This is a genomic window from Streptomyces sp. NPDC101178, from assembly GCF_044767965.1.
GTDB lineage: Bacteria > Actinomycetota > Actinomycetes > Streptomycetales > Streptomycetaceae > Streptomyces.
In genome coordinates this window covers 344,356-402,026 of sequence record NZ_JBIWOZ010000003.1, presented here as the reverse complement: position 1 = coordinate 402,026, position 57,671 = coordinate 344,356, and the positions used below count along the sequence as shown (strand labels likewise).

Sequence of the window (57,671 nt, the reverse complement as noted above, 5' to 3'; positions counted from 1 at the left end):
CTTCCCCGGCGGCTACTACCTCACCACCGGCACCGCCAAGACCTTCGACACCGCGGAGGAGCTGACCGAGCCGGTCTTCGAAGGTGCGGTCCGCTCGCCCAACGGCGAGGACGTGCTGTACGTCTTCCGCTCCCGCGACGGCCTCCGCAGCCTCCTCCTCCCCTACAACCTGATCCGCCAGGAGGTCGCCACCCCGCTCACCGGACGTGGCCACGCGCTGCTGGACGACGGCACGTTGATCCTGCTCCGTGACCACCCGGACGGTCCGGACGTTCCGGCGCGCGTGCACCCGTTGCAGCGCTGGCAGACGCCGTACGTCTCCGACACCTACGCCGCCGCCCGCCCGGCCGGGACGGGGCCGCTCGCGCGGACCGGCAACGCCGACCTCGTACGCGGGATTTCGGACTGTCTGGCGCTCGCGCACGGCGTACGGGACATAACGCCGACGACCGCCGTGTACGGGCAGCTCGCCGCCGACTGCGCACGGGCGCAGGACCGGTACCACTGGCTCTCCGATCCCGAACTGGGCTTCCTCGGTGAGCCGTTGGCGGAGCTGCGGGGTACGGCACAGCAGGTGCTGGCCGAGTTCACCGCCGTGCAGGAGCTGACACGGCGGGCCGCCGACGCGCTGGAGGAGACCACCGGCCGCATCACCGCGCTCGTGCGGCGGGTGCGCGGCGAGGTACCGGGGTCGGCCGCCGCGTGGGTCGAGCGCCTGACCGAACTCCGGCAGGCGCACGGCCACTTGGCGACGATCGGTGAGATGCGGTACGCCGATGTCGAGCGGATCGCGGAGCTGTCCGCCCGGACCGAGGACGACATCGCGTCGGCGGCTCAGCGGGCGGTGTCGTTCCTCGCCCGCGAGGATGCCTTCGACGGGTACCACGAGGAGATCACCGCACTCGTCGAGGACGCCGGCGCGCTGGCGAGCGTACGGGACGCGGCGACCGTGTCCGACCGGCTCGGCACGATGACGGACGGGCTCGCCACCGTCACGGACGTGGTGGCCGGGCTGGAGATCGGTGACGCCACCGTCCGTACGTCGATCCTGGAGCGGATCGCGGAGGTGCTGGGCGGCGCCAACCGGGCCCGGGCCACGCTGGACGCGCGGCGGCGGGAGCTGCTGTCGAAGGAGGGGCGGGCGGAGTTCGCGGCCGAGTTCGCGCTGCTCGGGCAGGCGGTGACGGGTGCGCTGGCCGCCGCCGATACGCCGGAGGCGTGCGACGACCAACTGGCGCGGCTGCTGCTCCAGTTGGAGAACCTGGAGTCGCGGTTCGCGGAGTTCGACGACTTCCTCGCCGAGCTGGCCGAGCGCCGGAGCGATGTGTACGAGGCGTTCTCGGCCCGTAAGCAGACGCTCCAGGACGAGCGGGCGCGGCGGGCCGAGCGGCTGGCCGGGTCCGCGCAGCGGGTGCTGGAGACCATCGGCCGGCGGGTGGCCGCGCTCGCGGACCTGGACGCCGTTCACACGTACTTCGCCTCCGACCCGATGGTCGCCAAGGTGCGCCGGACCGCCGACGAACTGCGTGAACTCGGTGATCCCGTACGGGCCGAGGAGCTGGACGGGCGGCTGAAGGCGGCCCGCCAGGAAGCCGGACGAGCGCTGCGTGACCGGAGCGAGCTGTACGCGGACGGCGGGTCGGTGATCAAGCTGGGGCGGCACCGGTTCGCCGTCAACACCCAGCCGTTCGACCTGACGCTGGTGCCCTCCGGTGACCGGCTCGCCTTCGCGTTGACCGGGACCGACTACCGGGCGCCGGTCACCGACCCGGCGTTCGAGGCGACCCGGCCCTACTGGGAGCAGCTGCTGCCCTCGGAGTCGGCCGCCGTCTACCGCGGCGAGTATCTGGCGGCCCGGCTGCTGGAGGAGCATGGTGCCGCGCGCCTCGCCGCGCTGGGTGAGGGCGAACTCACCGCGCTGGTAAGGGAGTCCGCCGCAGAGGCGTACGACGAGGGGTACACCCGTGGCGTCCACGACGAGGACGCCACCGCCATCCTGCGCGCTCTGCTGCGCCTGCACGGGACAGCGGGGCTCCTGCGCCACGAGCCCGCCGTCCGCGCGGCCGCCCAGCTCTTCTGGGCGTACGGGACACAGGAGGCGCAACGTGTCTCGTGGACCCGGCGGGCCGGATCGCTGGCCCGCGCCCGTGACACGTTCGGGCTGGCTCCGGCCATCGCGGTACTCCAGGAGGAATGGGCCGCGGAGATCAGCGAGTTCGACGGTGAGGCGCGGGCCGGTGCCGTCGCCGCCTACCTCTTCGAGGAGGTGACGAGCGGGCCCGGCGGCTTCGTCGTGGGCACCACGGTCACGACGTTCCTGGCCGCCTTCCACCGGGCCGCCGGACCCGACGCGTACGCGGACGACCTCGCCGCCCTCGGCGGTGACCTGGCCGCCCGCAAGCAGCTCGTCGAGGGCTGGCTCCTCCCGTACGCGGAGGCCTCCGGCGCCGCCCCCGCCGACGGCGACCTCGCGGAGGCCGTGGCGGTGGAGCTGTGTCCGGAGCTGGAGCGGTACGAGTGCGACGCGCCGCTCACCGAGCGGGTGGAGGGCCTTCTCGGGGACCACCCGCGCATCGGGAGCGGCAGGAGCCTCACCGTACGGATCGATGAACTCCTGGCCAGGACAGGTGAGTTCCGGACATCGAGCGTGCCCGGCTTCCGTGCCTACCAGCGGCTTCGCACCTCCCTGGTGGACGCCGAGCGCGGGCGGCTGCGGCTGGACGACCACCGGCCGCGCGTGATGTCGGCGTTCGTCCGCAACCGGCTGCTGGACGAGGTGTATCTGCCACTGATCGGTGACAGCCTGGCCAAGCAGCTCGGCACCGCCGACGCCGACCGGCGCACCGACTCGCAGGGCCTGCTGCTGCTCGTCTCGCCGCCCGGCTACGGCAAGACGACGCTGATGGAATACGTCGCGGACCGGCTCGGGATGGTCCTCGTCAAGATCAGCGGGCCGAACCTGGGCCATGACGTGACCTCGCTCGATCCGGCGCAGGCGCCGAGCGCGACCGCGCGGCAGGAGATCGAGAAGATCAACTTCGCGTTGGAGGCGGGCAACAACACCCTGCTGTATCTGGACGACATCCAGCACACCTCGCCCGAACTCCTGCAGAAGTTCATCCCGTTGTGCGATGCCACCCGCCGGATCGAAGGCGTACGGGACGGCGAGCCGCGCAGCTACGACCTGCGCGGGAAGCGGTTCGCGGTCTGCATGGCGGGCAACCCGTACACGGAGTCCGGCGAGCAGTTCCGGATCCCGGACATGCTCGCCAACCGGGCCGACGTGTGGAACCTGGGTGAGGTGCTGAGCGGGCGCGAGGACGTCTTCGCGCTGAGCTTCGTGGAGAACGCGCTGACCGCCAACCCGGTCCTCGCTCCGCTCGCCGCGCGCTCCCGCGACGATCTGGCGCTGCTGGTCCGGCTGGCCGGCGGGACCGATCCGGCGGCCCGTGCCGATCACCTGGAACACCCTTACTCCGCTGTGGAGTTGGACTCCGTGCTGGCGGTGCTGCGGCATCTGCTCACCGTTCGGGACACCGTCCTCGCGGTCAACGCGGCGTACATCGCCTCGGCCGCGCAGACGGACGCGACGCGTACCGAGCCGCCGTTCCGGCTGCAGGGGTCGTACCGCAACATGAACAAGATCGCGGAGCGGATCGTGCCGGTCATGAACGGTGCCGAGCTGTCGGCCGTCGTGGACGACCACTACGCGGGCGAGGCCCAGACGCTCACCACGGGCGCCGAGGCCAACCTGCTGAAGCTGGCGGTCCTGCGGGGCACGCTCACCGCCGCGCAGGCCGAGCGGTGGGCGGCGATCACCTCCTCGTACGTCCGTACGCAGGCGCTCGGCGGCCCGGACGGCGATCCGATGACCCGGGCCGTGGCGGCGCTGGGGCTGCTCGCCGACCGGATCGCGGCGGTGGAGACGGCGATCCAGCGGGCGGCCGATACCCGTCACCTCCTGGCAGGACCGGCGGACCAGCCACTGGCCGGACCGGCGAACCAGCCACCTGGCGACCAGAACCGGCCAGGGCTTCAGAACCACCATGCGAAGATCACCAACATTCCACAGTGACCGGGAAGACCTGGCCGGAAGGATCACGGCATGCTGGGTTCCGTGCCCCCACTTCCTCAGCAGCCGGGACGTCCGCAACCCGGGCGGCCACAGCCGGCACAGCCGCCGTCCACCGGTCACATGATCGTCTGCGGCGACGACGCGCTCGCGCGCCGGCTCGCCGTGGAGCTGCGGTTCGTCTACGGGGAACGGGTCACGCTGCTCCTGCCGCCCGGCCGCGACGCCAACAGCCCGGAGACGCCGCTGACCCAACGCGGCCGCGCGGCGGCCCTGTTCGGCCGGATGTCGGCGGCGATGAACCGCACCGCCGCCAACGGGAGCGGCTCCACGGGCGGCGCCAACGACACCAACGCCGGGGTCGAGGCCGTCCGGATCATGGAGGCGCCCGAGCCCTCCGACGACGTACTGGAGGAGGCGGGCGTCGACCGGGCCGCCGCCCTCGCGCTCGTCTACGACGACGACGAGCGCAACATCCGCGCCGCGCTCACCGCCCGCCGCCTCAACCCCCGTCTGCGGCTGGTCATCCGGCTCTACAACCGCAAGCTCGGCCAGCACCTGGAGGAGCTGCTCGACCAGGCGGCCGCCGTCGCCATGCCCGGCATCGACCCGGCGCTGCTCGACGCCTCCACCACCGTCCTCTCCGACGCCGACACGGCCGCACCCGCGCTCGCCGCCACCGCGCTCACCGGCAGCAGCAAGGTCATCCAGGCCGAGGGGCTGCTCCTGCGCGCCGCCGAACGCCCGCCGCCGCGCCCCGGCGAGAGTCTCGATCCCGGGCTGTGCACACTGGCGTTGCTCTCCTCCACCACCAACAACCCCGCGGGGTCCGAGGGTTCGGACAGCAGTGGCGCCGAAGGCCCCCAACTCCTGCCCGACGAGCAGACCGTGTCGGCCGCCGAAGGGCGCGGGACCGTCGTCCTGGAAGCGATCAGCCGCGCCGACCCGGACCGTCCCGCGACCCGGATGGGCGGCAGGGGCGCGCCGCTCGCGCAGGTCTTCTCCCGCCGGCTGCGCTGGTCGGCGCTCGGCGTCGCGGTCGCGGCCCTCGCGCTGGTGATCGCCTCGGTGCTGACCACCGGGGACAGCGCGATCCACTCCACGTACCTCACGCTGCTCGACCTGCTCGGCATGAACGACCCGGCGGAGGACGCACCGGCGGCCCGCCAGATCATCCAGCTCCTCTCCGGCGTCGCCGGGCTCCTCCTGCTCCCGCTGCTGATCGCCGCCGTCCTTGAGGCGTTCGGCACCCTGCGCACCGCCTCCTCGCTGCGCCGCCCGCCGCGCGGCCTGTCGGGGCACGTGGTGCTGCTGGGGCTCGGCAAGATCGGTACGCGCGTCCTCGTACGCCTCCGTGAGCTGGACATCCCGGTGGTCGTCGTCGAGGAGGATCCGGACGCGCGGGGCATCCCGCTGGCCCGTTCCATGCACGTACCGACCGTCCTCGGCGACGTCACGCAGGAAGGCGTCCTGGAAGCCGCCAAGATCCGCCGCGCGCACGCCCTCCTGGCGCTCACCAGCATCGACACGACGAACCTGGAGGCGACGCTGTACGCGCGGTCGGTGAAGCCGGACCTGAGGGTGGCGCTGCGGCTGTACGACGACGAGTTCGCCACCGCCGTCTACCGCACCCTGCGCACTGCGCACCCCCAGGCCCTGACCCGCTCCCGGTCCGTCTCCCACCTGGCCGCGCCGTCCTTCGCCGTCGCCATGATGGGCCGCCAGATCCTGGGCGCGGTGCCGGTCGAGCGGAAGGTGATGCTCTTCGCGGCGCTGGAGGTGGCGGGCCATCCGCAGTTGGAGGGCCGCACGGTGGAGCAGGCGTTCCAGGCCAGCTCCTGGCGGGTCCTGGCCATCGACGCGACCCCGCCCGCCGACCGCAACCCGGACCTCGCCGCCGTCCCCCCGTACCCTCCGCAAGGCCCGCCGACGCCCTCCGGCCTGGTCTGGGACCTGCGCCCGGAGTACGTGCTGCGCGCCCAGGACCGGGTGGTGATCGCGGCCACCCGGCGCGGTCTCGCGGAGCTGCTGCGGCGGCAGCGGACGGCGGCGCCGCAGCCGTGAGGTCCGGCGGGCGGTGAGACGGTCGGGGCATGTCAGCCGCCTGGCGGACCGGACAGGTGAGCATCAGCCCGCTGACCGCCGACTGCCGGGAGTGTGGTCGGGGCTCCTCGCGGTGGTGGTGGATGCGCAGCCGAATGCCGGCGTGGGGCGTGGCCGGCGTCAGGGAAGGGGTCGTGGCCGGCGTCAGGGAATAGGTCGTCGGGGCGTTCCGTTGTAGGGTGTAGTTCAACGTTCAACCAAATGTGGTTCAACGACTTCTGGATCACCCCGCGACCCTCAGGAGGCGGACGCCATGCAGTTCGGGATCTTCACCGTCGGAGACGTCACCACCGACCCGACCACCGGCCGGACGCCTACCGAGAACGAGCGGATCAAGGCGACCCTGGCCATCGCGCAGAAGGCCGAGGAGGTCGGCCTGGACGTCTTCGCGACCGGCGAGCACCACAACCCGCCGTTCGTCCCGTCCTCCCCGACGACGACGCTCGGCTACATCGCGGCGCGCACCGAGAACCTGATCCTGTCCACCTCCACCACGCTGATCACCACCAACGACCCGGTGAAGATCGCCGAGGACTACGCCACCCTCCAGCACCTCGCCGACGGCCGCGTCGACCTGATGATGGGCCGGGGCAACACCGGGCCGGTCTACCCTTGGTTCGGCAAGGACATCCGCCAGGGCATCCCGATGGCCATCGAGAACTACGCCCTGCTGCACAAGCTGTGGCGCGAGGACGTCGTGGACTGGGAGGGCAAGTTCCGTACGCCGCTGCAGTCCTTCACCGCGACCCCGCGCCCGCTCGACGGCGTCCCGCCGTTCGTCTGGCACGGCTCCATCCGCTCGCCGGAGATCGCGGAACAGGCCGCCTATTACGGTGACGGGTTCTTCCACAACAACATCTTCTGGCCGATGGAGCACACGAGGAAAATGGTGGCCCTTTATAGGCGCCGTTACGCCCACTACGGTCACGGCACCGAGGAACAGGCCATCGTCGGGCTCGGCGGACAGGTGTTCATGCGGAAGAACTCGCAGGACGCGGTACGGGAGTTCCGCCCGTACTTCGACAACGCGCCGGTCTACGGCCACGGCCCGTCCCTGGAGGACTTCACCCGCGAGACCCCGCTGACCGTGGGATCGCCGCAGGAGGTCATCGAGCGGACGCTGACGTTCCGGGACGCGGTCGGCGACTACCAGCGGCAGCTGTTCCTGATGGACCACGCGGGGCTCCCGCTGAAGACGGTCCTGGAGCAGCTCGACATCCTCGGCGAGGAGGTCGTGCCGGTGCTGCGCAAGGAGTTCGCCAACCTGCGGCCGGCCGGAGTGCCGGAGTCCGCGCCCGTCCACCCGGCCGTCACCGCCGCCCGTACATCCCTGAAGGGAGCCTGACCAGCATGTTCGCCACCGCACCGCTGCGCATCGTCGCCGTCTCGGCCGGGCTGAGCCAGCCGTCCTCCACCCGGCTGCTGGCCGACCGGCTGGCCGCCGCCACCCGTGAGCGCCTCACGGCCGAGCGGGACGGAGACGACAGGGAGGTCGAGGTTCGCGTCATCGAGCTGCGCGACCTCGCCGTGGACATCGCGAACCACCTGGTCAGCGGGTTCCCGCCGGCCGCGCTGCGGGAGGCCATCGACGCGGTGACGGAGGCGGACGGGCTGATCGCCGTGACGCCCGTGTTCACCGCCTCGTACAGCGGTCTGTTCAAGTCGTTCTTCGACCTGATCGACCACACCGCGCTGACCGGCAAGCCGGTCGTGATCGCCGCGACGGGCGGCACGGCCCGCCACTCGCTGGTCCTGGAGCACGCGCTGCGGCCGCTCTTCGCCTATCTGCGGGCCGTCACCGTACCGACCTCCGTCTACGCCGCGTCCGAGGACTGGGGCTCCTCCGGCGACGAGTACACCGAGGGCCTGCCGTCCCGGATCCGGCGCGCCGGCGGCGAGCTGGCCTCGGCGGTCCTGGGCCGCACGGTCTCCGGCGCCTCCCGGGCGCTGAGCCTGGACGACGGCGCGGACGCGGTCGTTCCGTTCGAGCAGCAACTCGCGGACCTGCGGCTGGACTGAGCCGGCCCGATTGTCCGTTTGATTACAGTGAGACCGGATGCTGGAACGCATCTGTTCCGAGCCGGACCGAGCTGGAGGCAGATATGGGCAGGATCGTCGTGGGTGTGGACGGGTCCGATCCCTCAATCAAGGCACTGCACTGGGCCGTACGCCAGGCCGAGCTGACCGGTGACACCGTGGAGGCCGTGAACAGCTGGGAGTATCCCGCGACCAGCTGGGCCTCGATGATGCCGGGCCTGCCGCAGGACTTCGATCCGCAGGCGCTGGCCCTGGTGTCGCTGAACGAGGCGCTGGAGGAGGCCCTCGGCGCCGAAGGAGCCGCCGCGATCAGCAAGATCGTGGTCATCGGCAACCCCGCCCAGTCCCTGCTGGACCGGGCCAAGGGCGCCAACCTGCTCGTCGTGGGCGCCCGCGGCCGCAGCGGCCTCAAGGCGACGCTGCTCGGCTCGGTCAGCCTGCACGTCACGCAGCACGCGCCGTGCCCGGTGACGGTCGTACGCGACTGAGTCCCCGACGCCCGTCGCCCGGACGCCCGCCGCGCGGATGCCCGCCGACCGTCGTTCGCGACCGACCGTCGTTCGCGACCGAGCGCCGTTCGCGACCGAGCGCCGGAAGGCGGTCGCCCGCCGACCGTCGCTCCTCCGGTGGCCCTCCTCCGACCAGGTCGGAGGAGGGCCACCGGCCTGTGTCCGGCCTGGTGGGAGGCTGTCCACCGGCCTGGCACCGACAAACGAGGGGCCGTTGTCAGTGGGTCCTCCTATCGTGTGGTCATGACCCCTGCTCTGTTCGGGCGCGACCATCCCGCAGGCATCCTCCGCTCGGAGATCGTCCGGGCCACGGACAGCCACGGCGGCCTCGTGCTGGTCACGGGCGAGGCCGGGATCGGGAAGACCACGCTCGTCACCGACGCCGCGCACGAGGCGCGGCGGCGCGGGGCGCTGGTGGTCGGCGGCTCCTGCTGGGACTCCGACAGCACTCCGGGCTACTGGCCGTGGGTGCAGATCCTGCGCGGCCTGCGCCGCTCCGCCACGGCGGCGGAGTGGGCGGCGGCCCAGGAGTCGGCGGACGGGCGGCTCGGCATCCTCCTCGGTGATCCGGGGAGCGGGGGCCCGGCGGGGGCGGGAGACGCCGATGGGGACGGGGGCGCGGGTGGCTCGGGCGGCTCCTCTGCGGGCGGCGCGGGCGGCGCTTCTGCGGGCGGCGCGGGCGGCGCTTCTCCGGACGGGGCCTCTTCGGACGTGGCCTCGTCGGACGGGGCCGAGGCCTTCGGGCTGTACGACGCGGTGACCACGGCCCTCGTCACCGTCTCCCAGAGCCGCCCTCTGGTCGTGGTCCTGGACGACCTCCACAGCGCCGACCCGGCCTCGCTCCGGCTGCTCGAATTCGCCGCCCAGCACGCCTGGTTCGAGCGCCTGCTGCTCATCGGCACCTATCGGGACGTCGAGGTGGAGGCCCACGGCCACCCGCTCCAGCAGCTGATCCTGCCCCTCGTCTCGCGCGCCTCGGCCACCCTCACGCTGACCGGCCTCGGCCGCGACGAGGTGGGCGCGCTGATGGCCGTGACCACCGGCCGCGAGCCCGCGCCGCGGCTGGTCGACGAGGTCCACCGGCGCACCGGCGGCAACCCGTTCTTCGTCGAGCAGACGGCCCGGCTCTGGCACAGCGGCAGTCCCGTCTCCACCATCCCGCCCGGCGTGCGGGAGGCGGTCCGGCAGCGGCTGAGCCTGCTGCCGGAGGCGGTCGTCTCGCTGCTGACCGCCGCCGCCGTACTCGGCCGCGAGTTCCGCCGGCAGGTGCTGGCCGTGGTCCACGGCTCGCCGGTCCCCCAGGTGGAGCGGCTGCTGGAGTCGGCGATCGTCGCCCGGGTCGTCGTCCCGTACCCCTCCGGGAGTTACGCCTTCGCGCACGACCTGCTCCGCGAGACGCTGTACGCCTCCCTCGGCGACGCGGAGGCCCGCCGCCGCCACGCCGCCGTCGTCCGGGCGCTGGACGCGCACGGCGGCCTCCACGACGCGGTGCGGCCCGGGAACCTCGCCCGCCACGCCCACCTCGCCGGAGGAGAGCTGGAGCGCGACCGCCGGATCGACCTGCTGCTCGCCGCCGCCCGGGACGCCTCAAGCCGCCTCGCCGACGAGGAGGCCATCGGTCACTACCGCCGGGCCCTCGCGGTGGCGTCGGGAGAGGCGGGCGGTGAGGCCGGTGGCGGGCCGGGCGCGGGGCCGTCGGGTGCGGCGCGGGCTCCCGACCGGCGCCGGACCGCGCTCATCTGCCTCGACCTCGGCGAGCAGCTTCGGCACTCCGGAGAGAGCGCCGAAGGGGACCGCCTGCTGGACCGGGCGGTCGACCTGGCACGGGAGCTGGACGACCCCGAGCTGCTGGCCCGGGTCGCGATCACCCTGTACCGCCGGGGCACCCTGGGCGGCGGTGAGGCGTTCATGGTGACGTTCCTGATCGAGGCCCACCGCAAGGTCACCGGCAAGGACGGGCAGGACAGCCTCTCCGCCGACCGGCTCGCGCAGGAGCTGGCCATCCACATCATGGCCCTGGCCCGCGACGGCTCGGACGACGAGGCCCTCGCCTTCTCCCTCTGGGCCCGCCACGACTCCGTATGGGGTCTCGGCTCGGCGGTGGAACGGCTCGGGCTGACCGACGAGATGGCCGTCGTCGGCCGGCGCACGCAGAACCTGGACATGGAGCTGCACGCCACCTCCATGCGGTGGGTGGCGCTGCTGGAGCTCGGCGATCCCGCCTTCATCGACCAGTACCGCACGTTCATCCGGGCCGCCGAGCGCTCGGAGCTGCCCCGGTTCGCCCTGGCCATCGCCGTCGACGGCAGCCTGATCGCCTCCCTCCAGGGCCGGTTCGCCGAGGCGGCCGACGGGCTCAGCGGTGAGGAGCTCGGTCTGGAGGGCGAGGACCACGAGGCGTTCGGCTTCATGGGCTGCCATCTGCAGTGGTCCCTGCACCTGCTCCGGGGGCAGTTCGCGGAGGCCGGGAAGGTGCTCGCCGCGCTCCCGGGTGCCCGGTATCCGTACCCCGGGCTGCTGGAGGCGCTCACCGCGGTCGAGCAGGGCGACGCCGCCCCGGCCCTCCGCCTGATCGCCGAGCAGTCGGACCGCCCGGCCCCCTACCCACGGGCCTTCATGCCCCTCTGGCTCCGGCTGCTGGCCCAGACGGCCGCGACCACCGGCGACCGGCGCCTGATCACCCGCGCCGAGGACGAGCTGACCCCCTACACGGGCCAGTGGGTCGTCTCGCTGTACGGGTGCGACATCGGCGGCCCCGTCGACCTCTGGCTCGGGATGCTCGCCGCCGCCCGGGACGACCAGGACGCGGCGGTGGCCGCCCTCACCGAGGCCGCCGCCTCGGCGGACCGCCTCGGCGCCCGCCCCTGGGCCGTACGCGCCCGGCTGCACCTGGCCCGCGCCCTCCTCACCCGCGCCGAGCCGGGCGATACCGGGCGGGCCCGTGCGCTCATCGCCGAAGTGGAAAGGGAGGCCGGCGAGCTGGGCCTGCACCACCTGGCCGCCGAAGCCCCGTCGCTCCGCACGCCCCCGCCGGCCACCGGCCACCACACCGCCGAACCGGGCCATCCGGCCACCGGCCCCGGCCGGCAGACAGCCGGCCCCGCCCCCACTCCGGCCCAGGTCCCCGCCCCGGCACCGCCGCCACCCGCCGCCGAGTTCCGCCGTGACGGTTCCGTCTGGCAGCTGTGCTGGGGCGGGCGGACCGTGCACGTCCCCGACGCCAAGGGGCTGCGGGACCTGCACAGCCTGCTGGGTCTCCCCGGCACCGACGTCCCGGCCGTGCGGCTGCTCGCACCCGAAGGCGGGGCCGTCGTGGCCGCAGCCGGGCGGATGGGCGGCGACCCGGTGCTCGACGAGGAGGCCAAGCGCCGCTACAAGGAGCACCTGGACCGGCTCGACGCCGAGATAGACCGCGCGGCCGCACGGGACGACACCCGGCAGGTGGAGGCGTACGACCGGGAGCGGCAGGCCCTCCTCGACCAGCTGCGCACAGCGGCCGGGCTCGGTGGCCGGAGCCGCCGCCTGGGCGACCAGACCGAGCGCGCCCGCAAAACGGTCACCGCCCGGATCCGCGACACCCTGCGCAAGCTGGACTCGCTCCACCCCGAACTGGCGGCACACCTGCGGGAGTCCGTGACCACGGGAACCACCTGCGCCTACCGCCCGGACCGGACGACCGACTGGCAGCTGTGACCCCCGTCCGGTGACCCCTGTCCGGTGTTTGCGGCCCCAACGGCGGCTGTGACCCGGCACCGGTCCGGTGCCGGGTCACAGCCGCCTACCTCCGCGGTCACTTCCGGTTGTAGAGCCGCATCGTCACGGATCCGAAGACCACCATGATCACTCCGGCCCATCCCAGCGACCAGGCCAGATCGGAGACCGGCCAGTTGCCCGCCATCAACTCGCGTACCGCCGTGGCCAGGTGGGTGATCGGGCTGTTGTTCACGAAGGCCTGCAGCCAGCCCGGCATCGTCTGCGGGTCGACGAAGACGTTGCTGAGGAAGGTGAGCGGGAAGATCACCATCATGCTGACGCCCATCACGGACTTCTCCGTCCGCAGCAGCAGCCCGAACATGGTCCAGATCCACGAGAAGGCGAACGCGAAGACCAGCAGCAGGGCCACCCCCGCCAGCATCCCGAGCACCCCGCCGTCCGGCCGGAAGCCGATGATCATGCCGACGGCGAGCATCACCACCGACGCCAGCACATAGCGCAGGACGTCCCCGAGCAGATAGCCGACCAACGGCGCGGGCCGCCAGATCGGCAGCGTACGGAACCGGTCGAAGACGCCCTTGGTGATGTCGGTGTTGACCGAGACACCCGTGTACATCGTGATCATCACGACGCTCATCACCAGGATGCCGGGCAGCAGGAACTGGATGTACTCCTGCGTGGAGCCGGCCAGCGCGCCTCCGAAGAGGTACGTGTACATCAGGACGAGCATGATCGGGAAGGCCGTCACATCGAAGAGCTGCTCCGGCACATGCTTGATCTTCAGCATGGCGCGCCAGCCGAAGGTGAGGGAGGCCGAGAGCGCGCTGGGCCTCGGCGGCCGGTCCAGGCCGACCAGCAGGGCCGCGAGGCGCTCCTGGTCCGGCGCGGCGAGTTCGACGTCTTCCAGCTCCGTCTTGGTGGTCGCGGTGCTCATGCCGCCACTCCCTTCTTGTCCGTGAGGGCGAGGAAGACCTCGTCGAGGCTGGGCTGTCCCAGCGAGAAGTTGTCGACCGTGATGCCGGACCGGGCCAGCTCGGCCAGGGCCCGGGCCGCCTGCTCCGCCGCGCCCCGGTCGGAGCCGTGCGCATCGATCCGGGCGGTCAGCGCCACCGGGTCCGCGTCCAGCTGGACCGTGGCGTCGAGCGCCAGCGACAGCACCCGCTCGGCCTCGGGACGCTGGGCGGCGTCGCGCAGCCGCAGGTGGACGGTGCCGGAGCCGACGGAGGCCTTGAGCTCGCCCTTGGTGCCCTCGGCGATCACCCGGCCGTGGTCGATCACGGCGATCCGGGAGGCCAGCTGGTCGGCCTCGTCCAGATACTGCGTGGTCAGCAGGACCGTGGTGCCGTGCGCGACGACGGCGCGCACGATGTCCCAGACCTGGTTGCGGCTGCGCGGGTCGAGTCCGGTGGTCGGCTCGTCCAGGAAGAGCAGGTCCGGGGTGTTGAGGATGGACGCGGCGATGTCGATGCGGCGCCGCATGCCTCCGGAGTAGTTCTTCACCTGCTTGCCGGCGGCCTCGGTCAGCCCGAACCCTTCGAGCAGCTGGGCCGCCCGGTCGCGGGCCGCGGGCTTGGAGTGGCCGAGGAGGCGGGCGAGCAGGATCAGGTTCTCGCTGCCGGTCAGGTCCTCGTCGACCGAGGCGTACTGCCCGGTGAGACTGACCCGGCTGCGGACCGCGTCGGCTTCCTTCACCACGTCCTTGCCGAACACCCGGGCCGATCCGCCGTCCGGGCGCAGCAGCGTCGCGAGCATCCGTACGGTGGTGGTCTTCCCGGCGCCGTTGGGTCCGAGGACCCCGTAGACGGTGCCGGTCGGGACGGCGAGGTCGACGCCGTCCACCGCGCGGTTCTCACCGAAGACCTTCACCAGCCCCGTGGTCTCGATGGCCAGTTCAGTACTCATGAATCCATTCCTTGTGCGTCGTCGTCGAAGTTCAGGGGTGGGGGGTGGTGTCAGGAGACGTAGGGGCGGACCGCCCGCGCCTCGCGCAGGGCCCGGCCCCACCAGCCGAGCTGGTCGAGCATCAGCCGCACCGCCCGGTCCCGCGCGCAGGATCCGGCGCGGTCCTCCAGCGGTGTGCGGAGGAAGTCGAGGGCGACCCCGTTGCGCAGGGTCACCGTGTGCAGCTCCGTGAAGACCGAGCGCAGCTGCTCCACCGCGTACAGCCCGGTGGAGCCGTGGCCGTAGCTCACGAAGCCGACCGGCTTGGTCTGCCACTCCTCGTACGCGAAGTCGATGGCCTGCTTGAGGGAGGCCGGGAAGGAGCGGTTGTACTCCGGGGTGACCACGACGAAGGCCTCGGCCTTCCCGATCGCACCGGCGAACTCCGTCATCTGCTCCGTCGCCCGCTCCGGGTAGTGCACGGGGAAGTCGAACTCCGCGAGGTCCAGGACGACGAGGTCGAGCTCGCCCCGTACCCGAGCCCGCTCCACGAACCAGCGGCCCACCGCGTCGCCGATGCGCCCTTCGCGCGTGCTGCCGATGATCACCGCGACCCGCAGCGGGTCGCCGCCGTCACCGTCCCCGGTCTCCTCGGCCTGCCCGCCGGTCCTGCCGTCGTCCGCCATCGCGTCTTCCTCCTCCCGCTCCCTCTCCGGCTCCCTCACCCCTGGGGCGCCAGATGTGGCGGCGCGGCCGCCAGATGCGATCTGGCGGCCGCGCCCACGGTCGGTGTCCACGGCTGGAACGGGCCTCGCGGGAGGCGCCGGCGGTCAGGGCTCCCGCGAGTAGAAGAGATAGAACGTGGCCAGGAAGACACCCACGCCGACCGCCAGCCCCAGCAAGGCCGACCGCAGCACGCCGGTATCCGTGAGACTGACCAGGAAGCCGACCGCGCAGGCGGTCAGGGCGCCGCACGCGAGCGCGCGCGGCCCGTGCGGCAGCGTCCGCTGGATCCGGCCCAGCGCGAAGCAGAGGGCCGCCACCGCCGCACCGGCAACGAGGCCCAGGACGACCTGCCCGCCGGTGCTGGGTCCGCCGTCGCGGCGGATGAACGCGGCGTAGAACCCGTAGATGATGCCGAGCGCCAGAGGCACCGCCACGGCGTACGGAGTGAGACTGCGGGGCCGCGCGTGCGCGCGGGCCCCCTTCCGGCCGGGCACGGCTGCGTGTGTGGCCATCGCGGACAGCTCCTTCCCTCGCCCCCGTCGCACGCCCCCGTTCCTCCAGAGCACACCCGCCCACGCGGCCCGGCAACTCGAACGGCGTACGGCCCTGAGCGGTCCGCCTCCTTACGGGATTCCCTGGAGGGGTGCGGACCTCTCCTTCGGCGACTTCGGCGAACCCGGCGACCTCCAGGGACGCGGGGATCTCGACGGTCTCGGCGGCCCTCTCGGCCGTCCTGATCGTCCTGCTCGCCGTCCTGGTGCCGTTCAGCGCGCTCTCCGCCTGGGTCGACCTGGAGATCGACGACACCGACCGTTACGTCGCCGCCGTCTCGCCGCTCTCCTCCGACCCGGCGGTACAGACCACGGTCACGGACCTGATCACCGACGAGGCGATGCGGCAGATCGACCTCGGCCCGCTCCAGGACACGGTCCGGGACCTCCTGCGCGAGACCGTACGGTCCTTCACCACCACCGAGGCCTTCGCCAACGCCTGGGACACCGCGAACCGTACCGCCCACCAGGCCGTGACCGCCGCGCTGGACGGCGACAGCGGCGAGGCGGTCACCATCGACCTGGGCCCGGTGATCGGGCAGGTCAAACAGGATCTGGTGAACCAGGGCGTGCCGTTCGCGGACCAGATCCCGGTCCAGCGGACGGAGATCACGGTGATCGGCACGGACCGCGCGGACAGCCTCAGGGACTCGTTCCACTGGCTGCGCTACTGCAGCATCTGGCCGGCCATCGCCACGCTGGTCCTGCTGGTGCTGGTGGTGGGCATCGCGACGGTACGAGGAGGGCTCCGGGCCGCCCTGACCGCGACGGCGGCCGTCGGCGCCGGCTTCGTCCTCGGAGCGATCGTGCTGCGGATCCTGATGGCGGTCGGCCGGAGCCGGGCGCTGGACGAGGTGCCGGGCAGCGACCGGGAGGCGGCGGCCGCGGTGGTCGACGCCCTCACCGCCTCGCTGCGGACCACGGTGTGGGTCGTGCTGGTGGTCGGTGCGGTCCTGCTGGTGGGAGCGGTGGTGGCCCGGGTCCTGCTGGGGCGCCGGAGGGCTTAGGCGGGCGTGACCCCGGCGTCCCGACGGCCCGACGTTTCACGTGGAACACCCGTACGGACGTTTCACGTGAAACAACGGGACAGAACCCGCACGAGGGGCCGCCGGCCGGCTCAGAGCTCCGGCGGGCGTCCCTGGAGCCGGTCCATCTCGCGGCGGTCGCGCTTGGTCGGGCGGCCCGCGCCCCGGTCGCGTACCGGAACCTGGATCGCCAGCTCGCGCGGCGGCGGAGGCGGGCTGTTGTCGACGAAGCACTCGGTGGCCACCGGCGGGCCGACCCGCTTCTTCACGATCTTCGAGACGGTGACCACCCGGTCCCGCCCGGCGTGCCGGAGACGCACCTCGTCGCCGACCCGGACGGCCTGAGCGGGCTTGGCCCGCTCGCCGCCGACCTTCACATGGCCGGCCCGGCAGGCGGCGGCCGCCTGAGCACGGGTCTTCGTCAGCCGGACCGACCAGATCCACACGTCGACCCGGACGCTTCCCTCCGCCTGCGGCGCGTCACCGGAAACCATGGGTCCGACTCTAGTGGCCTTTCGTCCGGGAGCGTCAGGGACCGGAGCCGGCGACCACCTCGGCCATGTTGTAGCTGTACAGCTCCCGCTTGCACTCGGTGCAGGAGGAGCTGGGAGCGTGCTCGCTCAGCGACCACAGCTGCGGCGCGAAGCCGTCGCCGCGCCCGTGGGCCAGGTAGAGGTCCTCGGGGCCGTACGAGGACTGGAGGAGCTTGGCGTTGCCGACCAGTCGAGTGGTGCCGTCGACCGTCCTCGGGGTGGCCTGGAGCAGGCGGCCGTTGCCATCAGCTCGGTGAGGCCCTGCTTGGGCAGAGCGGCGTCCAGTCTGCCGACGAGCCCGGAGAGGTCGCTGCCCGCGGCGAGCCTGAAGTCGGCGGCGCGGCCCGGGACCGGTTCGGCCCGCGTCCCGGGAGCCAGGCCCTCGGGCGTACCGCCGGGGCCGACGAGGTCGTCCTGTTCGCCCTCGTGCTCGTCGTCGAACCCGTCGTCCGGCATGTCGTCGGGCGGGGCCGGATCATCGGCGGCGGCCCACGCCGTGGTCCCGGCCGGTGCGGCGGCGGCGCCGGACGCCGGTACGAGGCCGGTCAGCAGCACCCCCGCCGCCAGGCCACAGGCCGCGAGGTGGATCGTGCGGGAGCGGAGTCCCCTAGGCATCCTTCCGGGTGGACATCGACGCGTGCGGGGCCGGGGCACTGAGGCATGGGCGTCGCCGCCGCACACCTCGGCCGCACCGGCCGCTCACCGTAGTCATCCGGTGACACTGCTGAGGAGCGCTTTCGACGGACGCACATCAGGCCCGCACCGGAGGGGCACAGGCCTGATGGTCGGTCAGCCCCTCAGGAGAGGCGGGGCAGTCGGGGCGGGTGGGGTCACACGCCGATGTCGCGTCCGTCCTTGCGCCAGACCGCGACGACCGAGGGGCGGACGATCCTGCCGGGTCCGTCGGGCCAGGTGCTCGCCGGCTTCTCGACCGAGGCGCCGTCGACCTCGCCCGGGTGCTGGACGGCGACCAGGACGCGGCGGTCCTGGATGACCGGGCCGCAGGTCTCCGCGCCGGCCGGGACGGTCAGGAACTGCTTCAGCTCACCGCGCCGGTCACCGTGGGTCGCGACGCCGAAAAGGCCGTCGTGCGAGCCGAGCTGGTTGCCGTCCGTGGAGATCCACAGGTTGCCGTGGTCGTCGAACGCCACGTTGTCCGGGCAGGAGATGGGGCTGACGCGGTCCTTGGGGAAGCCGGCGAAGTACGTCGACGGGTCGTTCGGGTCGCCCGCGACGAGGAAGAGCCGCCAGGCGAACCCGTCGCTCGTCGGGTCGTCCCAGTTCTCCGCCAGTTCCAGGATCTGCCCGTGCTTGTTGGCGTTGCGCGGGTTGGCCTCGTCCGCCGGGGCCTTGCCCTCCTTGCCGCGGTCGGTGTTGTTGGTGAGCGCCACGTAGACCCGGCCGGTGCGCGGCGAGGGCTCGACGTCCTCGGGCCGGTCCATCTTGGTGGCGCCGACCTTGTCACCGGCCAGCCGCGTGTAGACGTACACCTCGTCGGCGGTCATGCCGGGCACGTGCGAGGTGGTGCCGGTGGCCAGCGGGATCCAGACACCGCTGCCGTCGAACTCGCCGTCGTTCGGGAGCTTTCCGCTGCCGTCGATCTCGGCGGCCGGGGAGTCGCCGGTCAGCTTCGCGACGTACAGCGTGCCCTCGTCCAGCAGCGTCAGGTTGTGCTCGCGGGCGGCGCGCGAGGTGCCCTTCTTCATCCGCTTGCTGGAGACGAACTTGTAGAGGTAGTCGAACCGCTCGTCGTCGCCCATGTAGACGACCGGGCGCCCGTCGGTCGTCAGCCGGGGCTCGGCCGCCTCGTGCTTGAACCGGCCCAGCGCGGTCCGCTTGCGCGGGGTGGAGTCCGGGTCGTACGGGTCGAGTTCGACGACCCAGCCGAAGCGGTTGGCCTCGTTCGGCTCCTGCGCCAGGTCGAACCGCCGGTCGAACCGCTCCCACTTGCGCTCGGTGGCGCCGGTGGAGATCCCGTACCGCTTGTGCATGGCGGTGGTGCCGTTGGCGAAGTACTGGTTGAAGTTCTCCTCGCCGTGCAGCGTGGTGCCCCACGGAGTCGTGCCGCCCGCACAGTTGTTGAGCGTGCCGAGCACCCTGCTGCCGGTGCGGTCGGCGGACGTACGGAGCAGATCGCTGCCCGCGGCCGGTCCGGTGACCCGGAATTCACTCGTGGCGGTGAGCCGGCGGTTCAGCGGGTGACGGCTGACCGCACCCAGCTTTCCGGTGCGGTTCTCCTCCTGGACGACGACCACGGAGAGTCCGTGCGCGGCCCAGGCGATCTCCACCTGCTCGCGTGTGGGGTTGGCCGGATCGTAACCGCGGAACATGAGGTTCTCGTCCGTGTACTCGTGGTTGGCGACCAGGACCTGACGGCCGCGCTCACCGCGGAGCGGGAGGAGGGAGAGGAAGTCGTTGTTGTAACCGAACTGGCCCGCCTGCGCCTTGGCGGTCTGCTTCTCCGGGTTGAAGGCGGGCGCCCCGCGCAGGATCGGCTCGCCCCAGCGGATCACCACGTTCTGGCCGTACCCGTCGGGGACGGTGACCTTGTCGTTCTTGTTGGGCGCGACCGGCGAGAACCGCAGGCCACGGGCGCCGGACGGGGCCGGTTTGTGGGGCGGGACCGGTTTGTGGCCGTGGCCGGCGAGCGCGACGGCTTCCGCCTGCGGGACGCCCGGGCCGGTCAGCGCGGCCGTACCGGCAGCGGCGGCGACCGTCACGACGGCGGCTGCGCGCATCATCGAGCGGCGGGAGACGGCACGGGCGATGATGTCGCCGGCGTACTCGTTGTCGCTGGTGTTCGGGATCTCCTGGAAGCAGGCGTCCCCGCAGCGGTAGCGGCAGGTCAGCGCGGAACGCCCGCCCGGGTGGGAGCTGATGAGCGGCAGCAGATGACGCATGTGGATTCCCTCCGTCGGTGTGTCGTGCGTGACGGTAGGGGCGGCCCCACGCGGTCCGTGGGACTCCCGGTGAACGGCGGGTGAAGTCCGGGCCACCGCTGTTCCCTTGACCACGTACGGGAACACCGCGCCGGACAGCGCCCCGGACTCGGTCCGGGATCGGTTTCGGCTCGGTTGGCACAGGGGTGGGCCGGACCGGCGAACGGCCGGATCCGGCCGCTAACCTTACGTATCCGTCCTGGCCAGGGTTGATATCGCTCAGGTCGGACATTCCCCGCACCCAACTCATGCGAAAGGCCTCGCCCATGGGCATTCGGAGCTTGCTGCGTAAGGTGTTCGGCCGCACGGAGCAGGACGAGCCGACCACGGCCACCGTCCCGCCCCAGGCCGAGCGCACCCCGTCCACGGAGCCGGAGGCCGCTTCGGCGGAGACCGCTTCGCCGGCCGGTCCTGAGGTGTCCGGGCCGAAGGCGCCGGAGCCCAAGGCCTCGATCCCGGCGCCCTCTTCACCCGTTGCGGAGACCACCGACGGTGACGCCGGTGCGGCGGACCTGGTGGCCGCGGCCTTCGACAAGGCAGCCGCGCAGAAGCCGACGCCTTCCTCCGCCGCCTCGCCGACGGTCCCGGCGCAGGGGACGGGACCGGACGCGGAGCCGGTTGCGGAGGCTGCGGCGGAGCCGGTTGCCGAGCCGGTCGTCGAGCCTGTGGCCGAGTCGAAGCCGGAGGCCGCCGCTGAGCCGGGTGCCGAGCCGAAGGCGGAGGCTGCGGCGGAGCCGGTCGCGGAGACCGTCGCCGAGCCGAAGGCGGAGCCGGTTGCCGAGCCCGCCGCTGAGACCGTCGTCGAGCCGAAGGCGGAGACCGTCCCCGAGCCCGTCGTCGAGCCGGTCACGGTGGAGGAGCCCGCCGCCGAAGCGGCCGAGCCCGTCGTCGAGCCCGACAAGGCCGAGGAGCCCGTACCCGCCGCGGTGCCGAACCCGATCACGATCGACCTCGACCTCGATCTCGCCCCGGTGCCGGCCGAGGAGCCGACCCCCGCACCCGCACCCGCGCCGGAAGCGGAAGCCGAGCCGGCCCGTGCGACCGAGGCCGAGCCCGCCGCCCCCGCCGCCACTCCGGAGGCAACCCCCGAGCACGCCGCCGAGGAAGCCCCCGCAGCGGCAACGACGGAACCGGAAGCCGCCCCGAAGGCCTCCACCCCCACCGAGGTCAACGAGGCGGCAGCCGAGCCCTCCACGGCAACCGCAGCGCCCATCAGGACCCCCAAGACTGCCCCTGCCCCCAGGCCCGCCACCCCCCTCACCCGCGTCACCTCGCGCGCGCCCCAGCTCGTCGCCCCGTACAAGGCGGCGCAGGCGGCGCTCAAGGCGCACGGGCTGACCGGGCTGCGCGCCCGCGTCTACCTGGTGCTCGACCGCTCCGGCTCCATGCGGCCGTTCTACAAGGACGGCAGCGCCCAGCATCTCGGCGACCGCGCCGTCGCGCTCGCCGCCCACCTGGACGCCACCGCCACCGTGCCCGTCGTCTTCTTCTCGACCGACGTCGACGGCACCGGCACGATCGAGCTGGCCGCCCACGAGGGCCGCGTCGACGAGCTGAACGCCGGTCTCGGCCGCCTCGGCCGGACGAACTACCACCGCGCGGTCGAGGAGATCGTGGCGCACCACGAGAAGGCGCAGGACGCCTGCCCGGCTCTGGTGATCTTCCAGACGGACGGCCCGCCGGACGCCAAGCAGTCCGCCCGCCAGGCGCTGGCGGACGCGGCGCGGCTGCCGCTGTTCTTCCAGTTCGTCGCGTTCGGCGAGCAGGACGGGAAGGGCTTCGACTTCCTGCGGAAGCTGGGCGCGCCCAACGCCGCCTTCTTCCATGCCGGTCCGGCCCCGCGCGCGATCGCGGACGCCGAGCTCTACCGCGAGATCCTCGCGGGACTCCCGGCCTGGCTCGCCGCGCGCGAAGAGCGCTCCGAGGGCTGAGCGACGGGCTGATCGACCGGCAGCCGTACGGTCACGGCGAGACCGCCGCCCTCCGGGCCCGGTAGCGCCGTGACCGTGCCTCCGTGGGCCACCGCGATCGACCGCACGATCGACAGCCCGAGCCCGGACCCCGGCCCCATCCGGTCACGGCCCTCGCCCCGCCGGAACGGCTCGAAGAACCCCGCGATGTCGGCCTCGGAGACCACCGGCCCGGTGTTGCGCACCACCAGGACGCCGTCACCGCTCAGCGAGACGTCCACCGAACCGCCCGGCACGTTGTACGTGAGCGCGTTGGCGAGCAGGTTCGACACCAGCTGGGACAGCAGCATCCGGTTGCCCCGCACCGGACAGGCCACCACCTGGACGCTCACCGGAGGACGGCCGTCCGCCCCCGGCCGCCGGGCCGTCTCCTCCGCCACCACCCGGTCGAACCGGACGTCCTCGCGCTCGTCGGCGGCCAGCCCCCGTTCACTGCGGGCCAGTACGAGCAGCCCCTCGATGAGCCGCTCGCTGCGCCGGTTGGTGTCCAGGAGCGTCTGGCGGGTGCGGACGAGGTCATCGGGCGTCGGGTCGTCCAGACCGATCTGGATCGCCACGCGCTGGGTGGCGAGCGGGGTCCGCAGCTCGTGCGAGGCGTTGGCGATGAACCGGCGCTGGCTGTCGAACGCCTTCTCCAGCCGGGCCAGCAGCGCGTCCAGCGTCTCGCCCAGCTCCTTCAGCTCGTCATCGGGCCCGCTGGAGGCGATCCGCTCGTGCAGCGTCCGCTCCGAGAGCCGGCGGGCCTTCGCCGTCATCGCGTGCACGGGCCGGAGCACCCGTCCGGCGATCCACCAGCCGACGCCGACCGCGCCCGCCGTCATCACCAGGAGCGCGGCGATCGACCAGTACATGTGCTGCCTGCTCGCCGCGTCACTGACGTGGTCGGTGAGTTCGTACGCGGTGGGCGCGCCGAGCGAGCTGCGGGCGATGAACGGGCCGTTGACGGTGTACCCGGGCGGCACGACCACGGCGGTGGAGGCGATGGCGCGCGCCTCGGAGTCCGTACCGGCGCGGGAGGCCACGTTGACGGTGGCGAGCAGCGCGGTGCCGAGAACGAGGAAGACCCCGCCGTACACGAGGGCGATGCGCGTCCTGATCGTCGAGTGCGGCAGCGACGACGCCTCCACCAGCCGCCGCAACCGGAGCCGCCCCGGGCCCCTCACAGGGCGTACCCGACGCCTTGGACGGTGCGGATCAGCGCGGGCTCGCCGAGCTTGGCGCGGAGTTTGCTCATGCAGACGCGTACGGCGCCGGTGAACGGATCGGCGTTGGCGTCCCAGGCCCGCTCCAGCAGTTCCTCGGCGCTGACCGTCCCGCCGTCGGCCTCCAGGAGCAGCTGCAGCACGGTGAACTCCTTGGGCGAGAGGTCAAGATCGCGGCCGTCCCGAAGCGCGGAGCGCCGTACGGTGTCGAGCCGGATGCCGTGCCGCTCCAGCTGGGGCGGTACGGGTCTGGCGCTGCGGCGGCGCAGGGCACGGACCCGGGAGACCAGCTCCGGGAACTCAAATGGTTTGCTGACGTAATCGTCGGCACCGAGGTCGAGCCCGGCGACCCGGTCCTCCATGGAGCCGGAGGCGGTCAGCATGAGGATCCGGGTGCGGGAACCGGAGGCGACCAGCCGGCGGGCCACGTCGTCGCCGTGGACGCGCGGGAGGTCGCGGTCGAGGACGACGACGTCGTAGTCGTACAGCCCGAGGTAGGCGAGGGCCGCGTCCCCGCTGTAGACGGTGTCGACCGCGAAGCCGGCCCGGCGCAGCCCGGTCGCGACCAGTTCAGCGAGGATCTCCTCGTCCTCGGCGACCAGTACCCGCATGGTGATGTCCCCTGCCTCGTGCACGCTTGTCCGCTCCCTCCCAGGATGCGACTTTCCTGGGGGAACCATTACGGGAGGGGATGTTTCGCAAAGCTCTCCACCGGCGGCTCCGCCGGCGACTCCATCGGAGGGCCCTGCCGTAGCGAGGTTTATCGATGTGAGTGGATCTTCAACCGACCGTTAGGATTTCGACCATGGCGGCCACTGGATCCGAGAAGCAGGGGGCGACGGCGTACTACGTCTCGACCCCCATTTACTACGTCAACGACGCTCCTCACCTGGGCCACGCCTACACGACCGTCGCAGGCGACGTGCTCACGCGCTGGCACCGCCAGCGCGGCGAGAAGGTGTGGTACCTCACCGGCACGGACGAGCACGGTCAGAAGATCATGCGCACGGCCGAGGCGAACAACGTGACTCCCCAGGCCTGGGCGGACAAGCTCGTCGAGGAGGCGTGGAAGCCCCTCTGGGAGCACCTGAACATCGCGAACGACGACTTCATCCGGACGACGGAGAAGCGGCACACCGACCGGGTGCAGGAGTTCGTGCAGGACCTGTACGACAAGGACGAGATCTACAAGGGCGGCTACGAAGGCCCGTACTGCGTGGGCTGCGAGGAGTACAAGCTCCCGGGCGACCTGCTCGACGGCGAGGGCGACTTCGCCGGACAGAAGCTCTGCCCGATCCACAAGAAGCCGGTGGAGCTCCTCAAGGAGGAGAACTACTTCTTCAAGCTCAGCGCGTACGGCCCGAAGCTGCTGGAGTTCTACGCGGCGAACCCGGACTTCATCCAGCCCGAGTCGGCGCGCAACGAGATCGTGAACTTCGTCGAGCAGGGCCTGCAGGACCTGTCGATCTCGCGCTCGACGTTCGACTGGGGCGTTCCGGTCCCGTGGGACGACAAGCACGTGATCTACGTGTGGATCGACGCGCTGCTCAACTACGCGACGGCCGTGGGCTACGGCGCCAACCAGGAGAAGTTCGACGGTACGTTCCCGGCGGACGTGCACCTGATCGGCAAGGACATCCTCCGCTTCCACACGGTGATCTGGCCCGCGATGCTGATGGCGCAGGGCCTGCCGCTCCCCGGCAAGGTCGTCGCCAACGGCTGGCTGATGGTCGGCGGCGAGAAGATGTCGAAGTCGAACCTGACCGGCATCAAGCCGCAGGACCTGACCTCGCACTTCGGCGTGGACGCGTACCGCTGGTACTTCCTGCGGGCCATCGCGTACGGCAGCGACGGCTCGTTCTCCTGGGAGGACTTCTCCGCCCGCTACACCTCCGAGCTGGCCAACGACTACGGCAACCTCGCCTCGCGCGTGGCGGCGATGGTCGGCAAGTACTTCGGCGGCGCGCTGCCGAAGGCCACGGCCGCCGGTGACGCCGAGCGGGCCGTGCAGGAGGGCCTGGCGAAGGCCGTCGCCACGGCCGACTCGAAGATCGGCGAGGAGCTGGACTTCCAGTCCGGCATCCTGGCGATCTTCGACTTCGTGAAGCAGGTCAACGGCTACATCACGGAGCAGGAGCCGTGGAAGGTGGCCAAGGACACCACCCCCGAGGGCCAGGCCCGCCTGGCGACCATCCTGTACACAGCCGCCGAGTCGCTGCGCGGTGTCGCGGTCCTGCTCAACGCCGTGATGCCGGAGACCTCGCAGAGCCTGTGGGAGTCCCTGGGCGCCGAGGAGTCCCTGGGCGCCCTGGCCGACCAGAGGGTCCAGGACGCGGGCGCCTGGGGCACCCTGCCCGCGGGCGCGACGGTGACGAAGGGCGCGGTGCTGTTCCCCCGCCTGGAGGAGAAGCCGGCGTAGTACGCACACGAGGAGCCCGGGACCACTTTCATGGTCCCGGGCTCCTCGCGTACGGCGTCGGGTCAGCGTGTCCAGTTCTTGAGCGGCTCGGTGTCCAGCTCGATCCCGACCGGGTCGGGGAGGGTGACGGTCTTTCCGTAAGGCACCGTCACGACCTGCTCGTAGCGCACGCCGTCGGGCTGCGAGTGGACCTTCACCTCGCAGGTGTCGCGGTCGATCAGCAGGTAGACGGGGATACCGGTCTCGGCATAGGCGCGGGGCTTCTCGACCCGGTCGCGGCGGTCGGTGTCCTCGTCGTACGAGGTGACCTCGACGACCATGAGGACGCCGTCGGGGCTGGCCCATTCGCCTTGGCCTGCGAAAGTGCCGCTGGGGGCGAAGCTGCCGTCGGGTCGGGCGTTGCCCTTGCGATACGCCTCGATGCGCAGGCCCTGCTCGGCGTAGAGCCACCGGCTCGGATCTGCCTGCATGCACAGACGCGTCAGCCACTCGATGATCCGCCCGTGGTCCCCGTCCGGCACAGCCTTGACCCCCAGTTTCCCGTTCACGAACTCCAGCCGCAGCGCCTCCTCCGCGCGTACGGCGTGACGGGCCAGATCCTCGAAGACGTCCTGCGTCAGGACGCGGTCCTCGACCCCGCTCACAACGACCTCCTCCTGCACCGGGCCACCGGGTCACTCGTACCGGGAAACACCTTCAGCGTACGGCCAGGATCCTCGCCCGTCTCCCAGATCACCGCCCCAGCGACTCCGCGTCCGCCATCACGATCACCGGGTTCATCGCCGGGTCCAAGGCGCGCAGCAGCTCCTCCATGTGCTCCTCCGGGATGGAGACGCAGCCCTGGGTGGGGCCGCCGTGGTCGACGTGGATCCAGATGCCGCCACCGCGTTCGAGGCCGAGAGGGCGGTCGCGGTCTAGGGGGGTGACGCCCTCGACGCGGTTGTAGTTGATCGCCACGACGTAGTCGAAGGACCCTTCCAGCGGTTCACCGAAGAAGCCCTCGCCATCCACCGCGAACCGTGGGTGCTCGTCATACGGGAGGAGCGCGCCCGGGTCAGGGAGGCGGCCGCCCGCGTCGGTGAGGGAGTAGACGCCCCTGGGGGACCGCAGGTCGCCCGCCATGTGGTGGTCGGTCCAGCCCTCCATGCCATTGTGCGCGTCCCACGGCCCGGCGACCGGCGCCCACCCCTCCGCCGGGTCCTCGCGGCTGTAGAGCACCGCGCTGGACCGGTTGGCGTCCTCGTCCTCACCGGTGACCACGAACGCCTGCCGGGCCTCCTCGGGGATCTCCGCCCGGGTCTGCGGCCCGAGGCCCGGAATCTCGGCCGGGCTCGGCGTCGGCTCCTCGGAGGCAGGTGAGCGGCGTACGGAGGCGGCGTCGGACTCCGGGCCAGGGGCGCCCTGCCCGGGAGCACCCACGGGGGCCTTCGTGGAGCCGGGGCCGGAGGTGCAGCCGGTGAGGAGCAGGGCCAGGACGAGGAGCGGCGCGGCGAGCAGGGAGGGCGGGCGGAGCGGGACGGACACGGTGGCGGGCTCCTCGGGTGACGGCGAACGGCGTGACGGGGTGGCACGCGGCGCGAGAGAGGTGTCTCGGTGCCAGTCCTTGCCGCACCCGGCCCGGCCGAACCCGAACCGGGGCCATCCGGCTGTACCGGGTCGCCCGCCCGTCACCGGCTCGCGCGCTCCCGCAACGAAACAGCCCCCGATCGGGTGATCGGGGGCTGTTTCACGTGAAACATCCGCAGAGCGGGACCGTGCGGGCTACTTCTCGGCGGGCTTCTCCGACGTGCCTGCGCCCTTCGCCGCGACCGGCTTCCGCAGCTGGATGTTCAGCTCGCGCAGCCGGGACTCGTCCAGCTCGGTCGGTGCGCCCATCATCAGGTCCTGGGCGTTGCCGTTGAGCGGGAAGGCGATCGTCTCGCGGATGTTGGGCTCGTCCGCGAGCAGCATCACGATGCGGTCGACGCCCGGCGCGATGCCACCGTGCGGCGGAGCGCCGAGGCGGAACGCACGGAGCATGCCCGCGAACTCGTGCTCGACGGTCTCGCGGTCGTAACCGGCGATCTCGAACGCCTTGAGCATCAGCTCGGGCTCGTGGTTACGGATGGCGCCCGAGGACAGTTCGATGCCGTTGCAGACGATGTCGTACTGCCAGGCGAGGATGTCGAGCGGGTCCTTCTCCTCCAGGTCGGCCAGGCCGCCCTGGGGCATCGAGAAGGGGTTGTGCGAGAAGTCGATCTTGCCGGTCTCCTCGTCCTTCTCGTACATCGGGAAGTCGACGATCCAGCAGAACCGGAAAACGCCCTCCTCGAAGTGGCCGGCGCGCTTGGCGGCCTCGACCCGGACGGCCGACATGATCTTGGAGACCTCGTCGAACTCGCCGGCGCCGAAGAAGACCGCGTGGCCTGGGACCAGCGAGAGGCGCTCGGTGAGCGTCTTGACGTCGGTCTCGGTGAGGAACTTCGCGATCGGACCGGCCAGCGTGCCGTCCTCGCCCACACGCACCCAGGCCAGGCCCTTGGCGCCGTGCTCGACGGCGTACTCACCGAGGCCGTCGAAGAACTTGCGGGACTGGCCCGCGGTGTCCGGGACCGGCAGCGCGCGGACGTGCTTGCCGGCGAAGGCCTTGAACCCGGAGTCGGCGAAGACGTCCGAGATGTCGACGAGCTCCAGCTTGGCGCGCAGGTCCGGCTTGTCGTTGCCGTACTTCAGCATCGACTCGCGGAACGGGATGCGCGGGAACGGCGAGGTGACCTCGCGGCCGTTGCCGAACTCGGTGAAGAGCTCGGTCATCAGCTTCTCGATCGGCTGGAAGACGTCCTCCTGCTCGACGAACGACATCTCCACGTCGAGCTGGTAGAACTCGCCCGGCGAGCGGTCCGCACGGGCGTCCTCGTCGCGGAAGCAGGGCGCGATCTGGAAGTAGCGGTCGAAGCCCGAGATCATCAGCAGCTGCTTGAACTGCTGCGGGGCCTGCGGCAGCGCGTAGAACTTGCCGGGGTTCAGCCGGGACGGGACGACGAAGTCACGGGCGCCCTCGGGGGAGGTCGCGGTGAGGATCGGGGTCGCCATCTCGTTGAAGCCGAGCGCCACCATCTTGGAGCGGATGGAGGCGACCACGGCCGAGCGCAGCAGGATGTTGCGGTGCATGCGCTCACGGCGCAGGTCGAGGAAGCGGTACTCCAGCCGCCGCTCCTCGTTGACGCCGTCCTCGGTGTTGATCGTGAAGGGCAGCGGGCCGGCCTCGCCGAGCACCTCGACCTCGGTGACCTCGATCTCGATCTCACCGGTCGGCAGCTCCGGGTTGACGTTCTCGGCGCCGCGCGCGGAGACCTTGCCGTCGATCCGGACGACGGTCTCCTTGGTCAGCTTCGCCAGGGCCTCGTTGCCGGGGGTGCCGGGGCGGGCGACGAGCTGCACCAGACCGTAGTGGTCGCGCAGATCGATGAAGAGGATGCCGCCCAGGTCTCGGCGATTGTGCAGCCAGCCGCTCAGCCGGACGTCGGTGCCGACGTCAGAGGCGCGGAGCTCGCCGCAGGTGTGGGACCTGTACCGATGCATCGTCGTTCATCCAGTCTTCGCGGTTGGGGGTCGAATGAGCCACCCCAGGCTACCGCCCGGCGCCGCACCTCTTCATTTCCCTTTGCCGCCCGCCCCCGGCCCGGGCCCGCGCTCGGCTGCCTCTCGGTGGCGTGCGGAGAGCACATCTTCCTAAAGTGGGGCAATGCGCACCGAGGAAGTCCTGGCCGCGATCGCGACGGGCCTGTGGCGCTGGGACAACGCAGCCGGCACGGTCACGCTCGACGCGGAGGCGGCCCGGCTGCTCGGCCTGCCCGCCGAGCCCGGCAGCTACCGGGAGGCGGCGGTGCGCTCCCGTTTCCACCCGGTCGACTGGAACGAGATCTACGGGGTCGTGAACCTGGCCGTCGCCGAGGGCACCCTGGCCGAGGCGCGGCTGCGGATCGTGGACGAACGCGGGAAGGTGCTGCGTACCGTGCGCAGTCGCTCCAAGCCGGTCGTCGCGAGGGGCGGGGAGCTGGAGAACTACGTGCTCATCGGCACCCTCCAGGAGGTTGCCGAGCCGCAGCCGGGCTCCACCGACGCCGCCCACACGCCGATCACCGGCGACTGGCGCAGGTCCCGGGAGGCGTTCCTGCTGGATGCCGGGCGGGCGCTGGCGGAGGCCCGGTCCACGGAGGAGGTGCTGCGGGTCGCCGCGTCGCTCTCCATGCCCGGCTTCTCGCCGGACGGCCTCGCGGTCTTCGGCTCGGCCGGGGAGCGGCTGACGATCATCGGCCACCACGGGCAGGGCGCGGCGGACGAGGACCCGTTCACCGACATGCCCCTGGACACCGACTACCCGGCCGCCGAGGTCGTCCGTACGGGCCGCGCCATCTACCTCCCCTCCCCCGAGGAGTACCGCCGCCGCTACCCGGCCACCTGGCCGCTCGCCCGCCGCTTCGGCCGGCAGTCCTGGGCGTACCTGCCGCTGGTCTCCTCCGGCCGCACGATGGGCGCGTGGATGGCCGGGTTCCAGCACCCGGTGGGGTTCTCGCCGGACGAGCGCGCGGTGCTCACGACGGTCGCCCGGATGCTCGCGCAGGCGCTGGCCCGGGCCGGGGTCGCGGAGACCGAACGGGAGCTGTCGCTCGGCCTCCAGCGGTCGATGATGCCGACGCTGGGGCCGGACATCCCCGGCATGACGGTGGCGGCGCGGTACGTGCCGACCGGCGGCGGGCTCCAGGTGGGCGGCGACTGGTACGACATGATCCCGCTGCCCAACGGCCGGATCGCGCTGGTCATCGGTGACGTGCAGGGCCATGACGTACGGGCCGCCGGGCTGATGGGCCAGCTCCGCATCGCCCTGCGCGCGTACGCCTCCGAGGGCCACCGCCCGGACGCCGTGCTCGCGAGGGCCTCGCGCTTCCTCACCGGGCTGACCGACGCGTACGAGGGCGTGGCCAGCGACGACGAGCCCTCCGCGCCGCGTTTCGCGACCTGCCTGTACGCGGAGGTGGACCCGGATGCCGGAACGCTGGACATCGCGCGGGCGGGCCACCCGGACCCGGTGGTGGTGAGCGCGGACGGCACGGCGGTGATCCGGCAGACGGCGGGCGGGCTGCCGCTGGGCATCGAGACGGACTCCGACTACCCGACGACCCGGGTCGTCCTGGAGCCCGGAGAAACGATCATGCTCTGCACGGACGGCCTCATCGAGACCGGCGGCCACGACATGGCCACCGGCTGGGGCCGGCTGCGCCCGGTCCTGGAGGAGCCCACCGAGGACCTGGAGGAGATGGCGGACGCCCTGGTCCAGGCCGTGCACGGGCCGACCTCGCACTACACGACCGGGCCGCTGGCGGACCGCCGCGAGGACGACATCGCGGTGCTGGTGCTGCGGCGGGAGAGCGTACGGGCGCCGGAGACGCCGGCCCGGCGCAGCGTCCTGACGATCGCGCAGGCCGAACCGGAGCGGATCTCGGTGGGCCGCCAGCTCGTACGGGAGCTGCTGCACGACTGGAAGGACCCCGAGCAGGTCGACTCGGCGGTCCTGATGGTCTCGGAGATGGCCACCAATGTGCTGGTCCACACGGACGGTGACGCGCTGATGGCGGCGGAGGTCTCCGGGGACCGGGGTGAGCGGCGGCTGCGGGTGGAGGTGGCCGACGCGAGCGACGAGCTGCCGCACAAGAGGCGGCCTGGGGAGATGGCGTCCAGCGGGCGGGGGCTGGTGCTGATGGAGATGCTGGCGGACGCGTGGGGGGTGGATCCCCGGGGGGAGGGGAAGTCGATCTGGTTCGAGCTGTACGAGTCGGCGGAGCCGGGGGAGTTGGGGGCGCTGTGAGGGGCCCGGGGCCCTGATGGCTGCGGGGCCTCCCCCGTAACGGTTCCGTCCTCAAACGCCGGACGGGCTGGCATTGCGGCGGCGCAGCTCGCCCAGGACTCCGAACGCCGCCGCGCACATCGGGACGGCCAGGAGCATGCCCATCAGGCCGGCCACGCTCGCACCCGCCGTCAGCGCGATCATGATCATCGCCGGGTGCATCTGCACCGTACGGCTCTGGATCATCGGCTGGAGCACATGGCCCTCCAGCACCTGGACCGCGAGCACCACCCCCAGCGCCCACAGCGCGATCACGAGCCCCCGGTCGGCCAGTGCGACCAGCACGGAGACGGCGCCGGAGAGGAAGGCGCCGAGGTACGGGATGTAGGCGCCGACGAAGACCAGCGCGCCCAGCCCCACCGCACCCGGCACATCCAGGATCAGCAGGCCCACCGTGATGCACACGGCGTCGATCAGCGCGATGAACGTGGTGCCGCGCATGAACCCCTCGACGGCCTCGAACGCCCGGCGCCCCATCGCCTCCACCAGGTCACCGGTGCCGCGCGGGGCCACCGCGTGCGCGAGGTCCACCGCCCGGTCGGAGTCGCGGAGGAAGAAGAAGGTCAGCAGCAGCGCCAGCACGCTGGTCGCCACCAGCGTGCCGACCAGGCTGATCCCGCTGAGCAGGCCGCCCGCGGCGCTCGCGCCGAACTTCTCGACCAGGTTCCTGGCGTTGTCGGCGAGGCTGTCGACATCGGTGTTGCCGCCGATGTCCAGGTGGTCGACGACCCACTGTCCGGCGTCCTTCAGGGAGCGGACGATCTGGTCGCCGGAGTCGACGAGGACGGTGACCACGATGTACCCGGCGCCGCCCACCACCGCGACGAGCGCCGCGCAGGTGAGCCCGGCGGCCAGCGACCGGTTGAGGCGGCGGGCGATGAGCCAGCGGTGTACGGGGCCGAGCAGGGCGGTGCCGAGGAGGGCCAGCAGCACCGGTGTGACCGCCGTCTTGAGGGCGACGACCAGCCAGACCCCGACGGCCGCGACGCCCACGACCAGCAGGACGACACCGCACCAGGCGGCCGTGCGACGGGCGCCGTCGGGCAGGAGAGGCTTGGAAGCAGACACCCTCCCACCCGATCACGCCGTACGTCGGCGGGCCCGCCCGCCGCCACCGTATGGGTGACGGGGCGTCATAAAGGACGCCGGGCGAACCGTACGCCGCGATGTCACATGCCGTGGACCGCCGGGACCGTGCCGAGGCGGCCGGCCTGGAAGTCCTCGAAGGCCTGCTTCAGCTCGGCCTGACTGTTCATCACGAACGGCCCGTAGTGCGCCATCGGCTCCCGGATCGGGCGGCCGCCGAGAAGGACGACCTCCAGGTCCGGGGTGTTCCCGTCCTGCTTCTCGTCCGCGCGCACGGTCAGCGAGCCGCCGCTGCCGAACACCGCGGTCTGCCCGAGGCGGATCGGCCGGCGCTCCTGGCCGACCGTGCCGCGCCCGGCCAGGACGTACGCGAGTCCGTTGAAGTCCTCGCGCCAGGGCAGGGTCACCTCGGCGCCCGGCCGGACGGTGGCGTGGATCATCGTGATCGGGGTGTGGGTGATGCCGGGGCCTTGGTGCCCGTCGAGCTCACCGGCGATGACCCGGAGCAGCGCGCCGCCGTCCGGGGAGGCGAGGAGCTGGACCGCGCCGCCGCGGATGTCCTGGTAGCGCGGGTTCATCATCTTGTCGGCCTTGGGGAGGTTCACCCAGAGCTGGAGGCCGTGGAAGAGCCCGCCGGACATCACCAGCGACTCCGGCGGCGCCTCGATGTGCAGCAGTCCCGACCCGGCGGTCATCCACTGGGTGTCGCCGTTCTCGATGGTGCCGCCGCCACCGTTGGAGTCCTGGTGGATGAAGGTGCCGTCGATCAGGTACGTGACGGTCTCGAAGCCGCGGTGCGGGTGCCAGGGCGTGCCCTTCGGCTCACCGGCGGCGTACTCCACCTCACCCATCTGGTCCATCATGATGAACGGGTCGAGGTGCTGGTAGTTGATCCCCGCGAACGCGCGGCGGACCGGGAAGCCCTCGCCTTCGAACCCCGTCGGCGCCGTGGTGACGGCGAGCACGGGACGGGCCACGGCGTCACTCGAAGCGGCCACCTTGGGCAGGGTCAGCGGGTTGTCGACGGTCACTGCGGGCATGGGAGCCACCTCCGGGCGAGTCTGCTGCAACGAATTTAGTTGAATGGTGAACATCCTGCAAGGCGTACGGCATTCCCGGCCCGCCGACGAGGACGCCCGGACACCGTTACGGACAGCACGAGGGCCCGCGCCGGAAGCGGCGCAGGCCCTCACCCGTACAAGAAGTCCGCAGGTCAGCGACGCGCGGACAAGAAGTCCGCAGGCCGGCGACGCGCGGACCCGGAACCCCCTAGCCGTACATCCGCCGCATCGCGAAGTCGACCATCTGTTCGACCGCTTTGGCGTCGAAAACCATCCGGTGGTCGCCCTCCATGTCCAGGACGAAGCCGTATCCCGTGGGCAGCAGGTCGATCACCTCGGCGCCGGTGATCACGAAGTACTTGGACTCCTTGCCCGCGTAGAGCCGCAGCTCCTTGAGCGTGGTGAACATCGGGATCACGGGCTGCTGGGTGTTGTGCAGCGCCAGGAAGCCGGGGTTGTCGCCGCGCGGGCAGTAGACCTTCGACGTGGCGAAGATCTGCTGGAAGTCCTCGGCGGAGAGGGAGCCGGTGGTGAAGGCCCGTACCGCGTCGGCCAGGGAGGGCGGGGAGGGCTCGGGATACAGCGGCTGCTCCCCGTAGCCGCCGCCCATCTGCCCCATCTGGCCCATCTGACCCATCTGCTGCTGAGCACCAGGGTTCTGGTCGTAGCCGTACATGCTGCAAAGAGTAATCGGACACATCTACGGCTTGAGGGGTTGCGCCTTATTACTGACGGGTAGCATCATCGTAGAGGTCAGCTGATACACCCGCGTCTGTCTGTACCGAACGCTGTACCGAACCGCTGTTCCGCCGTCTGCCTGTCGCCCGACCCGCATCACTCCCCGGGGCGCTGCGCGCCACTGCTATTGATTACGGAGCCTTCCCATGGGGCACTACAAGTCGAATCTCCGCGACATCGAGTTCAACCTCTTCGAGGTGCTCGGGCGCGACAAGCTGTACGGCACCGGTCCGTTCGCGGAGATGGACGTCGACACCGCGAAGAGCATCCTGGAGGAGATCGCCCGCCTCGCGGAGAACGAGCTCGCCGACTCCTTCGCCGACGCCGACCGCAACCCGCCGGTCTTCGACCCGGAGACCAACACCGCGCCGGTCCCGGAGAGCTTCAGGAAGTCGTACCAGTCCTTCATGGACTCGGAGTACTGGCGCCTGGGCCTGCCCGAGGAGATCGGCGGCACCACCGCGCCCCGCTCCCTGATCTGGGGCTACGCGGAGCTGCTGCTCGGCGCCAACCCGGCCGTGTGGATGTACTCCTCCGGTCCGGCCTTCGCGGGCATCCTCTTCGAGGAGGGCACCGAGGAGCAGAAGAAGGTCGCGGAGATCGCCGTCGAGAAGCAGTGGGGCTCGACGATGGTGCTGACCGAGCCGGACGCCGGCTCCGACGTCGGCGCCGGCCGGTCGAAGGCCGTGCAGCAGGAGGACGGCTCCTGGCACATCGAGGGTGTGAAGCGCTTCATCACCTCGGGCGAGCACGACATGTCCGAGAACATCCTCCACTACGTGCTGGCCCGCCCCGAGGGCGCCGGCCCCGGCACCAAGGGCCTCTCGCTCTTCCTGGTCCCGAAGTACCACTTCGACTGGACCACCGGCGAGCTGGGCGAGCGCAACGGCGTGTACGCGACGAACGTCGAGCACAAGATGGGCCTCAAGGCCTCCAACACCTGCGAGATGACCTTCGGCGACCGCCACCCCGCCAAGGGCTGGCTCATCGGCGACAAGCACGACGGCATCCGCCAGATGTTCCGCATCATCGAGTTCGCCCGGATGATGGTCGGCACGAAGGCCATCGCCACCCTCTCCACGGGCTACCTGAACGCGCTGGAGTACGCCAAGGAGCGTGTCCAGGGCACGGACCTGTCGCAGTTCATGGACAAGACGGCGCCCAAGGTCACCATCACGCACCACCCGGACGTGCGCCGCTCGCTCATGACGCAGAAGGCGTACGCCGAGGGCATGCGCTCCCTCGTGCTGTACACGGCCACCGTCCAGGACGCGATCCAGGAGAAGGAGGCCGCGGGCGAGGACGCCAAGGCGCTCAACGGCCTCAACGACCTGCTGCTCCCGATTGTGAAGGGGTACGGCTCCGAGAAGTCCTACGAGCAGCTGGCGCAGTCGCTCCAGACGTTCGGCGGCTCGGGCTACCTCCAGGAGTACCCGGTCGAGCAGTACATCCGGGACGCCAAGATCGACACCCTCTACGAGGGCACGACGGCGATCCAGGGCCAGGACTTCTTCTTCCGGAAGATCGTCCGCGACCAGGGCGTCTCGCTCAACACGCTCTCCGAGGAGATCAAGAAGTTCCTCGCGAGCGCCCAGGGCAACGAGGAGCTGGCACCCGCGCTGGACTCGCTCGCCAAGGCGGCCGTGGACCTGGAGGCGATCGTCGGCACGATGATCACCGACCTCACCGCGACCGGCGAGGACGTCAAGAACATCTACAAGGTGGGCCTCAACACGACCCGCCTCCTGATGGCCTCCGGCGACGTCGTCGTCGGCTACCTGCTCCTCAAGGGCGCGACCGTGGCGGCCGAGAAGCTGCCGACCGCCTCCGCCAAGGACGTCGCCTTCTACCAGGGCAAGATCGCCGCCGCGAAGTTCTTCGCCGCGAACATCCTCCCGGGCGTCTCGGCCGAGCGCGCGCTCGCCGAGAGCGTCGACAACTCCCTGATGGAGCTGGACGAGGCCGCGTTCTAGGGAATCGCTCGCCTGTTTCGTCAACATGCGCCGCCATCCGGAATTCGTTCGGATGGCGGCGCTGTCGTATCAGCTGGGTACGCTGAGTGCACGGGCCAGGATCCCTTCCACGGGAGGAACCATGACCGCCGAGGCACAGTCCGAAGCGTCGCAGCAGCGGCGCGCCAACCCCGGGTGGCCGGTCCCGCCACCGGACGGCTACACCGTGGACGATTTCTTCGCGCTTGACGACCTCCCGCCGCACACAGAGCTGATCGACGGGAACCTGGTTTTCGTGAGTCCGCAGCGAAAGTTCCACACGCTGGCCATGTATCTGCTGGAGCAGGGGCTGCGACAGCACGTCCCGGACGACCTGCGCGTGCGTCGAGAGATGGCCGTCGTGCTCGGCAAGCGCAATGCCCCGGAGCCCGACCTCCTCGTGGTGACCGCAGCCGCCGACGGCGACCAGCGCACCACCGCTACCAGGCCGCCGACGTCCTCCTCGCCGTAGAAGTCGTCTCCCCCGACTCCGAGGACCGCGACCGGGACACCAAGCCGCACACGTACGCGGCGGCGGGCATCAAGCACTTCTGGCTCGTCGAGATGACCGGTGAGAGGGACCGCCCCATGGTCATCACCTATGAACTGGATCCGGTCAACAAGACGTATGTCTCCACCGGCGTCCACCACGACCGCCTCAAACTCTCCGCGCCGTACGACATCGACATCGACCTGACCGCGATCGACGAGCTGTAGCCCCCGGGGCACCACCCCACCGGTCACCGGTCACCGGATTCCGGATCTGGCTGTCTCGATACAGTGAAGACCATGAGTTCTCGCCACCGGTTCGACCGTGCGCACACCGATGATCTGATGTCCTTCCTGGCGGCGAGCCCGTCCCCGTACCACGCCGTGGCCAACGCGGCAGCCCGGCTGGAGGTAGCCGGATTCCGTCAGGTCGCGGAGACCGATGCCTGGGACGCGAGCACCGGCGGGAAGTACGTGCTCCGCGGCGGGGCGATCATCGCGTGGTACGTGCCGGAGGGCGCGGTCGCGCACACGCCGTTCCGGATCGTCGGCGCGCACACCGACTCCCCGAACCTGCGGGTCAAGCCGCTGCCCGACACCGGGTCGCACGGCTGGCGGCAGGTCGCCGTCGAGATCTACGGCGGCACGCTGCTGAACACCTGGCTCGACCGGGACCTGGGCCTGGCCGGCCGGATCTCGCTGCGGGACGGCACCGACCGGCTCGTCAACATCGACCGGGCGCTGCTGCGGGTGCCGCAGCTGGCCGTGCACCTGGACCGGTCGGCCAACACCGACGGCCTCAAGCTCGACCGGCAGCGCCACATGCAGCCGATCTGGGGTCTCGGCGAGGTGGCCGAGGGCGACCTGATCCGGTTCGTCGCCGAGGAGGCCGGCGTCGACGCGGAGGACGTCACCGGCTGGGACCTCATGCCGCACCCCGTCGAGCCGCCGTCCTACCTCGGCCGGGACCGCGAGCTGGTCGCCGGGCCGCGGATGGACAACCTGCTCTCCGTGCACGCCGCGACCGCCGCGCTGGCCGCCGTCGCCCAACTGCCCGACGGCGAACTCCCGTACATCCCCGTCCTGGCCGCCTTCGACCACGAGGAGAACGGCTCCCAGTCCGACACCGGCGCCGACGGGCCGCTGCTGGGCACGGTGCTGGAGCGCTCGGTCTTCGCCCGGGGCGGTACGTACGAGGACCGCGCCCGCGCCTTCGCCGGGACGGTCTGCCTCTCCTCCGACACCGGCCACGCCGTGCACCCCAACTACGCCGAGCGGCACGACCCGACGCACCACCCGGTCGCCAACGGCGGGCCGATCCTCAAGGTCAACGTCAACATGCGGTACGCCACCGACGGCAGCGGCCGCGCGGTGTTCGCCGCCGCCTGCGAGAGGGCGGGCGTGCCGTGGCAGACGTTCGTCTCCAACAACTCGATGCCGTGCGGCACGACGATCGGCCCGATCACCGCGGCCCGGCACGGCATCATGACCGTGGACATCGGGGTCGCGATCCTCTCCATGCACAGCGCGCGGGAACTGTGCGGCGCCGACGACCCGTATCTGCTGGCCAACGCGCTCACGGCGTTCCTGACGGACTGACACCCGCGTTCAACGTCCGCCTCGCACATGGTTGTTGCCTGGCCGGGTACCCGACCCGTACACCGGTCCGGATGCACCGGATCGTCGAGGAGGCGGGAATCATGGGACTCGGAGGATGCATTCTTCTGATCGGTGGTGGCGCGATCCTGGCATTCGCGACCGACTGGAAGGCCGACGGGATCAATCTCGACCTGGTCGGCTGGATCATGATGCTCGTCGGCCTCATCGGGGTGTTCGTCTACATGAGCATCGCGCGCCGTCGTCGCATGATCGTGCCGCCCACCACCACGGTCGTGCAGGACGACGAGCACCGCTACCACTGACCTGTGTGGGCAAGGCACATGCCTTGCCCACACACGGTCGGCAGACCCGTCAGCCCTGCTCGTCCATGCCCGCCAGCACCAGCGGCAGCCGGGCCGCTCCCTGAGCCGTCACACGGACCGGAACGCCCCAGTCCTGCTGGTGGACGTGGCAGGCCGGGTACTCGTTGGCCGGGTCGTCGTCGCAGGACGCCGCCATCGCGGAGACGTGCAGCACGCCCTCGGTGACCCCGTCCGCGAGGACCAGGTCGCGCCCGAGGTCCGTGCCCGCGCCGGAGCCGTCCGCCAGCAGCTCGGGCGGGGTGGCGGAGACCAGCAGCCGGGTGGAAGGGCCGTACCGGGTGTCCAGCTTCTGGCCCGCCGGTGCCTGGAAGACCACGTCGAGACGGAGCGTGCCCGGCGCGATCTCGGTGGCGGCGCGCTGGGTGCGATGCGCCTGCTCGGCGACGCGTACGGCCTCCTCCGGCAGGCGGAGGCGGGTGAGACGGTGGCGGGCCGACTCGACGACGACCAGGTCGCCGTCGACCAGCACCGCGTCACTGGGCTCGCGGACATCGGTGGCGAGCGTGGTGACCTCGTCGGTGGCGGGGTCGTAACGGCGGAGCGCGTGGTTGTACGTGTCCGAGATCGCCACGGACCCGTCGGGCAGCGCGGTCACGCCGATCGGGTGCTGGAGGAGCGCCTGGGCGGCGGCGCCGTCGCGGTGGCCGAAGTCGAAGAGGCCGGTGCCGACGGCGGTGTGCACGTGCTCGTCCCGGTCGACCCAGCGCAGGGCCGAGGTCTCGGAGTCCGCGACCCAGAGCCGCTCGCCGTCGGCGGAGACCGCGAGCCCGGACGGCTGCGCGAACCAGGCCTCGGCGGCGGACCCGTCGACCAGGCCCTCGTTGGTGGTCCCGGCGGCGACCCGTACGGCCTGGGCCTCGGGGTCGTACGTCCACAGCTGGTGCACGCCCGCCATGGCGATCCACAGCCGGTCACCGAACCAGGCCAGGTCCCACGGCGAGGAGAGGTCCACCTCGCGCGCCGGCCCGCTGGTCGGGTTCCCCTGCCACCACTGGCGGCCGGTCCCGGCCAGGGTCGTGACCGCGCCGGTCGTGAGGTCCAGGGCGCGGATCGCGTGGTTGACGGTGTCCGCGACGGCGATACGGCCGTCGGGCAGCACGGCGAGCCCCTGGGGTTCGCTGAACCGGGCCTCGTCCGGGCCGCCGTCGCCCAGCCCGCGCTCACCGGTGCCGAAGTGGCGCCGTACCGTCTCGCCGTCCGCGTCCAGCTCGACCAGGCGGTGCCGGGTGGTGTCGGAGACCAGGAAGCCGCCGTCGGGCAGGAGCAGCGCCTTGCCCGGGAAGCGCAGATGCGTGGCGACCGGCTCCGGCGCCACGTACGGGCCGTCGCCGCGGCGGAGCGTGCCCTTGGCCGCGTGCTCGGCCTCCAGCTCCGCGACCAGCTTCTCGATGGCGTGCGCATGGCCCTCGCCGGCGTGCTGGGCGACGACATAGCCCTCGGGGTCGATGACGACGAGCGTCGGCCAGGCCCGTACGGCGTACTGCTTCCAGGTGGCCAGCTCGGGGTCGTCGAGCACCGGATGGTGGACCTCGTACCGCTCGACGGCGTCGACGACGGCCTGGTGCTCGGCCTCGTGGACGAACTTCGGCGAGTGGACGCCGATGATCACCACGGTGTCGCGGTGCTTCTCCTCCAGCTCCCGCAGCTCATCGAGGACATGCAGGCAGTTCACACAGCAGAAGGTCCAGAAATCGAGGATGACGATGCGTCCTCGCAGTTCGGAGAGGGTGTACTGCCGGTCGCCTGTGTTGAGCCAGCCGCCCTTGCCGATGAGTTCGGGAGCGCGGACGCGTGCACGTGTTGCCATGCCACCAGTCAACACCGATCCCGCCTGCACGCATTCCGCAGGGGCCCGGGGGAACCTGTGCCGTATGAGACTTCTCGTGCGTGAGCGCCTGTTCGCCATCGGTGACGACTACTGGATCGAGGACACGGACGGCCACAAGGTCTTCCTGGTCGACGGCAAGGCCATGCGGCTGCGCGACACCTTCGAGCTGAAGGACGCCGACGGGCGGGTCCTGGTGGAGCTGCGGCAGAAGCTGATGAGCCTGCGCGGCACCATGCTCATCGAGCGTGGTGGCGAGGAGCTGGCCACGGTCAAGCGCAAGCGGCTCTCGCTGCTCCGTAACCACTATCGGGTGACCCTGGTGGACGGTACGGAGATGGACGTCAGCGGCAAGATCCTGGACCGCGAGTTCGCCATCGAGTACGACGGCGAGCTGCTGGCCCAGATCTCGCGGCGCTGGCTGACGCTCCGGGACACGTACGGCATCGATGTGGTCCGGGAGGACGCGGACGTCTCGCTGCTGATCGCCGTGGCGATGTGCGTGATCGTGCTGGCGGACAAGGAGAGCGGCGGCTGATCGCCTTGCCGGGTGGGGGAGTTCGTTGTTTCACGTGAAACAGGGCGTTTCACGTGAAACATGGCCGACCGTGAGTCAGGTGCGTGCTGCGGCTCGCCGGTCCGCCTGGACGAAGGCGGCCGCGGAGAGGACGACGGTGGCCGCGGAGAGGACGACGGTGGCCGCGAAGGACACCACGAGCGTGGGGTTGAGCCAGGTCGGGACGCCACCGGTGAACTCCCGGCCGTCGGTGGTGCGGCACCGGAAGCGCGGCGGCATGAACTGCACCTGTTGCGCGTCCACCCGAGTGCCTTCCGGCACATCGCGGCACAGGTGCATGGGGGTGGAGTCCGCTCCCGATCCGACCTGGCCGGCCGCCAGGCCGACGAGCAGGACGCCGAAGAGATAGAGGACCACCGTGACGACGGCGGCGAAGATCGCCGTGCCACGGAGGAGCGTCGATTCGGCATCGCCCGGTTCAGCCATGGCGCTCACTGTAAGCAAGCGCCCCAACCCGGTACAGGGCAGTCTCAGTCCGGCGGCGCGAGCCCCAGCCTGCGGTCCTTCAGCGCCGGGAACTGCTCCCGCGTCGCGCCGACCTTCGACGGGTCGAACTCCACGGTCAGGATCTCCTCGTCCGCGCCGGCCTCGGCGAGCACCTCGCCCCAGGGGTCGACGACGATGCTGTGACCGGCCTGCGGGACGTCGGCATGCGTGCCCGAGGTGCCGAGGGCGAGGACGTACGCCTGGTTCTCGACGGCCCGGGCCTGTGCGAGGAGCGTCCAGTGGGCGCGGCGGCGCTCGGGCCAGCCCGCCGACACGACGAGCGTCTCGGCGCCCGCGTCGACGAGCCCGCGGAACTGCTCCGGGAAGCGGAGGTCGTAGCAGGTGGCCAGGCCCAGCGTGGTCTGCGGCAGAGCCACGGTCACCAGCTCCTCGCCGGCGCCCATCATCACCGCCTCGCCCTTGTCGAAGCCGAAGCGGTGGATCTTGCGGTAGACGGCCGCGCGCTCACCGTCGGGCGAGAAGACGAGCGCGGTGTTGTAGAGGGTGCCGTCCGCCGCGCGCTCCACGAACGATCCCGCGTGCAGCCAGACCCCGGCCTCGGCGGCCGCCTTCGCCATCACCTCGTGGGTCGGCCCCCGGAGCGGCTCGGCCTCCTGCTCGAAGACGGTGTAGGCGAACGCGCCGACCGGCCAGAGCTCGGGAAGGACCACCAGGTCGGAGCCGCGTTGGCCGACCACCAGAGAGGCCGCCCGCTCGCGACGGGCCTCGACGGATTCGTCCGGGTCTACTGCGATCTGGATGAGGGAGGCGCGCACACTACCACCGTCCTGGCATTCGAGCCGTCAACACGGGCCTACGATCGTCACACGAAAGCACTGCCGGGGTGCCTGCTCGCAGCGTAACTTGGACCGACCGGAACATGGGGGGCGGGAGAAGGAGCGGGGCTGGACGCGTGCAGCTGCAAGGCGGAGGATTGAGGCATGGCGGAGCCATAGTGATTGACGACAACGCCGCAGATGCGCGTGACCAGCCCCGCGACGCCGCCCCCCATGTTCCGGTCGGTCCCAAGCGACTGAACCTCCACGTAGCCCGCAGCTCGCAGCCCACGACAGCGTCGTCCGTGCCGGCCCGCCAGTCGGCACACCCTGCTCTCCAGCCCATGCACCGAAGAACCGCCGAGGGGTCCCGTGACCGTCCATCCCAGCCTCCAGACCTACGCCGACTCCGCGACCCACTCCATCGAAGCGATAGCCGACCTGGTCAAGCCGCTCGCGGAGGGGGAGTGGAACCGCCGCACACCGTGCCCGGGATGGTCGGTGCGGGACATCGTGTCGCATGTCATCGGCATGGAGTGCGAGATGCTCGGCGACCCTCGGCCCATCCATACGCTGCCGCGCGACCTCTACCACGTACAGAGTGACTTCGCGCGCTACATGGAGATGCAGGTCGACGTCCGGCGCCACCACACCGCGCCCGAGATGACGTCCGAGCTGGAGTACGTCCTCATCCGCCGCGCCCGGCAGCTCCGCAACGAGTCCCGCGCCCCCGAGACCACGGTCCGCGCGCCGCTCGGCGCCGAGCAGACCCTCGAAGTGGCGTACAACATGCGGGCCTTCGACGTCTGGGTGCACGAGCAGGATCTGCGGACGACGCTCGGTCAGCCGGGCAACCTCGACTCCCCCGGCGCGCACATCACCCGGGACGTCCTGCTCACCGCGCTGCCGAAGGTGGTCGCCAAGGACGCGGGCGCACCGGCCAACTCGGCGGTGGTGCTGGACGTGCACGGCCCGGTGGAGTTCCTGCGGACGGTACGGGTCGACGCGGAGGGCCGCGGTTCGATAGACGGTTCGCCGTCGCTGGGCCCGGCCGTGACGCTCTCGATGGACTGGGAGACGTACGTACGCCTCGCCTGCGGGCGGGTCCGTCCGGCAGCCGTGGCCGACCGGATCAAGGCCGAGGGTGACCAGGAGCTGGCCACGGCGATCCTGGACCACTTCGCCGTCACCCCGTAGTTCCCCCTTCTCGGCGGCGCCCGCCCCGGATGTCACGGACGGGCGGGCGCGCCGCCGGGCGCACGGCCGCGGGGATCACGCGGGTACGTGCACGGCCTCCACCCGGCTCACGACGTGGTGGTCGTGTTCCCTGAGCGCCGCGCGGCGGCGCAGCCGCAGGATCTGGGCGACGCCGAGCGCCTCCAGGACGAAGACCGAGGCGAAGGCGATCCGGTAGTCGCCGCCCGTGGTGTCCAGCAGCACTCCCACGGCGAACAGCGTCGTCATGGAGGCGATGAACCCGCCCATGTTGACGATCCCCGACGCGGTGCCCTGACGCTCCGGCGGATTGGCCGGCCGGGCGAAGTCGAAGCCGACCATCGAGGCGGGACCGCAGGTGCCGAGCACCAGACATAGGACGGTCAGTAGCCAGAGCGGTGTGTGGTCGGCCGGATAGAAGATCGCGCACGCCCAGAGCAGGGCGGTCGTCGCGACCGTGCCGAGCGCGATGGGCGCCCGCGCCTCGTGGTGGCGGGCGATGATCTGCCCGTAGACGAGCCCCACCACCATGTTGGAGAGCACCACCAGCGTGAGCAGCGTGCCCGCCGTCCCCCGGCTCAGCCCCTGCGCCTCCACCAGGAACGGCATCCCCCAGAGCAGCAGGAACACCATCGCCGGGAACTGCGTGGTGAAGTGCACCCACATCCCGAGCCGTGTCCCCGGCTCCCGCCAGGCGGCCGCGATCTGCTTGCCTACGTACGCACCGCCCGTGTGCTCGGCGGGCGGCGGCTCGTGGCCCTCGGGGTGGTCCTTGAGGAACAGGAGCAGCGGGACGAGCACGACGACCCCCGCCAGCGCACTGCCGACGAAGGTCGTCGTCCAGCCGAAGCTGTGCAGGGCCCGCGCGATGAAGAGGGTCGAGACGAGGTTGCCCGCCATCCCGAACAGTGCGGCGACCTGGCCGATCAGCGGGCCGCGCCGGGCCGGGAACCAGCGGCCGCCGAGCCGCAGCACGCTGATGAACGTCATCGCGTCACCGCAGCCGAGCAGGGCGCGGGCGGCGAGCGCCATCCCGTACGAGGGCGAGAGCGCGAACCCGAGCTGTCCGACCGTGAAGAGGGCGGCGCCGATGGTGAGGACCCGCTTGGTGCCGAGGCGGTCGACCATCAGCCCCACGGGTATCTGCATCCCCGCGTAGACGAGGAGCTGGAGGATGGAGAAGGTCGAGAGGGCGGAGGCGTTGACGTCGAACCGGTCGGCGGCGTCGAGACCGGCCACGCCCAGGCTCGTACGGAAGATGATGGCGACGAAGTAGACGGCGACGCCGATGCCCCACACCCAGGCGGCGCGCCGGCCCCCGGGTGGATCACCGGGCAGGGGGAGCGTGGGGGCTGCGGCCGAACTCACCGGTCCTCACCCCGCACCAGCACCCGTACGCGGCTGACGTGGCGCCGCACGACCTGCGCGGCCTCCTCGGCGTTGCCGCCCCGGATCGCCTCCAGCAGCTCGCTGTGCTCGGTGATGTTGGCCTCGATCCTGCCCGGATGTGCCTCCATCACCGCGACGCCCATCCGCAGCTGGCGGTCGCGCAACTGGTCGTAGAGACGCGAAAGAATCTCGTTCCCCGCGTTCTTGACGATCTCCGCATGGAAACAGCGGTCCTTGACGGCCACCTCCGCCAGATCTCCGACCTCCGCCAGCTGCCGCTGCTCCTCCAGGAGCTGTTCGAGCCGCGCGATCAACTGAGGTGACGCGGGAACGGCTTTACGCGCCGCGAACTCCTCCACCAGCAGCCGGGTCTCCACCACGTCCTTGATCTCCTGCGCGGAGACGGCCAGCACGAGGGCGCCCTTCTTGGGATAGAGCTTGATCAGCCCCTCGACCTCCAGCCGCAGCAACGCCTCCCGCACCGGCGTCCGCGACACCCCTACGGCGTCCGCGAGCCCGCCTTCGGTGAGCAGCGTCCCGCCCTCGTAGCGACGGTCCAGAACCGCCTCCTTGATGTGCGCGTAGACACGCTCGGCGGCGGGCGGCTGCTTGAGGGAGGTGGTCGTCGGCTGTACGGGAGCGGTGGCTGCGGCAGGCATGCGCACAGCATAGATACAACATGCACGCATGGAGGAGGGGCGTCCGGATTCTGGACCGGCCCGGAATGGCAGCCTTCAGGAGCGCGCGGAATACGGCGTTCGGAGCCGGGTACATGAACGCGCATCAGTTTCCCCGGGGTAAGGTCCGGAGGCTTCAGACGCCCAAGGTCAAGGCTGCGCAAATTCACCCGTCCGGTAACGCATCCATTGGCCCGCCGCAGGAGTCTCACCACCGAGCGGCACCCATATGTGGCCGCACATCAGGGGCATTTGGAGCGTTCAGTTGAAAATCGGGATCAAGCGCATCAATCGCGTGACCATCACGAGCACCGTGGCTCTCACCGCGGGTGCGGTGCTGGCGAGCGGCGCCTTCGCTTCGACGGCGCAGGCTGCCACCGCGCCGCCGGTTCCGACGATCGTCGCCAAGGGCGGCTTCGTGATGAACAGCGTCACCGGCACGTCGCTCTACGGCAAGGCCGCGGACACCCGCCGCTCCACCGGATCCACCACGAAGATCATGACCGCGCTCGTGGTGCTCCAGCAGAAGAATGTGAACCTCGACACCAAGGTCACGGTCCAGAAGGCGTACAGCGACTACATCGTCTCGAAGAACGCCTCGTCCGCCCGGCTCATCGTCGGCGACAAGGTCACCGTCCGGCAGCTCCTCTACGGCCTGATGCTCCCGTCCGGCTGCGACGCCGCGTACGCGCTGGCCGACAAGTTCGGCACCGGCTCCACTCGTGCGGCCCGCGTGAAGTCGTTCATCGGCAAGATGAACACCACGGCCAAGAGCCTCAAGCTGAAGAACACCAACTTCGACTCCTTCGACGGCATAAGCAGTGGGAAGAACTACTCGACCCCCCGCGACCTGACGCTCATCGCCCGCCAGGCGATGAAGAACGCCACGTTCCGCGCGCTCGTCAAGACCAAGTCGACGAAGCAGAAGGTCACGACGAAGAGCGGTGGCTACCGCTACATGTCGTGGACCAACACCAACAAGATGCTCAGCAGCTACAGCGGCGCGCTCGGCGTGAAGACGGGTTCCGGCCCGACCGCGAAGTACTGCCTGGTCTTCGCCGCGACGCGCAACGGCAAGACGGTCATCGGTACGGTGCTCACGTCGACCAGCGAGACGACGCGCACGGCCGACGCGAAGAAGCTCATGGACTACGGGTTCAAGAAGTAGCCCGCAGGCGTTGTACGGCAAGGGGCTCGGCCCGCACACACCGTGCGGGCCGAGCCCCTTGCCGTTCGGACGGCGTACGGGCCTACGGCTGCTGCCGGCGCAGGTCGGCCGTGAAGGCGCCCCAGGCGGCGGGCGCGAGGGTGACGACGGGGCCTTGGGGGCGCTTGGAGTCGCGGACGGCGACGGTGCGGGGGAGGTTGCGGGCAACTTCCACGCACTCCTGCCCAGCATTGCCGCCGCTGTAGCTGGACCTGACGAATTTGTACGCGGGCACAGGGCCTACAACTCCTTGAGAATGCCATCGACCAGTCTGACCGAGTTGCGCTGCGCCAGGCCCAGCCGCGTGATGCGGTCGAAGAGTCTGACGTGGCGGTCGGCATCATTATCGCTCTCCAGCCAGAGCGTGCTCGATGTCGTATCCATGTGGACCACGTCAAGTGCTCCGGGGTCAGCGAACGACACGATGGTGAAGGCACTCGTCATTCCGGGGTGAGCACCCGCCAGATAGGGCACGACCTGGAGCTTTACGTTCGCCTGCCGAGCCATGTCAAGCAGATGGCCGAGCTGCTCCCTCATCACCTGACGCCCTCCCACCAGTTGGCGCAGAGCACTTTCATGCATCACCGCCCACAACTCCAGTGGACGGTCACCGCTCAATCGAGCCTGTCGTGCCATCCGAGCCTCGACGAAGGGTTCGATCTCGTCAGGATCCTCCCAGGAGCCGTTCCCCACCGCCAATGCCCTCGCATAGTCGGGCGTCTGCAACAAGCCAGGCACGATGGCGAGTTGCCAGGTTCGCAGACTGCTGGCGATGTCCTCCAACGCCACGTACTCGACCATGGACTCAAGCCCCGGGTACTGGTTCCACCAGCCGCTCGCCTTACGGCGCTCGCGATCTGCCTTCGCCAGGGCCAGCAGTCTGTCGACGGCACCGGCATCGGCCTCGCCGTACAGATGGCACAAGGCCCGGATGTCGGGATCCCGTATCGGTACGAGGCCTCGCTCGATCTTGGCAACCTTGGCGACCGACGCCGTCAGTGCGTCCGCCGCGTGCGACTGACGCATGTCGTGCGCCTCCCGCATCCGGAGCAACTCACCGCCGAGACGGCGTCCCAGCACCGTTGAGACTGTCCGGCCTCGATCAGGACTGTTGCCTGCCACGTCGCTTTCCCTCCGCCGAGTGGCCCAAGTCTGGGGCCCCTGACCTTCGAACACCAACTAGAGCAGAGAATTTTCTGCCCAAACTTGTTGCTGTGAAAGCAATCACACCACTACCGTCAGTGTTCCGCCGCTAGCACAGCGGAGCCAACACGGCGGAAGCGCACCGCCCTGCCCAGGCGCAGCCGCGGCACAGCCACCGCCCACCCCCACCCGGAGGCACGCGACCATGACCGCAGCCCAGAAGACCTCAGCACCCGCCCCCGAACCCGTCCTCCGTGAGGACCGGGTCGACTACGCGCCCACCGCTCGTGCCGTCTCGCTCAGCCGGCATCGGGCCGCCCGGATGGTCCTGCAGTGGGGGCACCCGGGGATGGCCGGTGACGCCGCCCTCATCGTCAGCGAGTTGGCCACCAACGCGCTGCTCCACGGCGCCATCCGAGGACGTCTCTTCCGGGTCCACCTCACACTCACCGAGTTCGTCCTCCGCGTCGCCGTCAGCGATCCGCGGGGCGAGCGGCTGCCCTGCCTCCGGCAGCCCGACGGTGACGACCACTACGGGCGCGGGCTCCTGATCGTCGCTCAGCTCGCCGACCGGTGGGGCGTCGAGCCCCGTACCGTCGGCAAATCCGTGTTCGCCGAGCTCTCCGTACGGTGAACCGGTCCGGACATGGCGGTGGGCCCGTACGTCCGGGAAACGTACGGGCCCACCGTCAGAGCGCTACGCCCAGGTGATCAGGCGCTTCGGCTGTTCCAGGATCGCCGCCACATCCGCCAGCACCTTGGAGCCGAGCTCGCCGTCGACCAGGCGGTGGTCGAACGACAGGGCCAGCGTGGTGACCTGACGCGGCTTCACCTTGCCCTTGTGCACCCACGGCTGGAGCTTGATCGCGCCGACCGCCAGGATCGCGGACTCGCCCGGGTTCAGGATCGGGGTGCCGGTGTCGACGCCGAAGACACCGACGTTGGTGATCGTCACCGTGCCGCCCGCCATCGCCGCCGGGGACGTCTTGCCGTCCCGCGCCGTGGTGACCAGCTCGCCCAGGGCCGCCGCGAGCTGCGGCAGCGTCTTGTCGTGCGCGTCCTTGATGTTCGGCACGATCAGACCGCGCGGGGTGGCCGCCGCGATGCCCAGGTTGACGTAGTGCTTCTGCACGATCTCCTGGTTGGCCTCGTCCCAGGCGGCGTTGACCTCGGGGTTCCGCTTGATGGCGACGAGGAGTGCCTTGGCGATGATCAGGAGCGGGTTGACCCGCACCCCTGCCATCTCCTTGTCCTCCTTGAGCTCCGCCACCAGCTTCATCGTGCGCGTCACGTCGATCGTCACGAACTCGGTGACGTGCGGCGCGGTGAAGGCCGAGCCGACCATCGCCTGCGCGATCGCCTTGCGGACGCCCTTGACCGGGATGCGGGTCTCGCGCGCCGAAGCCGTCACGGCCGGGGCCTCGGCGACCACAGGAGCCGGGACCGAAGGAGCCACAGCCTCAGCGGCCGCCGGAGCCGCCGGAGCCGCCGCCGCGTGCACGTCCTCGCGGGTGATGATGCCGTCCTTGCCGGTCGGCACCACCGTCGCCAGGTCGATCCCCAGGTCCTTCGCCAGTTTCCGTACCGGCGGCTTCGCCAGCGGACGCGTCACCGGAGCCTCCGGAGCGGCGGGAGCGACAGGCGTCGGCGCACCGTGGCCGTTCAGCTCCGCCTGTACCGCCGCCGCGACCGCCGCCGCCTCCGGAGCTGCCGCACCCTTGCGCGGGCGGCGCTTCGTGGAGGACTCCGCGACCCCGTAGCCGACCAGGACCGGCGTACGGCCCTTCGGTTCCTCGGCCGGGGCGGCAGGCTCGTCCACCGGTTCCTGCACCGGTGCCGGAGCGGGGACCTCGTCATCGCTCCCCGGCGCCACGTCCACCGTGATGATCACCTGGCCGACATCGACCGTCGTACCCTCGCCGAAGCGCAGCTCGTGCACCACGCCGTCGAACGGGATCGGCAGCTCCACCGCCGCCTTCGCCGTCTCGACCTCGCACACGACCTGGCCGTCGGTGACCGTGTCACCGGGCTGGACGAACCACTTGAGGATCTCGGCCTCGGTGAGCCCCTCGCCCACGTCGGGCATCTTGAACTCGCGGAAGCGAGCGGACGTCTGTGTCATCGTCGTCACGATCCCTGTCCCTCAGTACGCGAGCGAGCGGTCGACGGCGTCGAGCACCCGGTCCAGGCCCGGCAGATACTCGTCCTCCAGCCGGGCCGGCGGGTAGGGCACGTGGTAGCCGCCGACCCTGAGCACCGGCGCCTCCAGGTGGTAGAAGCTGCGCTCGGTGATGCGGGCGGCGATCTCCGCGCCGGAGCCGTAGAAAACGGGCGCCTCGTGGACGACCACGAGCCGGCCGGTCTTCTCCACCGACGTCTGGATGGCGTCGAAGTCGATCGGGGACATCGAGCGCAGGTCGAGGACCTCCACCGACTTGCCCTCCTCCTGGGCGGCCGCGGCCGCTTCCAGGCAGACCTTGACCATCGGGCCGTACGCGACGAGCGTGAGGTCGCTGCCCTCGCGGGCGGTGATGGCCTTGTGGAGCGGGCCGGGGATGGACTCGGTGTCGACCTCGCCCTTGTCCCAGTACCGCCGCTTCGGCTCGAAGAAGATGATCGGGTCATCGCTCTGCACGGCCTGCTGCATCATCCAGTAGGCGTCGCTCGCGTTGGACGGAGAGACCACCTTCAGGCCCGCCACGTGTGCGAAGAGCGCCTCGGGGGACTCGGAGTGGTGCTCGACCGCGCCGATGCCACCGCCGTACGGGATGCGGACGACGACCGGGAGCTTGATCTTGCCGAGCGCGCGGGCGTGCATCTTGGCGAGCTGCGTGACGATCTGGTCGTACGCGGGGAAGACGAAGCCGTCGAACTGGATCTCCACGACCGGGCGGTAGCCGCGCAGGGCCAGGCCGATCGCTGTGCCGACGATGCCGGACTCGGCGAGCGGGGTGTCGATCACCCGGTCCTCGCCGAAGTCCTTCTGGAGGCCGTCGGTGATCCGGAAGACGCCGCCGAGCTTCCCGACGTCCTCACCCATGATGAGGACCTTGGGGTCGGTGTCGAGAGCGTGGCGCAGCGACTCGTTGAGCGCTTTCGCGATGGACATCTTTTCCACGGCCATGGCTACTTGCCCTCCTCGGGAGAGTCGGCGAACGATGCCTGGTAGGCGGCGAACTGGGCGCGCTCCTCGTCGACGAGGGAGTTGCCGTCGGCGTAGCCGTGCTCGAAGAGGGACAGCGGCTCCGGGTCGGGCATCGCCCGCACCACCTCGCGTACGCGCTTGCCGAGGGCCTCGCTCTCCGTCTCCAGCCCGGTGAAGAAGGCCTCGTCGGCGTGGCCGGAGTTCTCCAGGTACGTGCGCAGGCGCAGGATCGGGTCCTTGGCCTCCCACGCGGCGCGCTCGTCGTCGGCCCGGTACTTCGTCGGGTCGTCGGAGGTGGTGTGGGCGCCCATGCGGTACGTGAACGCCTCGACCAGCATCGGGCCCTCGCCTCGGCGGGCGCGCTCCAGCGCGGAGCGGGTGACGGCGAGGCAGGCGAGGACGTCGTTGCCGTCGACCCGGACGCCCGGGAAGCCGTAGCCCTGCGCGCGCTGGTAGAGCGGCACGCGGGTCTGGCGCTCGGTGGGCTCGGAGATGGCCCACTGGTTGTTCTGGCAGAAGAACACGACCGGTGCGTTGTAGACGGCGGAGAAGGTGAACGACTCCGCGACATCGCCCTGGCTGGAGGCACCGTCACCGAAGTACGCGATCACGGCCGAGTCCGCGCCGTCCTTGGCGACGCCCATGGCGTAGCCGGTGGCGTGCAGGGTCTGCGAGCCGATGACGATCGTGTACAGGTGGAAGTTGTTGGCCGTCGGGTCCCAGCCACCGTGGTTGACCCCGCGGAACATGCCCAGCAGGTTGGTGGGGTCGACCCCGCGGCACCAGGCCACACCGTGTTCGCGGTAGGTCGGGAAGACGTAGTCGTCGTCGCGCAGTGCCCGGCCGCTGCCGATCTGCGCGGCCTCCTGGCCCAGCAGCGAGGCCCACAGGCCCAGCTCCCCCTGCCGCTGGAGGGCGGTCGCCTCGGCGTCGAAACGGCGGGTCAGCACCATGTCCCGGTACAGGCCGCGCAGCTCGTCCGCGCTCAGGTCGATGCTGTAGTCCGGGTGCTCGACGCGTTCGCCCTCGGGCGTCAGCAGCTGCACGAGCTGGGGCTCGGAACTCTGCGGCTTCTTCGCGGCGCTGGTCCGCTTACTGGCGCGTCGCGGTTTACGCGCGGCGGCAGTGCTCTCCACGGTCACGTGCGTGCTCCTCCGTCGGTCCGGCCCCCGGGGTCTGCCGGGAGACCAGTGCGGCTCGCCTGTGTCCGGACCCGTGCACGGGGTGGGTGCCGCTCGGCCGGGATACAGGCGTGACAGGTGTCCCGGCGAACGCCCTGTCATAGGCACGTTACCCAGTGCGTCGCATAACTGCGAAACCCTATCTGACCTGCGATTTTGCTTGGATTTCCAAGTAAATCGAAAAAATCGGGAAGGTCTGCTGGTCACAGCACTGGTAACAGCCTCGCAGGCCGCCGGAACAACGGCACGTTATCCCGCGGATCAGCGGCTGGGAAGAGCGGAGAGGGGGCGAGTATGTGAGACTGCGACCGTGCGCGAAGATGGAAAAATCACGGTATTTCTGCTCGACGATCACGAGGTCGTCCGGCGTGGCGTCCATGAGCTGCTCTCCGTCGAGTCCGACATCGAGGTGGTCGGCGAGGCGGGTACGGCCGCCGACGCCCTGGTCAGGATCCCGGCGACGCGCCCCGATGTGGCGGTGCTCGACGTGCGGCTGCCCGACGGCAGCGGCGTGGAGGTGTGCCGGGAGGTCCGTTCGCTGGACGAGAACATCAAATGCCTGATGCTCACCTCGTACGCCGATGACGAGGCCCTTTTCGACGCGATCATGGCCGGCGCGTCGGGTTATGTGCTCAAGGCGATCCGCGGCGATGAACTGCTGAATGCCGTACGGGATGTCGCCGCCGGGAAATCGCTGCTGGATCCCGTCGCCACCGCCCGGGTGCTGGAGCGGCTCCGCGACGGCGGCACCGCCAAGGGTGACGAGCGGCTCGCCAACCTCACCGAGCAGGAGCGCAAGATCCTGGACCTGATCGGGGAGGGGCTGACCAACCGGGTCATCGGGGAGCGGCTGCACCTCGCCGAGAAGACGATCAAGAACTACGTCTCCAGCCTGCTGTCCAAGCTCGGCATGGAGCGCCGCTCGCAGGCGGCCGCGTACGTGGCCCGGATGCAGGCCGAGCGCCGCTGAGCCACGGAGGGCTGAGGGACTTTGGTCCCGCGCCACCCGGGGCCGGGGACTCTTACCCGGCCCCTACGTGTGCCGGAGAGTGGACCCCATGCCCTCCGAAGAACACCGTGCGCCCGCCCCTGCGGCCGCGATCGAGCTGCTCCGCCGGGTCCCGTACGGCCGCCTGGCCACCAGCATGCGCGCCCTGCCGTTCCTGGCGGTGGCCCGGCACGTGGTGTGCGACGGCCGCATCCTGCTGCGGATGCACAGCGGCTTCGGCTACCACGAGGCGTGCGACGGCAGCGTCGTCGCCTACGGGGCCGACAACTACAACGCGGACGCGTCGGGCGAGGGCGAAGACCTCTGGTCCGTGCAGTTCACCGGACCCGCCGAGATCGTCCATCCCTGCCCTGAGCAGCAAGAACTCTTCGGTTCCGCACCCGCCCGCGCCAACGGCGAACCCTTCGCTCCGGCCTACCTCCGGGTCGACCCGCACTTCGTCACGGAGCACACTCTTGACTTCGGCGCAAGTCAGGTTGTCCGCCACGCAGCGTGATCTACCATTTGGTAAGTGCCGCGCTCATATGTAACCCGCCCGCCAGTTCCGCCGGTCGGCGAGGTGCTGCGCCGCTACCCGGACGTCGGTGAACCGCTCGCCTGCGAGCCGATCACCAAGGGCCTGCTCAACCACGGATACCGCGTGTCCACCACCCGCGGCTCCTACTTCCTCAAGCACCACCTCGACAAGAAGCACATCGACGACGCCACCGGTGAGCGCGCCACGATCGTGCGCCAGCACCACGCCACCCAGCGGCTGGCCTCGCTCGGCGTGCCCGTCGTCCCGCCGCTGACCGACGCGGACGGCACCACCGTCACCGTGATCGGCGACCGCTGCTACGCCCTGCACCCCTGGGTCGACGGCCTGCACCGGGTCGGATCCCAGCTCACCCCCCACCAGTCCCGGCGGCTCGGGACGCTCCTCGGAGCCGTACACACCGCTCTGGAGCAGGTCATGCCGACGGACGGCGAACCCGGGCCGTCCGACGGGCCGTTACCCGCCGGGTACGGGAGCTCGCACGCCGCCGGGTACGGGAGTCCGCACGCCGCCGACACCTTCGCGCTGATCGACGAACTGCTCGCCGTCGCCCGGGGGCAGCGGCCCCGGGACACCCCGCGTGACGCCTTCGACGAGCTGGCCGTGCACCGGCTCGTGGAGCGCCGGGCGCTGCTGGAGCTCCATGCGCACCGCCGGCCGCCGACGCCGGACGGGCCCGCCACCGGGTGGGTGCACGGGGACTTCCATCCGCTCAACCTGCTCTACCGGGGCGCCGATCCGGTGGCGATCGTGGACTGGGACCGGCTCGGCGTGCAGCCGCGCGCGGAGGAGGCGGTCCGGGCGGCGGCCATCTTCTTCGTGCAGCCGGGCGGTGAGCTGGACCTGGCGAAGGTACGGGCGTACGCCCGCGCTTACCGGCGTGCGGCGGGCGCGGGCGCGGCCGAACTGGCCGCCGCCGTGCACCGGGTGTGGTGGGAGCGGCTCAACGACTTCTGGATACTCCGCTGGCGCTACCGCCTGGACGACCGAAGGGCCGACCCGCAGTTCCCCGCGGTGTCGGCCCTGGCGGTGTGGTGGACCCGTGAGTACGAGGCGGTGTGCGCGGCGTTCACGGAGTGAGGCTCATAGAGGCGCGCGAGCCCCTGCAGGAGCCGCGCGAGCGCTTATATGTGACGCGTGCGCTGTACGGGCCGCCGGACATCCCCTAAGGCGTCGTGCCTCCCGCCGCCGGGCCGGCCGTGTCGCCCGTGCCGCTGTTGCCGGCGTTGCCCGCGCTGCCGCCGGCGTTCGCGCCTTCGGAGCCGCCGGGCTCGCCGCCGTTGCCGCCCGGGGTGCCCGGGTCGGTGGTCGGGTCGGTCGGGTCGACGCTCGGCTCGCCCGTGGTGCCCTCGTTGGTGTTGCCGTCCGTCGTCCCGGCGTCCGTGTTGTCGGACGGGGTCGGGGACGGGGTGAACGAGGGCTGGCTCTGGGTCGGCGGCGGAGTGTACGGCGGCGGCTCGGGCTCCGTCTGACCACCCGTGGAGTCGCTCGGCTGCTCCGGCTCCTCCTCCGTCGGCTCCTCCGACGGCTTTTCCGACGGCTCCTCCTCGGAGGAGCTCACCGAGGTGGACGGCGTGATCGGCGTCTTCTTGTTGCCGTCGTCGTCCTTCGAGGCGCTGATGGCGAAGGCGACCCCGGCACCGATCGCGACCAGCGCGAGCAGCACGAAGAGCCACATCTTGTTGCGCCGGCCACCGCCGCGCTGACCGCCGTCGTAGCCGCCGTCGTCCGGGTTCATCGGGGGCAGGATCGGCCCCTGCGAGGTGTCCCCGTGCATCGGGTGGCCCATGGCCCGGGTCGAGCCCGTCATCCCGTGCGGCGGGGTCTGACCGCCCTCGCCCAGCACGACCGGCCCGGTGTTCCACGTGCCGGTGTGGCCGCCCTGCACCTGGAGCATCTGCAGGCTGTACTGGACCAGCCCCCGCATCTCCTCGGCGCTCTGGAACCGGTCGTCCGGGTCCTTCGCCAGCGACCGCATCACCAGCCCGTCCAGCTCCGGCGGCACCACGTCCGAGACCTCCGACGGCAGCACCGGAGTGTCCTGGACGTGCTGGTAGACCACCGAGAGCGGCGTCTCGCCGGTGAACGGGGGCCGCAGCGCCAGCAGTTCGTAGAGCAGGCAACCGGTGGCGTACAGGTCGGAGCGGTGGTCGACGGCCTTGCCGAGCGCCTGCTCGGGGGAGAGGTACTGCGGCGTGCCCATGACCATGCCGGTCTGGGTCATCGTCGACTGCGCGCCGTGCAGCGCCCGCGCGATGCCGAAGTCCATCACCTTGACCGCGCCGGAGTCCGTGATGATCACGTTGGCGGGCTTGATGTCCCGGTGCACGATGCCGTGCTGGTGCGAGTAGGCCAGCGCCTCCAGCACCCCGGAGACGATGATCAGCGCCTGCTCGGGCGGCGGCGCCTCTGCGGTCAGCAGGAGGTCGCGGATGGTACGGCCCTCGACCAGCTCCATCACGATGTACGGGACGGTCTGGCCGCCCACGGTGTCCTCGCCGGAGTCGTACACGGCGACGATCGCGTGGTGGTTGAGGCCGGCGACGGACTGCGCCTCGCGCGTGAAGCGGGCCTTGGAGACCGGGTCCTCGGCCAGGTCGGAGCGGAGGAGTTTGACCGCGACCGTACGCCCGAGCCGGACGTCCTCCGCCGCGTACACCTCCGCCATGCCGCCCCGGCCGAGCCGGTAGGTCATCCGGTAGCGTCCGTCACCGACGACGCCACCGACACCCCAGGCGTCGGAGCCATCCGAAACTCCGCCGCCGTTTGCTTCGGAATCGGGTGCCATCAGTCCTCGCCGTCGTTTCTGTCCGCGCGTCCGCGGGTTCTCACGGTGCCTTGCTGCATTGCCACGTCACGCTACAGCCTCCGCCGGACACCCAGGTTCCGCACCGGACCGATCATCCGATCGCCCGGCGCGCCTCACACCACGATCTCCTCTTTTTCCTGTAACGCTTCCGAGACGCTTCCTGTGCTCAGGGTCACGGAACGGGCACCCGGCTTGACGTGTCGGACCCCTCGGGCAGACTTGGCGCGTAATCGCGTCGTAAGGAACCGGATCTCATGCATCCGCGTCCTACAAAAACATCGCGTGTGCACCACAGCGCGTGCCAGGGCCCGCGCCGCCGAGGGGGAAAGCAAGTCATGAGCCAGGACGGCGCACAGGGCCGCTACGCGGGCGGAGCGGTGGCGGGCGGCCGCTACCAGCTGCGCGACCTGCTCGGCGAAGGCGGGATGGCCTCCGTCTACCTTGCCTACGACTCCGCGCTGGACCGCCAAGTCGCGATCAAGACGCTCCACACCGAGCTCGGGCGCGAGCAGTCGTTCCGCGAGCGGTTCCGGCGCGAGGCGCAGGCCGTCGCCAAGCTCCAGCACACCAACATCGTCTCGGTCTTCGACACCGGCGAGGACGAGCTCGGCGGCGCGCTGATGCCGTACATCGTCATGGAGTACGTCGAGGGCCAGCCGCTCGGTTCGGTGCTGGCCGCCGACATCCGGCAGTACGGCGCGATGCCCGCCGACAAGGCGCTCAAGGTGACGGCCGACGTGCTGGCCGCGCTGGAGACCAGCCACGAGATGGGCCTGGTCCACCGC

47 protein-coding genes and 1 pseudogene (2 of these 48 only partly in view) are annotated in these 57,671 nt (G+C 71.0%); 22 read left to right on the top strand and 26 right to left on the bottom strand.

From position 1 onward, the window contains the following. The 6 genes from ACIRR8_RS10310 to ACIRR8_RS10285 all read left to right on the top strand — a co-directional run. Positions 1-4,075, top strand: partial view of a DNA repair ATPase gene (locus ACIRR8_RS10310; protein WP_404061582.1) — the 3' portion only. 989 nt of this gene lie to the left of the window's left edge; 4,075 of the gene's 5,064 nt are visible here — the last part of the coding sequence; the start codon falls outside the window, past its left edge; it ends in the stop codon at positions 4,073-4,075. Positions 4,076-4,105: 30 nt separating this feature from the next. After that, on the top strand, positions 4,106-6,136 hold the full coding sequence (locus tag ACIRR8_RS10305) for an NAD-binding protein (RefSeq protein WP_404061579.1): 2,031 nt from the start codon (positions 4,106-4,108) through the stop codon (positions 6,134-6,136). Between the two features lie 292 nt (positions 6,137-6,428). Next, complete coding sequence (locus ACIRR8_RS10300) at positions 6,429-7,520, top strand: LLM class flavin-dependent oxidoreductase (RefSeq protein ID WP_404061577.1); 1,092 nt, start codon at positions 6,429-6,431, stop codon at positions 7,518-7,520. 5 nt (positions 7,521-7,525) lie between these two features. Further along, positions 7,526-8,194: an FMN reductase gene (locus ACIRR8_RS10295; protein ID WP_404061574.1), complete on the top strand. Its 669-nt coding sequence runs from the start codon at positions 7,526-7,528 to the stop codon at positions 8,192-8,194. 83 nt (positions 8,195-8,277) lie between these two features. Beyond that, entirely contained in the window at positions 8,278-8,700 is a 423-nt protein-coding gene (locus ACIRR8_RS10290) for a universal stress protein (RefSeq protein WP_404061572.1), read from the top strand. A 264-nt stretch (positions 8,701-8,964) separates the two neighbouring features. Continuing rightward, positions 8,965-12,414 carry an ATP-binding protein gene (locus tag ACIRR8_RS10285; RefSeq protein WP_404061569.1) on the top strand — a complete coding sequence of 1,150 codons (3,450 nt, stop codon included), beginning with the start codon at positions 8,965-8,967 and terminating at the stop codon, positions 12,412-12,414. A 97-nt stretch (positions 12,415-12,511) separates the two neighbouring features. On the opposite strand, the gene ACIRR8_RS10280 is transcribed toward ACIRR8_RS10285, so the two are convergent. The 4 genes from ACIRR8_RS10280 to ACIRR8_RS10265 form a co-directional block, all read right to left on the bottom strand. Continuing rightward, entirely contained in the window at positions 12,512-13,369 is an 858-nt protein-coding gene (locus tag ACIRR8_RS10280) for an ABC transporter permease (RefSeq protein WP_404061566.1), read from the bottom strand. Then, positions 13,366-14,337: an ATP-binding cassette domain-containing protein gene (locus ACIRR8_RS10275; RefSeq protein ID WP_404061563.1), complete on the bottom strand. Its 972-nt coding sequence runs from the start codon at positions 14,335-14,337 to the stop codon at positions 13,366-13,368. The genes ACIRR8_RS10280 and ACIRR8_RS10275 overlap by 4 nt, the downstream gene beginning before the upstream one ends. Positions 14,338-14,387: 50 nt before the next feature. Continuing rightward, complete coding sequence (locus ACIRR8_RS10270) at positions 14,388-15,002, bottom strand: NADPH-dependent FMN reductase (RefSeq protein ID WP_404061560.1); 615 nt, start codon at positions 15,000-15,002, stop codon at positions 14,388-14,390. Between the two features lie 144 nt (positions 15,003-15,146). Beyond that, the gene (locus ACIRR8_RS10265; protein WP_404061557.1) at positions 15,147-15,554 is read right to left on the bottom strand and encodes a hypothetical protein; all 408 of its coding nucleotides are present in this window, start codon (positions 15,552-15,554) and stop codon (positions 15,147-15,149) included. 131 nt (positions 15,555-15,685) lie between these two features. On the opposite strand from ACIRR8_RS10265, the gene ACIRR8_RS10260 reads away from it, so the two are divergent. Then, positions 15,686-16,600, top strand: a complete 915-nt coding sequence (locus ACIRR8_RS10260) for a hypothetical protein (protein ID WP_404061554.1) — start codon at positions 15,686-15,688, stop codon at positions 16,598-16,600. Between the two features lie 110 nt (positions 16,601-16,710). On the opposite strand, the gene ACIRR8_RS10255 is transcribed toward ACIRR8_RS10260, so the two are convergent. The 3 genes from ACIRR8_RS10255 to ACIRR8_RS10245 all read right to left on the bottom strand — a co-directional run bounded on the left by ACIRR8_RS10255 (position 16,711) and on the right by ACIRR8_RS10245 (position 20,051). Beyond that, positions 16,711-17,112: an RNA-binding S4 domain-containing protein gene (locus tag ACIRR8_RS10255; protein ID WP_404061552.1), complete on the bottom strand. Its 402-nt coding sequence runs from the start codon at positions 17,110-17,112 to the stop codon at positions 16,711-16,713. 126 nt (positions 17,113-17,238) lie between these two features. Next, a complete protein-coding gene (locus ACIRR8_RS10250) occupies positions 17,239-17,766 on the bottom strand; it encodes a hypothetical protein (RefSeq protein WP_404061550.1) in 528 nt (175 codons plus the stop codon). A gap of 215 nt (positions 17,767-17,981) precedes the next feature. Further along, positions 17,982-20,051, bottom strand: a complete 2,070-nt coding sequence (locus tag ACIRR8_RS10245) for a PhoX family protein (RefSeq protein WP_404061547.1) — start codon at positions 20,049-20,051, stop codon at positions 17,982-17,984. Between the two features lie 305 nt (positions 20,052-20,356). Here ACIRR8_RS10245 and ACIRR8_RS10240 point away from each other — a divergent pair, with 305 nt between their 5' ends. Next, positions 20,357-22,021 carry a VWA domain-containing protein gene (locus ACIRR8_RS10240; protein ID WP_404061545.1) on the top strand — a complete coding sequence of 555 codons (1,665 nt, stop codon included), beginning with the start codon at positions 20,357-20,359 and terminating at the stop codon, positions 22,019-22,021. Here the strand turns inward: ACIRR8_RS10240 and ACIRR8_RS10235 are convergent. Then, positions 21,955-23,223 (bottom strand): sensor histidine kinase, encoded by a 1,269-nt coding sequence (locus ACIRR8_RS10235; protein ID WP_404061541.1) that lies wholly within the window; start codon positions 23,221-23,223, stop codon positions 21,955-21,957. The two genes, ACIRR8_RS10240 and ACIRR8_RS10235, sit on opposite strands and share 67 nt — an antisense overlap. Beyond that, positions 23,220-23,873 carry a response regulator transcription factor gene (locus ACIRR8_RS10230; protein WP_404062552.1) on the bottom strand — a complete coding sequence of 218 codons (654 nt, stop codon included), beginning with the start codon at positions 23,871-23,873 and terminating at the stop codon, positions 23,220-23,222. The genes ACIRR8_RS10235 and ACIRR8_RS10230 overlap by 4 nt, the downstream gene beginning before the upstream one ends. Before the next feature lie 194 nt (positions 23,874-24,067). Here ACIRR8_RS10230 and metG point away from each other — a divergent pair, with 194 nt between their 5' ends. After that, on the top strand, positions 24,068-25,681 hold the full coding sequence (gene metG, locus ACIRR8_RS10225) for a methionine--tRNA ligase (protein ID WP_404061539.1): 1,614 nt from the start codon (positions 24,068-24,070) through the stop codon (positions 25,679-25,681). 62 nt (positions 25,682-25,743) lie between these two features. Here metG and ACIRR8_RS10220 read toward each other — a convergent pair whose 3' ends face one another. The 3 genes from ACIRR8_RS10220 to aspS form a co-directional block, all read right to left on the bottom strand. Continuing rightward, positions 25,744-26,325 carry a Uma2 family endonuclease gene (locus ACIRR8_RS10220; protein WP_404061537.1) on the bottom strand — a complete coding sequence of 194 codons (582 nt, stop codon included), beginning with the start codon at positions 26,323-26,325 and terminating at the stop codon, positions 25,744-25,746. Positions 26,326-26,413: 88 nt separating this feature from the next. Beyond that, positions 26,414-27,205, bottom strand: a complete 792-nt coding sequence (locus tag ACIRR8_RS10215) for a L,D-transpeptidase family protein (protein WP_404061534.1) — start codon at positions 27,203-27,205, stop codon at positions 26,414-26,416. Positions 27,206-27,442: 237 nt separating this feature from the next. Then, on the bottom strand, positions 27,443-29,242 hold the full coding sequence (gene aspS / locus ACIRR8_RS10210) for an aspartate--tRNA ligase (protein WP_404061531.1): 1,800 nt from the start codon (positions 29,240-29,242) through the stop codon (positions 27,443-27,445). Positions 29,243-29,405: 163 nt separating this feature from the next. Between aspS and ACIRR8_RS10205 the strand changes: the two genes are divergently transcribed. Next, entirely contained in the window at positions 29,406-31,526 is a 2,121-nt protein-coding gene (locus ACIRR8_RS10205; protein ID WP_404061528.1) for a SpoIIE family protein phosphatase, read from the top strand. A 51-nt stretch (positions 31,527-31,577) separates the two neighbouring features. Here ACIRR8_RS10205 and ACIRR8_RS10200 read toward each other — a convergent pair whose 3' ends face one another. The 3 genes from ACIRR8_RS10200 to ACIRR8_RS10190 all read right to left on the bottom strand — a co-directional run bounded on the left by ACIRR8_RS10200 (position 31,578) and on the right by ACIRR8_RS10190 (position 34,388). Further along, the gene (locus ACIRR8_RS10200) at positions 31,578-32,633 is read right to left on the bottom strand and encodes an AI-2E family transporter (protein ID WP_404061525.1); all 1,056 of its coding nucleotides are present in this window, start codon (positions 32,631-32,633) and stop codon (positions 31,578-31,580) included. Positions 32,634-32,734: 101 nt separating this feature from the next. After that, on the bottom strand, positions 32,735-33,691 hold the full coding sequence (locus ACIRR8_RS10195) for a pirin family protein (protein WP_404061522.1): 957 nt from the start codon (positions 33,689-33,691) through the stop codon (positions 32,735-32,737). A 229-nt stretch (positions 33,692-33,920) separates the two neighbouring features. After that, entirely contained in the window at positions 33,921-34,388 is a 468-nt protein-coding gene (locus ACIRR8_RS10190) for an SseB family protein (RefSeq protein ID WP_007447855.1), read from the bottom strand. 208 nt (positions 34,389-34,596) lie between these two features. Between ACIRR8_RS10190 and ACIRR8_RS10185 the strand changes: the two genes are divergently transcribed. The 4 genes and pseudogenes from ACIRR8_RS10185 (at position 34,597) to ACIRR8_RS10170 (ending at position 38,852) form a co-directional block, all read left to right on the top strand. Next, entirely contained in the window at positions 34,597-36,423 is a 1,827-nt protein-coding gene (locus ACIRR8_RS10185; protein ID WP_404061519.1) for an acyl-CoA dehydrogenase, read from the top strand. A gap of 121 nt (positions 36,424-36,544) precedes the next feature. Further along, positions 36,545-37,158 (top strand): annotated as a pseudogene (locus ACIRR8_RS10180) (Uma2 family endonuclease). Positions 37,159-37,230: 72 nt separating this feature from the next. After that, positions 37,231-38,529 (top strand): M18 family aminopeptidase, encoded by a 1,299-nt coding sequence (locus ACIRR8_RS10175; protein WP_404061517.1) that lies wholly within the window; start codon positions 37,231-37,233, stop codon positions 38,527-38,529. Between the two features lie 101 nt (positions 38,530-38,630). Next, positions 38,631-38,852, top strand: coding sequence for a DUF6458 family protein (locus ACIRR8_RS10170; protein ID WP_404061514.1), 222 nt, complete (start codon positions 38,631-38,633; stop codon positions 38,850-38,852). Positions 38,853-38,901: 49 nt separating this feature from the next. Here ACIRR8_RS10170 and ACIRR8_RS10165 read toward each other — a convergent pair whose 3' ends face one another. Further along, positions 38,902-40,719: an NHL domain-containing thioredoxin family protein gene (locus tag ACIRR8_RS10165; protein ID WP_404061512.1), complete on the bottom strand. Its 1,818-nt coding sequence runs from the start codon at positions 40,717-40,719 to the stop codon at positions 38,902-38,904. A 64-nt stretch (positions 40,720-40,783) separates the two neighbouring features. On the opposite strand from ACIRR8_RS10165, the gene ACIRR8_RS10160 reads away from it, so the two are divergent. Beyond that, on the top strand, positions 40,784-41,275 hold the full coding sequence (locus tag ACIRR8_RS10160; protein ID WP_404061510.1) for an LURP-one-related/scramblase family protein: 492 nt from the start codon (positions 40,784-40,786) through the stop codon (positions 41,273-41,275). A 75-nt stretch (positions 41,276-41,350) separates the two neighbouring features. On the opposite strand, the gene ACIRR8_RS10155 is transcribed toward ACIRR8_RS10160, so the two are convergent. Both ACIRR8_RS10155 and ACIRR8_RS10150 read right to left on the bottom strand, forming a co-directional pair. After that, positions 41,351-41,740, bottom strand: a complete 390-nt coding sequence (locus ACIRR8_RS10155) for a hypothetical protein (RefSeq protein ID WP_404061508.1) — start codon at positions 41,738-41,740, stop codon at positions 41,351-41,353. 44 nt (positions 41,741-41,784) lie between these two features. Continuing rightward, positions 41,785-42,576, bottom strand: a complete 792-nt coding sequence (locus ACIRR8_RS10150; RefSeq protein WP_404061505.1) for a carbon-nitrogen family hydrolase — start codon at positions 42,574-42,576, stop codon at positions 41,785-41,787. A 372-nt stretch (positions 42,577-42,948) separates the two neighbouring features. Between ACIRR8_RS10150 and ACIRR8_RS10145 the strand changes: the two genes are divergently transcribed. Continuing rightward, positions 42,949-43,773 carry a maleylpyruvate isomerase family mycothiol-dependent enzyme gene (locus ACIRR8_RS10145; RefSeq protein WP_404061502.1) on the top strand — a complete coding sequence of 275 codons (825 nt, stop codon included), beginning with the start codon at positions 42,949-42,951 and terminating at the stop codon, positions 43,771-43,773. Between the two features lie 75 nt (positions 43,774-43,848). Here the strand turns inward: ACIRR8_RS10145 and ACIRR8_RS10140 are convergent, their stop codons facing one another. After that, positions 43,849-45,159, bottom strand: a complete 1,311-nt coding sequence (locus tag ACIRR8_RS10140) for a nitrate/nitrite transporter (protein ID WP_404061499.1) — start codon at positions 45,157-45,159, stop codon at positions 43,849-43,851. Next, positions 45,156-45,839: a GntR family transcriptional regulator gene (locus ACIRR8_RS10135; protein ID WP_404061497.1), complete on the bottom strand. Its 684-nt coding sequence runs from the start codon at positions 45,837-45,839 to the stop codon at positions 45,156-45,158. Before ACIRR8_RS10135 ends, ACIRR8_RS10140 begins: the two co-directional genes overlap by 4 nt. Before the next feature lie 283 nt (positions 45,840-46,122). On the opposite strand from ACIRR8_RS10135, the gene ACIRR8_RS10130 reads away from it, so the two are divergent. After that, on the top strand, positions 46,123-47,025 hold the full coding sequence (locus ACIRR8_RS10130) for a D-alanyl-D-alanine carboxypeptidase family protein (RefSeq protein ID WP_404061494.1): 903 nt from the start codon (positions 46,123-46,125) through the stop codon (positions 47,023-47,025). An 82-nt stretch (positions 47,026-47,107) separates the two neighbouring features. Here the strand turns inward: ACIRR8_RS10130 and ACIRR8_RS10125 are convergent, their stop codons facing one another. Then, a complete protein-coding gene (locus tag ACIRR8_RS10125; protein WP_404061492.1) occupies positions 47,108-47,299 on the bottom strand; it encodes a DUF397 domain-containing protein in 192 nt (63 codons plus the stop codon). A gap of 5 nt (positions 47,300-47,304) precedes the next feature. Continuing rightward, the gene (locus ACIRR8_RS10120; RefSeq protein WP_404061489.1) at positions 47,305-48,186 is read right to left on the bottom strand and encodes a helix-turn-helix domain-containing protein; all 882 of its coding nucleotides are present in this window, start codon (positions 48,184-48,186) and stop codon (positions 47,305-47,307) included. Between the two features lie 226 nt (positions 48,187-48,412). On the opposite strand from ACIRR8_RS10120, the gene ACIRR8_RS10115 reads away from it, so the two are divergent. Further along, entirely contained in the window at positions 48,413-48,841 is a 429-nt protein-coding gene (locus tag ACIRR8_RS10115; protein WP_404061487.1) for an ATP-binding protein, read from the top strand. Positions 48,842-48,904: 63 nt separating this feature from the next. Here ACIRR8_RS10115 and ACIRR8_RS10110 read toward each other — a convergent pair whose 3' ends face one another. Genes ACIRR8_RS10110 through pdhA form a run of 3 tightly spaced genes read right to left on the bottom strand, consistent with a single transcriptional unit; the run spans position 48,905 to position 52,494 of the window. After that, complete coding sequence (locus ACIRR8_RS10110; protein ID WP_404061484.1) at positions 48,905-50,338, bottom strand: dihydrolipoamide acetyltransferase family protein; 1,434 nt, start codon at positions 50,336-50,338, stop codon at positions 48,905-48,907. Positions 50,339-50,350: 12 nt separating this feature from the next. Continuing rightward, positions 50,351-51,331 (bottom strand): alpha-ketoacid dehydrogenase subunit beta, encoded by a 981-nt coding sequence (locus tag ACIRR8_RS10105; protein ID WP_404061481.1) that lies wholly within the window; start codon positions 51,329-51,331, stop codon positions 50,351-50,353. Positions 51,332-51,333: 2 nt separating this feature from the next. Further along, positions 51,334-52,494 (bottom strand): pyruvate dehydrogenase (acetyl-transferring) E1 component subunit alpha, encoded by a 1,161-nt coding sequence (gene pdhA / locus ACIRR8_RS10100; protein ID WP_404061479.1) that lies wholly within the window; start codon positions 52,492-52,494, stop codon positions 51,334-51,336. Positions 52,495-52,843: 349 nt separating this feature from the next. Here pdhA and ACIRR8_RS10095 point away from each other — a divergent pair, with 349 nt between their 5' ends. The 3 genes from ACIRR8_RS10095 (at position 52,844) to ACIRR8_RS10085 (ending at position 55,157) form a co-directional block, all read left to right on the top strand. Continuing rightward, positions 52,844-53,503: a response regulator gene (locus ACIRR8_RS10095; RefSeq protein WP_404061477.1), complete on the top strand. Its 660-nt coding sequence runs from the start codon at positions 52,844-52,846 to the stop codon at positions 53,501-53,503. Between the two features lie 88 nt (positions 53,504-53,591). Next, positions 53,592-54,038, top strand: coding sequence for a pyridoxamine 5'-phosphate oxidase family protein (locus tag ACIRR8_RS10090; protein ID WP_404061475.1), 447 nt, complete (start codon positions 53,592-53,594; stop codon positions 54,036-54,038). 63 nt (positions 54,039-54,101) lie between these two features. Further along, positions 54,102-55,157 carry a phosphotransferase gene (locus ACIRR8_RS10085; protein ID WP_404062549.1) on the top strand — a complete coding sequence of 352 codons (1,056 nt, stop codon included), beginning with the start codon at positions 54,102-54,104 and terminating at the stop codon, positions 55,155-55,157. Between the two features lie 85 nt (positions 55,158-55,242). Here the strand turns inward: ACIRR8_RS10085 and ACIRR8_RS10080 are convergent, their stop codons facing one another. Then, complete coding sequence (locus ACIRR8_RS10080) at positions 55,243-56,865, bottom strand: protein kinase (protein ID WP_404061472.1); 1,623 nt, start codon at positions 56,863-56,865, stop codon at positions 55,243-55,245. A gap of 356 nt (positions 56,866-57,221) precedes the next feature. On the opposite strand from ACIRR8_RS10080, the gene ACIRR8_RS10075 reads away from it, so the two are divergent. Continuing rightward, positions 57,222-57,671, top strand: the beginning of a protein-coding gene (locus ACIRR8_RS10075; RefSeq protein WP_404061469.1) for a protein kinase. Its footprint extends 1,200 nt past the window's final position; only the first 450 of its 1,650 coding nucleotides appear in the window; it begins with the start codon at positions 57,222-57,224; its stop codon lies off the right edge, out of view.

Excerpts from the sequence above, each read along its gene's own strand:
- ACIRR8_RS10305 (WP_404061579.1), top strand. The coding sequence starts at position 4,106 with ATGCTGGGTTCCGTGCCCCCACTTCCTCAGCAGCCGGGACGTCCGCAA.
- ACIRR8_RS10300 (WP_404061577.1), top strand. The coding sequence starts at position 6,429 with ATGCAGTTCGGGATCTTCACCGTCGGAGACGTCACCACCGACCCGACC.
- ACIRR8_RS10295 (WP_404061574.1), top strand. The coding sequence starts at position 7,526 with ATGTTCGCCACCGCACCGCTGCGCATCGTCGCCGTCTCGGCCGGGCTG.
- ACIRR8_RS10290 (WP_404061572.1), top strand. The coding sequence starts at position 8,278 with ATGGGCAGGATCGTCGTGGGTGTGGACGGGTCCGATCCCTCAATCAAG.
- ACIRR8_RS10285 (WP_404061569.1), top strand. The coding sequence starts at position 8,965 with ATGACCCCTGCTCTGTTCGGGCGCGACCATCCCGCAGGCATCCTCCGC.
- ACIRR8_RS10280 (WP_404061566.1), bottom strand. The coding sequence starts at position 13,369 with ATGAGCACCGCGACCACCAAGACGGAGCTGGAAGACGTCGAACTCGCC.
- ACIRR8_RS10275 (WP_404061563.1), bottom strand. The coding sequence starts at position 14,337 with ATGAGTACTGAACTGGCCATCGAGACCACGGGGCTGGTGAAGGTCTTC.
- ACIRR8_RS10270 (WP_404061560.1), bottom strand. The coding sequence starts at position 15,002 with ATGGCGGACGACGGCAGGACCGGCGGGCAGGCCGAGGAGACCGGGGAC.
- ACIRR8_RS10265 (WP_404061557.1), bottom strand. The coding sequence starts at position 15,554 with ATGGCCACACACGCAGCCGTGCCCGGCCGGAAGGGGGCCCGCGCGCAC.
- ACIRR8_RS10255 (WP_404061552.1), bottom strand. The coding sequence starts at position 17,112 with ATGGTTTCCGGTGACGCGCCGCAGGCGGAGGGAAGCGTCCGGGTCGAC.
- ACIRR8_RS10250 (WP_404061550.1), bottom strand. The coding sequence starts at position 17,766 with ATGCCTAGGGGACTCCGCTCCCGCACGATCCACCTCGCGGCCTGTGGC.
- ACIRR8_RS10245 (WP_404061547.1), bottom strand. The coding sequence starts at position 20,051 with ATGCGTCATCTGCTGCCGCTCATCAGCTCCCACCCGGGCGGGCGTTCC.
- ACIRR8_RS10240 (WP_404061545.1), top strand. The coding sequence starts at position 20,357 with ATGGGCATTCGGAGCTTGCTGCGTAAGGTGTTCGGCCGCACGGAGCAG.
- ACIRR8_RS10230 (WP_404062552.1), bottom strand. The coding sequence starts at position 23,873 with ATGCGGGTACTGGTCGCCGAGGACGAGGAGATCCTCGCTGAACTGGTC.
- metG (WP_404061539.1), top strand. The coding sequence starts at position 24,068 with ATGGCGGCCACTGGATCCGAGAAGCAGGGGGCGACGGCGTACTACGTC.
- aspS (WP_404061531.1), bottom strand. The coding sequence starts at position 29,242 with ATGCATCGGTACAGGTCCCACACCTGCGGCGAGCTCCGCGCCTCTGAC.
- ACIRR8_RS10205 (WP_404061528.1), top strand. The coding sequence starts at position 29,406 with ATGCGCACCGAGGAAGTCCTGGCCGCGATCGCGACGGGCCTGTGGCGC.
- ACIRR8_RS10195 (WP_404061522.1), bottom strand. The coding sequence starts at position 33,691 with ATGCCCGCAGTGACCGTCGACAACCCGCTGACCCTGCCCAAGGTGGCC.
- ACIRR8_RS10190 (WP_007447855.1), bottom strand. The coding sequence starts at position 34,388 with ATGTACGGCTACGACCAGAACCCTGGTGCTCAGCAGCAGATGGGTCAG.
- ACIRR8_RS10185 (WP_404061519.1), top strand. The coding sequence starts at position 34,597 with ATGGGGCACTACAAGTCGAATCTCCGCGACATCGAGTTCAACCTCTTC.
- ACIRR8_RS10175 (WP_404061517.1), top strand. The coding sequence starts at position 37,231 with ATGAGTTCTCGCCACCGGTTCGACCGTGCGCACACCGATGATCTGATG.
- ACIRR8_RS10170 (WP_404061514.1), top strand. The coding sequence starts at position 38,631 with ATGGGACTCGGAGGATGCATTCTTCTGATCGGTGGTGGCGCGATCCTG.
- ACIRR8_RS10165 (WP_404061512.1), bottom strand. The coding sequence starts at position 40,719 with ATGGCAACACGTGCACGCGTCCGCGCTCCCGAACTCATCGGCAAGGGC.
- ACIRR8_RS10160 (WP_404061510.1), top strand. The coding sequence starts at position 40,784 with ATGAGACTTCTCGTGCGTGAGCGCCTGTTCGCCATCGGTGACGACTAC.
- ACIRR8_RS10155 (WP_404061508.1), bottom strand. The coding sequence starts at position 41,740 with ATGGCTGAACCGGGCGATGCCGAATCGACGCTCCTCCGTGGCACGGCG.
- ACIRR8_RS10135 (WP_404061497.1), bottom strand. The coding sequence starts at position 45,839 with ATGCCTGCCGCAGCCACCGCTCCCGTACAGCCGACGACCACCTCCCTC.
- ACIRR8_RS10115 (WP_404061487.1), top strand. The coding sequence starts at position 48,413 with ATGACCGCAGCCCAGAAGACCTCAGCACCCGCCCCCGAACCCGTCCTC.
- ACIRR8_RS10105 (WP_404061481.1), bottom strand. The coding sequence starts at position 51,331 with ATGGCCGTGGAAAAGATGTCCATCGCGAAAGCGCTCAACGAGTCGCTG.
- ACIRR8_RS10090 (WP_404061475.1), top strand. The coding sequence starts at position 53,592 with ATGCCCTCCGAAGAACACCGTGCGCCCGCCCCTGCGGCCGCGATCGAG.
- ACIRR8_RS10080 (WP_404061472.1), bottom strand. The coding sequence starts at position 56,865 with ATGGCACCCGATTCCGAAGCAAACGGCGGCGGAGTTTCGGATGGCTCC.